General features: G+C 64.0%; 63 protein-coding genes and 1 pseudogene (2 of these 64 running past the window's edge). 31 read left to right on the top strand and 33 right to left on the bottom strand.

The window, feature by feature from the left end; genetic code table 11:
* The 3 genes from QEP15_RS16040 to QEP15_RS16030 all read left to right on the top strand — a co-directional run.
* A protein-coding gene (locus QEP15_RS16040; protein ID WP_280147713.1) for a hemagglutinin repeat-containing protein crosses the window boundary here: on the top strand, positions 1-175 show its end. The gene continues 272 nt to the left of window position 1, outside the view; only the last 175 of its 447 coding nucleotides appear in the window; its start codon lies off the left edge, out of view; its stop codon occupies positions 173-175.
* 27 nt (positions 176-202) lie between these two features.
* Positions 203-577 (top strand): hypothetical protein, encoded by a 375-nt coding sequence (locus tag QEP15_RS16035; protein ID WP_280147712.1) that lies wholly within the window; start codon positions 203-205, stop codon positions 575-577.
* A gap of 817 nt (positions 578-1,394) precedes the next feature.
* A complete protein-coding gene (locus tag QEP15_RS16030) occupies positions 1,395-1,670 on the top strand; it encodes a hypothetical protein (protein WP_253856649.1) in 276 nt (91 codons plus the stop codon).
* Positions 1,671-2,020: 350 nt separating this feature from the next.
* Here the strand turns inward: QEP15_RS16030 and QEP15_RS16025 are convergent, their stop codons facing one another.
* Positions 2,021-2,173, bottom strand: coding sequence for a hypothetical protein (locus QEP15_RS16025; protein ID WP_280147711.1), 153 nt, complete (start codon positions 2,171-2,173; stop codon positions 2,021-2,023).
* A gap of 351 nt (positions 2,174-2,524) precedes the next feature.
* Between QEP15_RS16025 and QEP15_RS16020 the strand changes: the two genes are divergently transcribed.
* The gene (locus tag QEP15_RS16020) at positions 2,525-3,004 is read left to right on the top strand and encodes a pentapeptide repeat-containing protein (protein WP_280147710.1); all 480 of its coding nucleotides are present in this window, start codon (positions 2,525-2,527) and stop codon (positions 3,002-3,004) included.
* A 115-nt stretch (positions 3,005-3,119) separates the two neighbouring features.
* On the opposite strand, the gene QEP15_RS16015 is transcribed toward QEP15_RS16020, so the two are convergent.
* Positions 3,120-4,778, bottom strand: a complete 1,659-nt coding sequence (locus QEP15_RS16015) for an ABC-F family ATP-binding cassette domain-containing protein (RefSeq protein WP_280147709.1) — start codon at positions 4,776-4,778, stop codon at positions 3,120-3,122.
* Positions 4,779-5,147: 369 nt separating this feature from the next.
* Positions 5,148-5,633: an Lrp/AsnC family transcriptional regulator gene (locus tag QEP15_RS16010; RefSeq protein ID WP_280147708.1), complete on the bottom strand. Its 486-nt coding sequence runs from the start codon at positions 5,631-5,633 to the stop codon at positions 5,148-5,150.
* A gap of 96 nt (positions 5,634-5,729) precedes the next feature.
* Between QEP15_RS16010 and QEP15_RS16005 the strand changes: the two genes are divergently transcribed.
* The gene (locus tag QEP15_RS16005; RefSeq protein ID WP_280147707.1) at positions 5,730-7,220 is read left to right on the top strand and encodes an aminotransferase class V-fold PLP-dependent enzyme; all 1,491 of its coding nucleotides are present in this window, start codon (positions 5,730-5,732) and stop codon (positions 7,218-7,220) included.
* A 60-nt stretch (positions 7,221-7,280) separates the two neighbouring features.
* Here the strand turns inward: QEP15_RS16005 and QEP15_RS16000 are convergent, their stop codons facing one another.
* Complete coding sequence (locus tag QEP15_RS16000) at positions 7,281-7,649, bottom strand: hypothetical protein (protein ID WP_280147706.1); 369 nt, start codon at positions 7,647-7,649, stop codon at positions 7,281-7,283.
* A 135-nt stretch (positions 7,650-7,784) separates the two neighbouring features.
* On the opposite strand from QEP15_RS16000, the gene QEP15_RS15995 reads away from it, so the two are divergent.
* Entirely contained in the window at positions 7,785-8,234 is a 450-nt protein-coding gene (locus QEP15_RS15995; protein WP_280147705.1) for a hypothetical protein, read from the top strand.
* Between the two features lie 681 nt (positions 8,235-8,915).
* Here the strand turns inward: QEP15_RS15995 and QEP15_RS25995 are convergent.
* The gene (locus QEP15_RS25995; RefSeq protein ID WP_425285957.1) at positions 8,916-9,230 is read right to left on the bottom strand and encodes a DUF4224 domain-containing protein; all 315 of its coding nucleotides are present in this window, start codon (positions 9,228-9,230) and stop codon (positions 8,916-8,918) included.
* A 192-nt stretch (positions 9,231-9,422) separates the two neighbouring features.
* Positions 9,423-10,103, bottom strand: a complete 681-nt coding sequence (locus QEP15_RS15990; RefSeq protein WP_280147704.1) for a hypothetical protein — start codon at positions 10,101-10,103, stop codon at positions 9,423-9,425.
* Positions 10,104-10,304: 201 nt separating this feature from the next.
* Between QEP15_RS15990 and QEP15_RS15985 the strand changes: the two genes are divergently transcribed.
* Entirely contained in the window at positions 10,305-10,880 is a 576-nt protein-coding gene (locus tag QEP15_RS15985; RefSeq protein WP_280147703.1) for a hypothetical protein, read from the top strand.
* A gap of 115 nt (positions 10,881-10,995) precedes the next feature.
* Entirely contained in the window at positions 10,996-11,226 is a 231-nt protein-coding gene (locus QEP15_RS15980; protein WP_280147702.1) for a hypothetical protein, read from the top strand.
* A 26-nt stretch (positions 11,227-11,252) separates the two neighbouring features.
* On the opposite strand, the gene QEP15_RS15975 is transcribed toward QEP15_RS15980, so the two are convergent.
* Positions 11,253-11,813, bottom strand: a complete 561-nt coding sequence (locus tag QEP15_RS15975; protein ID WP_280147701.1) for a DNA cytosine methyltransferase — start codon at positions 11,811-11,813, stop codon at positions 11,253-11,255.
* Between the two features lie 364 nt (positions 11,814-12,177).
* On the opposite strand from QEP15_RS15975, the gene QEP15_RS15970 reads away from it, so the two are divergent.
* A complete protein-coding gene (locus QEP15_RS15970; protein ID WP_280147700.1) occupies positions 12,178-12,681 on the top strand; it encodes a hypothetical protein in 504 nt (167 codons plus the stop codon).
* A 239-nt stretch (positions 12,682-12,920) separates the two neighbouring features.
* Here the strand turns inward: QEP15_RS15970 and QEP15_RS15965 are convergent, their stop codons facing one another.
* Positions 12,921-13,865, bottom strand: a complete 945-nt coding sequence (locus QEP15_RS15965) for a putative phage abortive infection protein (protein ID WP_280147699.1) — start codon at positions 13,863-13,865, stop codon at positions 12,921-12,923.
* Positions 13,866-14,061: 196 nt separating this feature from the next.
* Between QEP15_RS15965 and QEP15_RS15960 the strand changes: the two genes are divergently transcribed.
* Positions 14,062-14,574 carry a hypothetical protein gene (locus QEP15_RS15960; RefSeq protein ID WP_280148918.1) on the top strand — a complete coding sequence of 171 codons (513 nt, stop codon included), beginning with the start codon at positions 14,062-14,064 and terminating at the stop codon, positions 14,572-14,574.
* A 53-nt stretch (positions 14,575-14,627) separates the two neighbouring features.
* On the opposite strand, the gene QEP15_RS15955 is transcribed toward QEP15_RS15960, so the two are convergent.
* The 5 genes and pseudogenes from QEP15_RS15955 to QEP15_RS15935 form a co-directional block, all read right to left on the bottom strand.
* Positions 14,628-15,569 carry a hypothetical protein gene (locus tag QEP15_RS15955; protein ID WP_280147698.1) on the bottom strand — a complete coding sequence of 314 codons (942 nt, stop codon included), beginning with the start codon at positions 15,567-15,569 and terminating at the stop codon, positions 14,628-14,630.
* Positions 15,570-15,699: 130 nt separating this feature from the next.
* Positions 15,700-15,921: a hypothetical protein gene (locus QEP15_RS15950; protein ID WP_280147697.1), complete on the bottom strand. Its 222-nt coding sequence runs from the start codon at positions 15,919-15,921 to the stop codon at positions 15,700-15,702.
* Between the two features lie 71 nt (positions 15,922-15,992).
* Positions 15,993-16,623: pseudogene (locus tag QEP15_RS15945) on the bottom strand (SOS response-associated peptidase).
* Positions 16,624-16,710: 87 nt separating this feature from the next.
* A complete protein-coding gene (locus tag QEP15_RS15940) occupies positions 16,711-17,049 on the bottom strand; it encodes a hypothetical protein (RefSeq protein WP_280147696.1) in 339 nt (112 codons plus the stop codon).
* The gene (locus QEP15_RS15935; RefSeq protein ID WP_280147695.1) at positions 17,042-17,386 is read right to left on the bottom strand and encodes a DUF6864 domain-containing function; all 345 of its coding nucleotides are present in this window, start codon (positions 17,384-17,386) and stop codon (positions 17,042-17,044) included. The genes QEP15_RS15940 and QEP15_RS15935 overlap by 8 nt, the downstream gene beginning before the upstream one ends.
* Positions 17,387-18,437: 1,051 nt before the next feature.
* Between QEP15_RS15935 and fmdA the strand changes: the two genes are divergently transcribed.
* Complete coding sequence (fmdA, locus tag QEP15_RS15930; RefSeq protein WP_280147694.1) at positions 18,438-19,667, top strand: formamidase; 1,230 nt, start codon at positions 18,438-18,440, stop codon at positions 19,665-19,667.
* Positions 19,668-19,676: 9 nt separating this feature from the next.
* Positions 19,677-20,009 (top strand): FmdB family zinc ribbon protein, encoded by a 333-nt coding sequence (locus QEP15_RS15925; protein ID WP_280147693.1) that lies wholly within the window; start codon positions 19,677-19,679, stop codon positions 20,007-20,009.
* A gap of 77 nt (positions 20,010-20,086) precedes the next feature.
* On the opposite strand, the gene QEP15_RS15920 is transcribed toward QEP15_RS15925, so the two are convergent.
* Both QEP15_RS15920 and QEP15_RS15915 read right to left on the bottom strand, forming a co-directional pair.
* Positions 20,087-20,830, bottom strand: coding sequence for an ABC transporter substrate-binding protein (locus QEP15_RS15920; RefSeq protein ID WP_280147692.1), 744 nt, complete (start codon positions 20,828-20,830; stop codon positions 20,087-20,089).
* An 81-nt stretch (positions 20,831-20,911) separates the two neighbouring features.
* A complete protein-coding gene (locus tag QEP15_RS15915; protein ID WP_056324109.1) occupies positions 20,912-21,337 on the bottom strand; it encodes a copper resistance protein NlpE in 426 nt (141 codons plus the stop codon).
* 200 nt (positions 21,338-21,537) lie between these two features.
* Between QEP15_RS15915 and QEP15_RS15910 the strand changes: the two genes are divergently transcribed.
* The 7 genes from QEP15_RS15910 to QEP15_RS15880 all read left to right on the top strand — a co-directional run bounded on the left by QEP15_RS15910 (position 21,538) and on the right by QEP15_RS15880 (position 25,639).
* Positions 21,538-22,017 (top strand): OsmC family protein, encoded by a 480-nt coding sequence (locus tag QEP15_RS15910; protein WP_063953791.1) that lies wholly within the window; start codon positions 21,538-21,540, stop codon positions 22,015-22,017.
* 9 nt (positions 22,018-22,026) lie between these two features.
* Positions 22,027-22,575 carry a cysteine hydrolase family protein gene (locus QEP15_RS15905; RefSeq protein WP_280147691.1) on the top strand — a complete coding sequence of 183 codons (549 nt, stop codon included), beginning with the start codon at positions 22,027-22,029 and terminating at the stop codon, positions 22,573-22,575.
* 5 nt (positions 22,576-22,580) lie between these two features.
* On the top strand, positions 22,581-22,805 hold the full coding sequence (locus QEP15_RS15900) for a DUF3820 family protein (protein WP_056324642.1): 225 nt from the start codon (positions 22,581-22,583) through the stop codon (positions 22,803-22,805).
* A gap of 153 nt (positions 22,806-22,958) precedes the next feature.
* Positions 22,959-23,279: a hypothetical protein gene (locus QEP15_RS15895; protein ID WP_056324115.1), complete on the top strand. Its 321-nt coding sequence runs from the start codon at positions 22,959-22,961 to the stop codon at positions 23,277-23,279.
* A gap of 76 nt (positions 23,280-23,355) precedes the next feature.
* On the top strand, positions 23,356-24,609 hold the full coding sequence (locus tag QEP15_RS15890) for an Hsp70 family protein (RefSeq protein WP_180098398.1): 1,254 nt from the start codon (positions 23,356-23,358) through the stop codon (positions 24,607-24,609).
* A gap of 85 nt (positions 24,610-24,694) precedes the next feature.
* A complete protein-coding gene (locus tag QEP15_RS15885; protein ID WP_062840630.1) occupies positions 24,695-25,282 on the top strand; it encodes an NUDIX domain-containing protein in 588 nt (195 codons plus the stop codon).
* Between the two features lie 24 nt (positions 25,283-25,306).
* Positions 25,307-25,639, top strand: a complete 333-nt coding sequence (locus QEP15_RS15880) for a 2Fe-2S iron-sulfur cluster-binding protein (protein ID WP_253856494.1) — start codon at positions 25,307-25,309, stop codon at positions 25,637-25,639.
* Here the strand turns inward: QEP15_RS15880 and QEP15_RS15875 are convergent.
* From QEP15_RS15875 to QEP15_RS15845, 7 genes are all read right to left on the bottom strand, one after another.
* Entirely contained in the window at positions 25,620-26,105 is a 486-nt protein-coding gene (locus QEP15_RS15875) for a hypothetical protein (protein ID WP_280147690.1), read from the bottom strand. The two genes, QEP15_RS15880 and QEP15_RS15875, sit on opposite strands and share 20 nt — an antisense overlap.
* Positions 26,056-26,757, bottom strand: coding sequence for a DUF899 domain-containing protein (locus QEP15_RS15870; protein ID WP_280147689.1), 702 nt, complete (start codon positions 26,755-26,757; stop codon positions 26,056-26,058). The genes QEP15_RS15875 and QEP15_RS15870 overlap by 50 nt, the downstream gene beginning before the upstream one ends.
* 51 nt (positions 26,758-26,808) lie before the next feature.
* Positions 26,809-27,258 (bottom strand): SRPBCC family protein, encoded by a 450-nt coding sequence (locus QEP15_RS15865; protein WP_280147688.1) that lies wholly within the window; start codon positions 27,256-27,258, stop codon positions 26,809-26,811.
* Positions 27,159-27,596, bottom strand: coding sequence for an ArsR/SmtB family transcription factor (locus tag QEP15_RS15860; RefSeq protein WP_280147687.1), 438 nt, complete (start codon positions 27,594-27,596; stop codon positions 27,159-27,161). Before QEP15_RS15860 ends, QEP15_RS15865 begins: the two co-directional genes overlap by 100 nt.
* 72 nt (positions 27,597-27,668) lie before the next feature.
* Complete coding sequence (locus QEP15_RS15855; RefSeq protein ID WP_056324136.1) at positions 27,669-28,820, bottom strand: hypothetical protein; 1,152 nt, start codon at positions 28,818-28,820, stop codon at positions 27,669-27,671.
* Positions 28,821-28,834: 14 nt separating this feature from the next.
* Entirely contained in the window at positions 28,835-29,563 is a 729-nt protein-coding gene (gene fnr / locus QEP15_RS15850) for a fumarate/nitrate reduction transcriptional regulator Fnr (protein WP_056324138.1), read from the bottom strand.
* Positions 29,564-29,660: 97 nt separating this feature from the next.
* Positions 29,661-30,107: a gamma-glutamylcyclotransferase family protein gene (locus QEP15_RS15845; RefSeq protein ID WP_152384840.1), complete on the bottom strand. Its 447-nt coding sequence runs from the start codon at positions 30,105-30,107 to the stop codon at positions 29,661-29,663.
* A gap of 138 nt (positions 30,108-30,245) precedes the next feature.
* Between QEP15_RS15845 and clpB the strand changes: the two genes are divergently transcribed.
* On the top strand, positions 30,246-32,852 hold the full coding sequence (clpB, locus tag QEP15_RS15840) for an ATP-dependent chaperone ClpB (protein ID WP_226846246.1): 2,607 nt from the start codon (positions 30,246-30,248) through the stop codon (positions 32,850-32,852).
* A gap of 94 nt (positions 32,853-32,946) precedes the next feature.
* Here the strand turns inward: clpB and QEP15_RS15835 are convergent, their stop codons facing one another.
* Entirely contained in the window at positions 32,947-34,608 is a 1,662-nt protein-coding gene (locus QEP15_RS15835) for a CehA/McbA family metallohydrolase domain-containing protein (protein WP_280147686.1), read from the bottom strand.
* Between the two features lie 131 nt (positions 34,609-34,739).
* Positions 34,740-35,387 (bottom strand): TetR/AcrR family transcriptional regulator, encoded by a 648-nt coding sequence (locus QEP15_RS15830; protein WP_062840786.1) that lies wholly within the window; start codon positions 35,385-35,387, stop codon positions 34,740-34,742.
* Positions 35,388-35,548: 161 nt separating this feature from the next.
* Here QEP15_RS15830 and QEP15_RS15825 point away from each other — a divergent pair, with 161 nt between their 5' ends.
* From QEP15_RS15825 to QEP15_RS15815, 3 genes are read left to right on the top strand one after another with little or no spacing between them, the layout of a single operon-like run.
* The gene (locus QEP15_RS15825) at positions 35,549-36,760 is read left to right on the top strand and encodes a Tm-1-like ATP-binding domain-containing protein (RefSeq protein WP_280147685.1); all 1,212 of its coding nucleotides are present in this window, start codon (positions 35,549-35,551) and stop codon (positions 36,758-36,760) included.
* An 11-nt stretch (positions 36,761-36,771) separates the two neighbouring features.
* Entirely contained in the window at positions 36,772-37,602 is an 831-nt protein-coding gene (locus tag QEP15_RS15820) for a phosphoenolpyruvate hydrolase family protein (protein ID WP_056324151.1), read from the top strand.
* 57 nt (positions 37,603-37,659) lie between these two features.
* Positions 37,660-38,103, top strand: a complete 444-nt coding sequence (locus QEP15_RS15815; protein ID WP_152384835.1) for an SRPBCC family protein — start codon at positions 37,660-37,662, stop codon at positions 38,101-38,103.
* A gap of 25 nt (positions 38,104-38,128) precedes the next feature.
* Here QEP15_RS15815 and QEP15_RS15810 read toward each other — a convergent pair whose 3' ends face one another.
* Entirely contained in the window at positions 38,129-39,094 is a 966-nt protein-coding gene (locus QEP15_RS15810) for a LysR family transcriptional regulator (protein WP_280147684.1), read from the bottom strand.
* An 89-nt stretch (positions 39,095-39,183) separates the two neighbouring features.
* Here QEP15_RS15810 and QEP15_RS15805 point away from each other — a divergent pair, with 89 nt between their 5' ends.
* Both QEP15_RS15805 and QEP15_RS15800 read left to right on the top strand, forming a co-directional pair.
* Positions 39,184-40,641, top strand: a complete 1,458-nt coding sequence (locus QEP15_RS15805) for an N-acyl-D-amino-acid deacylase family protein (protein ID WP_280147683.1) — start codon at positions 39,184-39,186, stop codon at positions 40,639-40,641.
* A 28-nt stretch (positions 40,642-40,669) separates the two neighbouring features.
* Positions 40,670-41,629 (top strand): tripartite tricarboxylate transporter substrate binding protein BugE, encoded by a 960-nt coding sequence (locus QEP15_RS15800; RefSeq protein ID WP_056324159.1) that lies wholly within the window; start codon positions 40,670-40,672, stop codon positions 41,627-41,629.
* 25 nt (positions 41,630-41,654) lie between these two features.
* Here QEP15_RS15800 and QEP15_RS15795 read toward each other — a convergent pair whose 3' ends face one another.
* The 5 genes from QEP15_RS15795 to QEP15_RS15775 are packed head-to-tail and all read right to left on the bottom strand — an operon-like array spanning position 41,655 to position 46,061.
* Positions 41,655-43,031: a sulfite reductase subunit alpha gene (locus QEP15_RS15795; protein WP_280147682.1), complete on the bottom strand. Its 1,377-nt coding sequence runs from the start codon at positions 43,029-43,031 to the stop codon at positions 41,655-41,657.
* 6 nt (positions 43,032-43,037) lie between these two features.
* Positions 43,038-44,054, bottom strand: coding sequence for an FAD:protein FMN transferase (locus QEP15_RS15790; RefSeq protein ID WP_152384831.1), 1,017 nt, complete (start codon positions 44,052-44,054; stop codon positions 43,038-43,040).
* A gap of 13 nt (positions 44,055-44,067) precedes the next feature.
* Entirely contained in the window at positions 44,068-44,868 is an 801-nt protein-coding gene (locus QEP15_RS15785; protein ID WP_142054614.1) for a DUF4198 domain-containing protein, read from the bottom strand.
* A 23-nt stretch (positions 44,869-44,891) separates the two neighbouring features.
* A complete protein-coding gene (locus tag QEP15_RS15780; RefSeq protein ID WP_056324163.1) occupies positions 44,892-45,407 on the bottom strand; it encodes a DUF2271 domain-containing protein in 516 nt (171 codons plus the stop codon).
* Positions 45,408-45,434: 27 nt separating this feature from the next.
* Positions 45,435-46,061: a PepSY-associated TM helix domain-containing protein gene (locus QEP15_RS15775; RefSeq protein WP_280147681.1), complete on the bottom strand. Its 627-nt coding sequence runs from the start codon at positions 46,059-46,061 to the stop codon at positions 45,435-45,437.
* A 224-nt stretch (positions 46,062-46,285) separates the two neighbouring features.
* Here QEP15_RS15775 and QEP15_RS15770 point away from each other — a divergent pair, with 224 nt between their 5' ends.
* Together QEP15_RS15770 and crcB are read left to right on the top strand one after the other, a co-directional pair.
* A complete protein-coding gene (locus QEP15_RS15770; protein ID WP_142054618.1) occupies positions 46,286-46,840 on the top strand; it encodes an HdeD family acid-resistance protein in 555 nt (184 codons plus the stop codon).
* A 5-nt stretch (positions 46,841-46,845) separates the two neighbouring features.
* Positions 46,846-47,238 (top strand): fluoride efflux transporter CrcB, encoded by a 393-nt coding sequence (gene crcB / locus QEP15_RS15765; RefSeq protein WP_056324169.1) that lies wholly within the window; start codon positions 46,846-46,848, stop codon positions 47,236-47,238.
* Positions 47,239-47,257: 19 nt separating this feature from the next.
* Here crcB and QEP15_RS15760 read toward each other — a convergent pair whose 3' ends face one another.
* The 3 genes from QEP15_RS15760 to QEP15_RS15750 form a co-directional block, all read right to left on the bottom strand.
* Complete coding sequence (locus tag QEP15_RS15760) at positions 47,258-48,046, bottom strand: GntR family transcriptional regulator (RefSeq protein ID WP_280147680.1); 789 nt, start codon at positions 48,044-48,046, stop codon at positions 47,258-47,260.
* A gap of 22 nt (positions 48,047-48,068) precedes the next feature.
* Positions 48,069-49,034, bottom strand: a complete 966-nt coding sequence (locus QEP15_RS15755) for a tripartite tricarboxylate transporter substrate binding protein (protein ID WP_152384827.1) — start codon at positions 49,032-49,034, stop codon at positions 48,069-48,071.
* 87 nt (positions 49,035-49,121) lie between these two features.
* The gene (locus tag QEP15_RS15750; RefSeq protein WP_062840649.1) at positions 49,122-50,024 is read right to left on the bottom strand and encodes a LysR family transcriptional regulator; all 903 of its coding nucleotides are present in this window, start codon (positions 50,022-50,024) and stop codon (positions 49,122-49,124) included.
* Between the two features lie 85 nt (positions 50,025-50,109).
* Here QEP15_RS15750 and QEP15_RS15745 point away from each other — a divergent pair, with 85 nt between their 5' ends.
* The 4 genes from QEP15_RS15745 to QEP15_RS15730 form a co-directional block, all read left to right on the top strand.
* Entirely contained in the window at positions 50,110-50,955 is an 846-nt protein-coding gene (locus tag QEP15_RS15745) for an HpcH/HpaI aldolase/citrate lyase family protein (protein ID WP_217617502.1), read from the top strand.
* 49 nt (positions 50,956-51,004) lie between these two features.
* A complete protein-coding gene (locus QEP15_RS15740; RefSeq protein ID WP_280148917.1) occupies positions 51,005-52,234 on the top strand; it encodes a CaiB/BaiF CoA transferase family protein in 1,230 nt (409 codons plus the stop codon).
* Positions 52,235-52,289: 55 nt separating this feature from the next.
* Positions 52,290-53,294 (top strand): cyclase family protein, encoded by a 1,005-nt coding sequence (locus QEP15_RS15735; protein WP_217617503.1) that lies wholly within the window; start codon positions 52,290-52,292, stop codon positions 53,292-53,294.
* Between the two features lie 65 nt (positions 53,295-53,359).
* Positions 53,360-53,581 carry the 5' end (the start) of a Bug family tripartite tricarboxylate transporter substrate binding protein gene (locus QEP15_RS15730; protein WP_280147679.1) on the top strand. Its footprint extends 777 nt past the window's final position, so only the first 222 of its 999 coding nucleotides appear in the window; it begins with the start codon at positions 53,360-53,362; its stop codon lies off the right edge, out of view.

The following is a 53,581-nucleotide window of genomic DNA, read 5'->3' as shown; positions in this document are numbered from 1 at the left end:
CAACGTTTCGATCATTGCGTTGGGCGAGAAGGGTGTCGCCGGCTCTGGCAATCTGTCGATCATTGGAAGCGATGTCACCGGCAATGTTCCGTTGGTTGGAGTAGATAAAACTACGCAGACCGGTATTTCATCAGGTGTGAGGAATGGTTTGACTCATTTTAAAAATTCTGATTAAGTGAAATAGGTGGCGACGCACATGAGGATGCAACGATCGTTCTTCTGGGTGGAAGGTTGTGACGCGAAATTGACGCTCTCCGGATTGGTTTCCGAATGGCTGTTCTCGTCAGGATTCTGGAAAAATATTAATGCCATCCACGGCACTATTTTTGATCAGTATGAAGAAGACGAAGTTGATGTTTCTACACTGGAGGTGGTGATCCGTGCTCTCGAAAAGCATATCTCAGGCCTTCGTGCTCTCCCTGCAAAGAATGTGGAATTTGTGAGTGGCTGGACAGAGGGCCGCGTAGCTATACAGTCTTGTGTGTCTAAAGACGTTGCATTGTCAGAGTTGAACGATCTTCGAGCTTTTTTGATTAAGGCTGTCGCCAATAAATCAAAGATGATTTTCTCGCTTTAAGGCAGAGGGATGCGGCGAGCGGCGACGGGTGAGCAGCGTCCGCATTGTAGGCGGTTGAAATGAATAGTTTGTTGACAACGGCGGAAGCCTTTCGCGCAATGCTGATATTCGTGGATCGCTACTACGAGAGGGGGTCGCCAAAGCGAAGATATCGCCACTCTTTTGAACGGTATCTCGACCACTATATGGGCCGACGGAAACACTAATGATCCAGCTCAGTGGGGCGATTGGTTAGCCGCTGTTGAGGCTTCAAAAAATCACCATTCAGGCTAGGTCGTCTTGCCACGGGACGAAGTCGCTGCACGGGCGGTAGTCAGGTGCTGACGAGAAAACAAGGTGTCAGACACCGAGGTTCGGCCGGGCTTTCGTACGCCCTGACGCCGAAACGCGTCGATCCAATGGATCGCTTTGGGCTTCCGTTTTTGCAGCACTCCCCGATGGCTCGATATTGCGTAACAGGTGATTGTGCCGCCGGGCTTCAAAGAAACATGACGGCAGCCGACTTTCTCGATAAGCGGAACGAGAATGCGGACGTCCTGGCGTATCTGGCGAGCGGAATGGGACGAATAGGCGCCGGCATAGAGTCTGCAAGCTGTTATTCTGGGACCGCGTCCCCCGCTGTCCGCCTAGTGGGCAGCGGGACAGTCGTTGCGGGCTGGGCGTTTGGAGGACTAGAGCAAATTATGAGGCCTAATTCGCATGCCTACGGAATTTCGGGGTTAATAGATATTGGTGTTCAAACGGCGGGAAAAGCCGCGCCAGGCGGAACCTTTCTGCTCAACGAACTCGGAGAATACCTAAAATCAAGGTACGCGAAATGAGGCATGAACTTCAGAAATTGTTTAAACGGCATGCCGTCCGCGATGGACATATGCGTTATGGATATATTGTTTTTTTTGTTGTTTTGGGGGGGGCGCTGGTTTTGGCTGATCTGTATCGATGGCATACGGAGTGGTTATATATCGTCGGGCTGGGAATTGCGGCTTTTGGTGGTTATTCCGCGCAGGCTTATCTTCTTAAGATTCGTCCCTTTGAGGATCCACCGTATCCTCCGAAATGGTTGGATAAACGAAAAGATGAGGGAGAAAAATAAAATTCATCTTTTTTTTGGCTTGAATATCGGGCCTACGCCGACCTAACTTACCCGATATCGCTGCATTTATTTTCCGACCGGGTGCCGTCCAAGGCGCAGATCATTGTAGTAAATATTGCGAACAAGTTGGCGCGAACCATGCTAAAGGTGTTGACGGAAGAGTATCCAAACCAGTGCGAAAATTTTTGGGAAGATGCGCTGGCTGACCCCGGGGATGCGTACGGTAAGTAATGCGACATCCTAGTGCCGTTTGGCCGCCAAGAATGCCTAGGACGCAGTGGCAAAAGACCCATCCATAGTCGGCGGCGTCAATAACGACGTCGACGTTGCCCTCAGCAGCGCCAGCCAGATCAGCAGCGGGCATATAGCAGCACCGCAAGCGGCGCGGCCATTTCCGCTGGCCGCGATATGACGATCATCTTCTCGGGCAAGGCCATCAATCCGGCATCATCGTTTCCAGATCTGACCTTGCCGCGAACCACGACATGGCGCTGGATGTGCAAGGCGAAATTTTCCGCCAGTCGGGGTTCCGCCAAGTGACGGTGTCGGAAATATTCAGGTTACACAGTTGCCAAGTCAAGCTGGGCAACTATCCAACGTTAGCGGGATGCCTGGGTAAGATAATTATGGGCCTTCGGTTGGGATAATGATGTCACCGCCGCTGCCGGAACAGCAGGACTTGAAAATCATCCTCAGTGAAATCGAGAATGATGCGTGGGGATTTGTAATAAATATATCGCGTCCCGTCTGGTAGGGGGAATCGATGTGACCCCAGGCGTTCTGCCGAGCTCGATGAAGGGGAATGTGAAGTCGGTTTCTGGGATAAAGGTTGATTATACGGATTGGGGAAATGAATGATTGTTCTTATTTATCAGACTGGTGAAACGTTGAAGTTGGATCTAGATACCATGGTAGGCGCAAATTTTGAAGGAGAGAATCTGCACCGAATAATTTTCGATGGCAAGGTACTTCACGACTGTAATTTTTCCAATTCATTATTAAGAAATGCTGCATTTATAGGTGCCGACCTTTCTCGTGCAAAATTTCGATTCGCTAAGTTAATTAATGCGTACTTTAGGTGCGCCACATTAAAAGACTGCGATCTACAAGGCGCTGTGCTTGTGGGGGCCGATTTGACATCCGCTGATTTGACACGAGCAAATCTTTCAAACGTCGATGTTCGATTCTGCAGTTTTAAAGGGGCTATCATAAAGCGCGCCAATATGGACGTCGTTAATGCGAAAAGTGCTGATTGGGATGGCGCGATTTATGATGCGGGAACGATATGGCCAATTTATTTCGACCCTGGAGCGTTCGGGCTTGTGAGTGAGTAACTTGAAGTTTAAGAGAGGACGAATGTTATTGATTTTATGATTTGTCAGGTAAGGTTTTCCTTCATTGTGGCCTTCAGTGCCGTCGGCTCTAATGGATCCGTCATCGGCCAATGCGTCATTCCGCAGTGATCCGCCAGCCTTGAAGCTCCCAAACCATTTCATGCGTAGGCGCAATCCCCTCCAAAAACGCCTCATCATGCGACACCACGACCATCGCCCCGGGATACCCTCGCAGCGCCTTCTCCATCGCCTCCGCCGACTCAATATCCACATGATTCGTCGGCTCATCCAGCAATAGCAACTGCGCAGGCGCTTTTCGCCACAATGCGCATGCCAGGCCAGCCTTGAGGCGTTCCCCGCCGCTCAAGGTCCCCGCGGGCGCATTGACCTGCTCAGATCCCAGGCCCAGCAACGCCAACCGACTGCGAAGTTCACCTTCCGATAACGGGGCGCCCAGCGCATGCAGCGTCTCCAGCAGGGACTTATCTTCCGGAATGACAGACGCCCGCTGGTCCAGCATGGCGGTCGGGACCCGTACGTCGCAGATGCCTCCGTGCGGAATCAACTCCCCCGCCAACATCGATAGCAACGCGCTCTTGCCGCAGCCGTTCGGCCCGCGAATTGCCAAGCGGAAAGGGCCCGACAGTGTCATCGTCAGCGCGCAAGCGTCCGCTGGATACGGCGGTCTCGCATGCTCCAGATGCAGAACGCGGCGCCCCTGCGGCACCGCGGTTTCGGGCAAAGCCAGTGCAACGTGGGCCGATTGATCAATCTGTGCGGCTGCCTGCCTTACCGCGTCATCCAGCGCGGCAACCGCATCCTGCCGCCGCACGTTCTCTCTGCCCGCATGAGCTTGGGCATTCGCCTTCTTCATCCCCAGCAGGATCGGCGCCTGGTTCGCATCCCGGGCCTTGCGGGTGTCGCGGGCGGTGCGTTGTTGTTGGGCGTCGTGTTGCTGGCGCAGCGCGCGCAGGGTGGCGGCCCGTTCGTTGCGGGCGTGTGCGAGGGACGCTTCATTCGCGGCGGTCAAGCGGTCGCGGTGGTCGCGGTATGCGGAGTAGTGGCCGGAATGGGCGTTGAGGTTGCCGCGATCCAATTCGATGATGGAGGACATGGCATCGAGCAGCGTCCTGTCATGGCTGACGACAATCAAGCCGCCGCGCCAGGTGGTGATCTGATCCATGAGCCAGCGGCGGGCGCCTGCGTCCAGGTGGTTGCTGGGTTCGTCCAGCAGCAAGGCGTCGGGGGTTTGCATCAGGGCGCCGGCGAGCGCGACGCGGGTCAGTTCGCCTCCACTGGCGGCCGATGCGGGACGTTCGGGCTGCCACGAAGGCAAGCCCGCGTCGGCAAGCATGCGGGTCCATTCATCCCGAATGCGCCAATGGCCTTCGGCAAGGTCGTAATCCGCTTGGCGGGTGCTGCCGGATTCGATGCTGGACAGGGCGTCAAGAATCGGCGCGATGCCGGCGACTTGGGCCAAGGTGGTGCGGACGGATCGTGGTTGTTCCTGCGGGACATAGGCGATACGGCCGCGACGCACGATGCGGCCGCTTTGTGTGGCGATAACGCCTTGCGCCAATTGCAGCAGCACGGACTTGCCCGCGCCGTTGCGGCCGATGAGGCCGTGGCGGATGGGGGCAAAGTCGTGGCTGACGTCGCGAAGCAGGACGCGGCCGTCTGGCAGCGCGTGGCTAACGTGACGCAGGCTGAGGAAAGGCGCCGACGCGGGCGGCTGAGGATGCGCCGGTGCGGGCGCGTGAGAAGACTGGGCCATGGAAAGCTCTCCGGAATCGACAAGGCGCGTTGCGCGTAGCGCAAGCGGTGATCTAGGGGAGGGCTTAGAGGGTCATGGCCGGACGAGTCTCCGCGATGAGGGAATAAGCGAGGTTCGAGTAGGGTGCCGCGGGAAAGTTCCGGGCTGCACGCTGCGAAGCATTTTAACGGGCAGGCGGCACCGTAGACGCAGTGCCGGTTTTACACCGGCAGCTGGCAAGCGAAGCGCTGGGCCGTTTTGAAAGGGCGGCTGGCATTCAAACCTGTGGACGGTTGAGCCTACGCAGCCGGTATTGAAACACATGACCGTTAAGGCTCAAGCAGCCAGTTGAAGAACCTTGCGGCCCTCAGCCACGCCGCCCGATCCTTCTCAATCCTCCAGCAGCCGCAAATCCGGCGGCCGGTTTTCGATAATGGCTTCCATGCTGAAAAATCCTGTCACCGTGGACAGCTCAAAATCCGTGATCAGCTTTTGGTAGAACCGGTCGTATCCTGCCATGCCGCGGCAGACGACTTTGATCAGGTAGTCCCAATCGCCGCCGATGCGATAGAACTCGGTGACTTCGGGCAGCCGTTCGACGTGGTGGCGGAATCCGTCGGCCCAGGCCTTGGCATGGTGGCTGGTGCGGATCATGACGAAGACCGTGAGATCCAGGCCCAGGGCGACCAAGCTGACCTCTGCGCGCGTGCCGCGGATGATGCCGCAGGCGTTCAAGCGTTGAAGCCTGCGCCAGCACGCGTTCTGGGAGAGGCCGACCCGATCGGCTAGCTCGCGCTGCGACAAGGAACCGTCTTTTTGCAGGCAGTTGATGATGCTTAGATCAAGCTTGTCTATTTTTTCCATGGATTCGATCATATGACCCGTTTGTGCGAAAAAACAGCAAAAAAACGGTGATGTTTCATCTGGGCATCCATCGTATGATATTTCCGAACTTTTCGGATCTATTGCCTCATGAACACGACCCTCGCCGGTGCGCCCGCAGGCGCCCCGGCTTCGCCTTTGCAGCAGTTCCAAGACAGCTTGAAGACTTCCGATATTGCGGCCGCGCTTGCCGACGGGCTTATCGGAAAGGACGCCTGCATTGACGGACCGTTTGGCTCCAAGCCGCTTGTCTATGCAGATTACGTGGCGTCGGGCCGGGCGCTGATGCAGGTCGAGCGCTTTGTGCTGGAACAGGTGCTTCCGTATTACGCCAATTCGCACACAGAAGCCTCGTTCTGCGGCGGCTTCATTACCCGTCTGCGGCGCGAGGCGCGTGCGGCGATTGGCCGCGGTTGCGGGGCGGGCGATGAACACGCGGTGATTTTCTCGGGTTCGGGCGCAACGGCGGGCATCAACCGGCTGGTGAATCTGTTTGGTGTGAAGGCGGCGGTGGCGGCTGGCCGGAAGGTCCGGGTCATTATCGGACCCTACGAGCATCATTCGAACATCCTGCCATGGCGCGAATGCGGCGCTGACATCGTCGAACTGGAAGAAAGCCCCGAAGGCGGGCCGGATCTGGCGCAACTGGCTCAAGCGCTGGACGCGCCGGCGGGCTCGCTGGTCGTGTGCGCGCTGTCGGCGGCGTCGAATGTGACGGGTATCGTCGCGGACGTCGAAGGCATCACGCGGCGGGTGAAGGCAGCCGGCGCGAAAATGCTGTGGGACTATGCAGGCGGCGCGCCGTACCTGCCGATTCGGATGTCGCCGGCGCCTGATGCGCAGATCGACGCCATCGTGTTTTCGCCGCACAAGTTCATTGGTGGTCCGGGTGCCTCGGGCGTCCTGATCGTGCGCCGCGATGCGGTGCTGGATACGACGCCGACGTGGCCGGGTGGCGGCACGGTGAAGTTCGTGTCGCCCGTGGGCCATGACTACAGCGGCAGCCTGGAGTCGCGTGAGGAAGCAGGTACGCCGAACGTGGTGGGGGACATCCGCGCCGCGTTGGTGGTGCTGGTCAAGGAAGCATTGGGCGCGGATTTCATGCAGCAGCGCCATGCGCATTTCGTGCAGCGGGCACTGGCGGCGTGGAAGGGCGCCGAGCGCCTGGAACTGTTGGGGTCGCTGACCGCAAAGCGCCTGCCGATCTATTCTTTCCGGGTGCGCGACGGCAAGGGCGGGTTCGTGCATCAGCAGTTGGTGACGCGGATGCTGAGCGACCGTTTTGGCATTCAGGCTCGTGGCGGATGTGCATGCGCGGGTCCGTACGTGCATCGTCTGCTGGAAATCGACGATGCGCAGTCTTTGCAGATGCGGCAGGCCATTCTGGATGGCCGAGAAATCGAAAAGCCCGGCTTTGTGCGCTTGAACTTCAGTGCGTTGCTGTCGGACGCGAAGGCGGATTTCATTCTGGAATCGGTGTTGGCGCTGGCGGCCGACGCCACGGAATACGCGCACCTTTATGGCTTTGATCCCAGCCGCGCCATTTTCTTTCCGCACGACGCGCAAAAGAAGGCGGCTTGACGTGCGCTAGCGGATGACTGCGGTTGCGGCGCTTGAACGGCCGCAATCGCAGGCCCGCGTTCAATTCTTCATGTGCAGGCCGCAGGTCCGGATCCACGACGCCTTCATGTCCGTGAGATCGTCGGACGCGCCCGTCAGCGTGCGCGTGACCTGATCCGAAAACTGCACGCCGTCGCGGCGGCATGCTTCAAAGTCGTCGCTGAGCGCAAAGCGCGCGTCCAGCAGGTCCAGCCGGCCCTGGCAAAGCTCCCGATTCAATTCCAGATTATTGGCGGCCTCGCGCGTGCGTTGGACGTCTTGCGCCTGTTTGATGCGGGCCAGCTCCGCATCGACGCGCGCGATGCAGCCGTCGTCGGCCAAGGCGGGCGCGCTGGCGCACGCGGTGATGAGTAGAACGGTGGCGAGGAATGGGCGATGCGGTACGGCCATGCTGGAAAACCTTGATGTAGCGCGATGATTGGCTTGCATCATAACTGCAGCCCGCACCCCGGGGACGCTTAAGTTTCAGGCCCTTTAACCGTTAAGGTCGATACAGCGCCCACCGGCCGTCAGGAATTCTTCTCCATGTTCAATATCATTTCGCTCGTCGTCACCATCATCGCGCTGATCGCCTGGGCCGTGCATCGCCAGCAGCAGCGGCACAAGGCGTTGTTGGCGAAATTTCGCGAACACAATCAACGGTTGGGCACGGCGTTTCCGGAAGACAGTGTCGACAGCGAGTTGATTCTGAGCGACAAGGGCAAGAAGGTCGTCATCGCATTCGACCCGCAAAGCCAGAAGCTGTGCATGGTCGATGGAGCAAAGGATCCGGGCGAAGTCCTGGACTTTTCTTACATCCGCAAGTGGCAGCTCAAATGGACCGAGAAGTCCGGCAGCGGAAATCTGTCGTTCCTGAACGTTCACTTCGACTTTTCCACTAACGATCTGAAGCGGCCATTGATCCGTATCCCGGTCGCTGGCAAGGGCTATGGCGACATGTGGAATAGCCGGTTGGGAATTCTTCTGCAGGGCTGAAACGCCATTGCGTTAACGCGGCAATGCCGCGGGCCGAAAATTGGCGGCCCGCTGCGCGGCATGTGCCGGTCCGCAGGCGCCGTTTTCGGTGCACCCTCGTCCGGGCGTCCCCAGCAGGGGACCCTGCCTATGGCGTAATTCTCGGCGCGCTGCGCAATGCAGCTGCGGCACAGGGTCGGTCACTGTGCAAAAAGCCAGTTTACCGCTCTCGTAATCTGTCCTACCGTCGTTAACAGATCAATGGCTTGCGAAGCCTGAGTTGCGGCTTCTTTTCAGACAGCCGGCGGTCAACCTTTCTGTTTTATCAACGCTTTACGACGGAGATGAAAGAGAATGACGCTGACGCATGGGTTCGACTCTACCCTGCCGCAGTCGAGCGCCCATTGGAACGTCAAATTCAGGACGGTGAGAAGCCGGTTGGCACGCCCGTAGGCGTGGGCGAACGCATCCATCGTCTGAACGACGTGTCCGTGCTTGATCTAGTCGAGTAGGAAGTTGGCAAAGACCTCCTTGAGGGTCTCCGCCGCAGGCCTATAGAGACGTTGTGTGGCGGGGGAAATATCCTTGAGAAGGGGGGTTAGCGCCGCATCTATCAGTGTCGTCATGCCTTCTTGGGGGACTAAGATGATCCGTGCGTATTCAACCAGTGCACTATGCAGGTCCGTCCCAATCTTGCGCCATTTACCGCCCTTGACGTACCAGAACGCCCCGTGCTTCCGGTAAACGCGGGCTGAGAGATGACGGTCTTTGGTTCTTGGTCGCATGGCCTAATGCTGCCTGCATAGAGGCCCGGAGAACCACGGTGGGTCCATCAGGGTGGATTTTGAACGGGATGCCAAGGAATTTCAGGGAGTCAACCTGCCCGTTCTTCCTGGCCTTCCCGGTAAGTTCGATCAGCTCCTGTTGGGAGAGCGTGAGCACATCGCCTCCAAAACAAAGCCTGCACGGAGCGGGCTGAATCAATAATGAATCGATGACGCGTATTTTCTGCGTCATAAACGTGGCAATTCGTCCAGCAGTGACACCGTGTCCGCATAGGCCCGCATGGCGCGCTGCGCGTCGATCTGCTCGGCCCCGAGGGTTTCGGCGCACTCGCGGACCTGGGCGGCGCTCGACGGGGGGCGGCGAGCTGCCCCACGACCAAGGGGCTAGCGGCTTCGATGAACTCGCGGACGCCAGGTGCCATGTTCACGTCGGATGCCCAATGGATCGCAGATCGGTGCCATGCAAAGCGCTGCCATCGCGCCGCTGTGGCCCGTCTTCAAACGTCAGACGCCGGAACGAGCAGGAATCCCACCATTTCCAGTCGCAGTTGCCGAGCGCCGCGGCGAGCTGCTTGAGGCGGCCGACTTCCGGTCGGGCGGCGTGCGCAGCGCACGGCCACCGTAGGGATCCGTCGCCGCTGGGGCAGGAGTATTGCGCCTCGCTGGCCTGGGGCGCGGCATCATTCGCCCGGCCCATCTGTTCGCCAATCGCAGAGAGATTGACGTCCGGCTCCCCGTCGTTGGGGTCCAGGCCCAGCCTTTCGCTGATGGCGGCGAGCGCTTCGCGGGCAGCCGCCACGAACAACTGCTGGTACTTGGTCTCCCATTGCGCCTCCTCGGCTATAGGGGAACTTGCCAGCCGGACCGCCTCGCGCCGCAAGATGGTCGCAGCAAGCGCGGCGTTCTCGTTGCCCTTGATATCCTCGAGGCCATCGGCCAGAGCCACCAGGGCGTTTGGGTCGGCAATCAGGTCGTTTAGTTCGTCGGCGGACAACTGGGCCGCGTCCGAGGGTTCATCTGCTCCAGGAGCGGGTAGCTTGGAAAGCAAAGCGGATTTGATCAGACCGGATATGATCGCGCCGACGGTCTGCGCCTGGTTCTGCACTCGCTGCTTGAGCGAAGCCGAGGTCAGTCAAGATCTTGGACGCCAAATCGGCGGCTGTGGGGCAAGGAGTTATATATTCAACGTCCAAAATTGTGTTAGTCGCGCCTCAATGCTTTCTGATTGGCATGTGACCTCGCGACACTGAAATGAGACGATCAGTCGAGTAGCATCTGAGGCTGCCCAGAATGGGAGAATCGAGACGTGAAGCCGAGTCAAGTCGCCGTAGTGGAAATGCCTTCAACGGGAACTTTGGAGTTGATTCTTCAGTGGGGAGGGATCGTAGCGAGTTTGATCGCTGCGGTTGGAACGGTCGCTGCAGTCTTCGCTGCAATTTCTGTCGCCACGCGGCAGAGACGTGATCGTGATGAGGAAATTCGCCGGGCCGCGGAAGTGGCGTATTGGATAATCCTCCCGGAAGTTGTCCAGCTTCGAGAAGTTCACTTTCCCGTCGCTGAAAGTGTTCTCCAGGATGTCTTGATGTTGTCGGATGGACAGGTCCTTTCTCGTGAACGAGCTGGGGATCTGAAGGCTGTAGTGGGACGGATGTCTATGAACGGTACGAGGCAAGTGTTGGATAAATTGCCACTACTCCACAATGGGATCGGGGTTTTAATTGCGGAGGTCTACGGACGCTTTGACCGTCTAAAGGTGAACTTAGATAGCATCGCAGATAAGGAGGAAGGTATGGATTTGCTCTTTCGAGAGCACGTCCGACAAATTCTTCAACGCGTGGAGAGACTGTCGGCCGTCCTGGATCAAACGAATATACGATCCTGAACGTTTGCATCGCGTTTTCCAACCGCGCCGGTTGCGACGCCCAGCCGCATCGACCTGCAAGCCGTACCGCATCGCATCGTTTTGCGAGTTGGGAGCGGGGGGGAGGCATGTGTTCATGCTGCATCTCCTTGTCGAGTGGCGGTGCGGCATCGACAGCCACGGGGTCGAACAGTTTGTGAGCGGCGTCAAAATCAATCCAACTGCCCGCACGATCTTCGAACCGCTTTACTCCAACGTGCAGGCCGATCCACTGGTAGAGCCGCGCGATGACGGTTTCCGGGTTTTGGTAGCCGTGCTGCGGGAACACGGCATTGACGTATTCATAGCTCAACTGGTTAGTGCTTAGCGCCTGGGAGGCGGGGGTGTGGTCGTTCATGCGGCTCTCCTGATTGCGTCGATGGCATATGCAGCCAGCGGCGGCCGGCTGGCGTTGCCCAGCATGTGCAGCCCCAGGGCGTGGTTGTTTGGGCGGTGGTAGTCGTCTGTGAAGCCCATGCCGGCGCGATTCTCAGCGGTCGGGAGCATTCGCATGCGGTCACCGTCCACGAGCGCCCAGCGCGCGCGGGTCGTGATGGTGCCGAGCGGGCGTTCCAGCGAGCGGTCGGTAATGCCCGAGCCGGATCCGTAGTACGGCATGACGAAGCGGTCGCCGTACTGGCTACGGCCTGCCCGGACGCGCGCCAGGGTCTTGGGCGCCCGGCCGGGGCGTTCGATATCGGACCAACTGGCCGCGCCGAAGTCGATCACCTCCCGGATGGGGCGGTGAGGCAGGGTGGGCGCCGAAAGCTGGATAGGGTGTTCGCTGCGCGTGGCCGCGATCAGAATGCGGTGGCGATGTTGCGGCACACCGCAATCTGCCGCGTCCCAGATGACGGGCGACAGGCGTAGCGCAGGGCGCTCATCGCCGCGCACCATGCCGGGTAAAGCTGCCACTGCGCGAACGCCGGCACGTTCTCTTCGAGCACGAACGGCGGCCGGTGGCATTCAGTGGCGGAGACCACCGCCCAGGCCGCGGCGCGGGCGGCGTCGTGATGTGGTTGATCCTTTCCTCTGGCTGGGGGGGCCGTGCAAGCCGGCGACGCAATCAACAGGTCATGCGCCGGCAGAGGGCAGAGGCTCCTTTGCCGAATACTCCGTGTCCCACAAGTGGGACATGAACCCGCCAAAAGTGGGACGGGAAGTGGGACAATTTTCCCGGGCTGTTGCGCCCTGAAGAAGCATTCTGCGAACAATCAGCTTTGCGTTTTGTGACCTCAGGTTGCAAACTATGGTCTCCCCGGTTTTTGTAGAAGAGACTATGGAAAATTTACCCGGCGGCCCTTTTGGCGAACTAAAGTGGGGCGGTCTTCGCCTCGCAACCCTCGCGGTCAACCGAATTGAAAGCCGCGTGTCGGACATCTTGAGCTCTTTCGAGATGGTCTTTAAGGAAAACAAGAATTCCGGGCTGGAGTTCATCGTGACGAATGATCCGGTAAGGCCTGCAATCGTAAAGTCGCGAATTGGCACTGCAGAACTCCGAGTGACTTGGGCATTCGACAGGCCCGCGACCGCAAGACATCCTCATGAAGAATTGGTAGCTCGAGTTCGCCCGGCGCTACTGGATCCTCTCGATCTTAGTGCCGCGCCAAGAACGCTTACGCCGGACTGGGAGCTCAAAGTCCGTGGTCACGGAGACGCATCGGTTTTTGTCGGGGAACATGAGTTAGTTCTTTATGCGAACGATATCAATTACGACTACGGCAGCCTAGTTTATGTAGGCGGCTTGACCTTGTTCAGAGCAATCGCTGAAGTGCGACCCTGATTGTTAAGGTCTGGAATTCGGGCCGCCTTCGGGCGGCTTTTTTGTTTCCAGAGAGCAGGGGCCAGAGAGAACTGTCCCCGGGCCGCATGGGCACCGGTTCGCTGACATCGGCTACGCCTGCGCTCGGGGGGATCGCTGAGCGCGATGACCTCCGCTTCAGAATTAGGCCGATACAGAAGGTCTGTTGCTCGCGGAATGCTCTGTGGCTACTCGGAAACACTCAGTGTCCCTATGAGCCGTTACAGGGTTGTCAAATCACGCTGGCTCGAAATGCTTTTTGGTTTGACACTTCCGGACAATAGGGACTTTTTAGCTATGTCGGAAGAGAAGCTTGATTCCGAAAATCCGTGGGATTTGAGATCCCGCGACACCTCCACGTAGCCGTGGCAGTCATCCGGCAAGTTGTCCAGCAATGCGTACCGGTTGACATACGCAGTAAACCTCTTCCCGCGAGGTGTCGTCTCATTAAAAAAGAGCATGATGAGTTCTGGGGTCGATAGCCGAGCGCGAATTATCGAAACGTACTCCCATTTTTGCCGCCAACTGATGGCCTCATGATCGTCCACCCACCTGATGAGCGTGTAGAGGGTCCGAAGAAGCGTTGCCAGATGAGGCTCGTTGTCTTCGTAGACTTTTGCCCACCAAGAGATGGGATCAGGTGCGAACATGGCTTCACGGACCATCTCTTGTATCGGGGAATCGAGCGAATGAGCTGGAGGGGACAGTGCTCGGATGATTTCGGCCTTGGTTTTGGCGTTGTTTGACCACACCATTGCCTCCAGGGCTCTTAACCCTCTCAATCGTGCGTGGCCGGGGTCGTCTCCATTCAAATAATCGGTTTGATAGACGGCCTCGCGATAATGGCTCATCCAGCTGTTCAACGTTTGCTCAAACCCTTGTACTGCAGCCTGCTCGCGCTGCTCTTGCAACTCTTTTCTTTGCGAGTGCAGCGTGAGAATGAGTAAGACAATAGTCACCAACCCAACAACCGGGTTAACAATTCCTCCAATGAAGTCGCCAAATTGTCCCCAAATGGCCTGGTCGTTGGATAGGTCCGATCCGAAATTGATCACGTAGTGAATCATCGAATAGGCCGCAATTCCCGCAGGCACCGCGAAGGCCCACCAGATGTTTTTGTTGGAATCGTCCTCAGTCGTTTTTCGGGATTCAAAGTCTTTTTTCATATCTGCGTGGCCAATATTTTTGGTGACTATATCATTTTGAAACAAAACGGCACTGACAGACAAACAGCGCCGCTTCGTGGATGAGGACCTCGCTGACCTCAACGCCACGCAAGCGGCGATAAGGGCGGGGTGGCGATTGGAAGAAGTTCAAGGACGGGCCGCATTTCCAGATCCCGCGCAATTGGAAGGGCCGTGCATGCACCCGCTCCTGCGCACTGCGTTGCCCTACCTCCTCATTGGTGCCGCCCTGCTGGCCGCGGCCATCCTGGGTGTGCGCTGGTACGGTGCCAGCCAGTACGAGGCCGGCGAAAATGCCAAGCAGGAGGAAATCGAGAAACGTCAGGCGGTCATTGAGCGCGCCTGGCAGGAGGAAAGAGATCATGCAGATGCCGAACATCGCGGCGCCGTCCTGGCGCGACAACAGATCGAATCGAAGCTGGCTAAAGCTGAACGCGATCGGGATGCCGCTTTTGTTCGTGTTGACGGGTTGCGCAGGCAGCTTGCCGACAGGCGCGCCGAGGCTCCCTACGCTGGCGGCGGACCTGATGATGCCGGACCCGACTGGATCGGCCTATTTGGAGAGTGTCTCGGCCGAGCTCAAAGCCTTGGACGACGACTTGGCGAGGTGGGAAAGGATGCTGCAGCACGGGCTTACCAAGTGAACGGATTACAAGGCTACATCCGAGGCCTGCGTTTGAGCAGCCACTAGTCAAGTCAGGTATCCGGTGGAGTAGTGGATTCATCCGTGCAATGCTGAAGTGGCTAGGGACGCGAAGCTGTTGGATCCGTCAACAGCCCTTCTGAATTGATTGATACTCCGGCCACATTGTCTGCAAATCGGTAGGCCACGTTGAACTCGCTTGCCTCGTTCGCTTCAGTGCGAACGAATAAGGTGGCATCGCACCACTTCTGCGCTTTCAATTTTGTACAAATTAAAGAAAACAACATCGACAACGAATTTCCATTGGGATGAGTGACAGGAAGACTTGCTTGTATGCACAATTCGTCCCCCTCAACGTTTAAACCTGCGCTGGCCTTCGCCCCGTTTTCTAATTCGAAGACAGTCCCAGCGATGAGGCACAGGACACCCGCAGTCAATTGATCCTTATTTCGTAAATACTCCTTGCGCGAGAAGCCGCAATTGATCCCACCTAGGCATGAAATTAATTGCGTATGAAAAGTCTCAATGTCATACGCAGGACCTACCACTAGTACTTGCATCGCACGTTGCAAGGCATGCTTTGCATTTGGGGACAAGCGCCAGGGGTGTAGTACGAATGTGTTACTCCCTTGAACAAATTCAAATGCCGCTTTGACCTCGGTTTGCAAGTTGGCGCGAGTCAGGGCGAATAGCCTTCTGAGTTCTTTAGCGTTCACTTGGAGGCAGCTGTCGAGGATTGCTCGATAGGCGAATGGGGGGAGTGGATCTCGTATGTTGAATGCCGGGCCCAAAAAGCCCTGCTGTATGACCAACAGACGAAACCGATCATACATAGTGTTCAGATGCTTCGACGATGCTCCTGAATCCCGCCCTTCAGGGTGGGTGGCAAAATTGCAGATGTCCTGCAATACGCTGCCGCGGTGAGCTAGTTGCCGAATCTTGACAAGAAGTGCTTCGACATCGCTTCTAGATCCGCGTCCGGATTGGACGGTGGGAATGAGTTCTCTCAGGCGAACTTCGTCTTTTACGGAAATAGTGGGCATGGCTACCTCTGATGAGGCTGTCATCGTATCCCATTGGATACTATTGACGCGGACCTCAGCGAACATAGATTTAGCAATGTTTGCATTAGGACGACCTGCGGCGGCGCCATCCTCTTTCGCACTTCGCTAGTCAATGCGCAATCCACTGCATCCACCATCCCTGGTAGTAGCGCCGCCCCTCGATCTCTTCGAAGCCGCAGACCATCAGGCCCCGGTCAGAACAGAAGGTGAGCAGTTCCGGTTCGAGCAGATCGGGTATCGGCCCCTTCGCGGTCGCACCGAACTTGGCCAGGCCGTCCATCGTCATGACGCGCACCTGACGGCGCATGTCCTGGCGCGTGATGGAGTACATCCGAACGGTGCCTATCACCGCTGGGGCAGGGGCGTTGTCCCGGCGCTTCTGGCCGAGGTAATGGGTGCTGACTATAGAGCAAAGCACGATCCGCTGCTTTGGTCGGAGCTGGCAGTCAGCGAGTCTCCATACGCACCCTCGGGAAGGACCACCACCATGCGTTTTTCTTTGTTGGGCTGGTGGTAGTCGCGGAACAGGGGATCGTTGTCCGCATTGATGGTCAGCATCGTGTAGCTCTCGTGCCACTGACCGGCGCCGCCCCGGTAGCGATCCCACAGCCCGGCTATCCCTAGCGGCGCTCCGTCCGCCCGGGTGAACCGGGTGGCAACCGCTTTTCCGGATCGCCCAGTCCGGTTCGAAGATCGCGTCGGCGGGGATGATGCAGTGCTGCACCCGGCGCCAGGCGATTCGGAAGGTAAAGGCGTTGGCGACGCGGTCATCACGGGCGTTGAAGGTCGACAGCTTCTCCGCGCCGGCCACCGCGTCCGGCCGGGTGGATCCTGAGATCAGGCCCCAGCGGTCCGTCACGGCTTCGATGCCGGGCACCGCCTCATCCCCGGGGTCACGCTCCGGGGGGCGGCGGACGAAGATGCCCTGGTAGCGCGGCCACATGTCGTACTTGCCGAGCATTCCCGGCCGGGTCACGCCGAACTTCTTGAGCAGCAGCTCGGCGTCTTTCAACGTCTGATAGTGGCTGCACATTGTCCCTCCGAACGGGACGGCCAGTATAGGGGATCTTCTCCTCCTGCGTACAGGTATCATGGGGCAATCGCTGACTTCGCGACCTTGCTACTCGTCTTGCTTGTCGCTGGAAACCTCTCGTCCGATTGCGTAGCCGACGTATGTGCCGATCAGTGGAAACGCGTACTTCCAATACTCCATAGCGTCGGACACTGATTTTGACAAAAATAAATGAACTACTCCAGCAACTACTACAACGAACGATAGGATAAACGCACAAAACTGGCCGGAAAAAAGATTGCGAACGATAAGCTGTCGGGTTGCTGTCGACAACTCTGCGGATTTCGTTTGATGATCTAATTGGAGCTTCAAGATGCCCCGGTCGGAGCCTGCAATCTCGACTTTGCCCGATGACGCTACTTCGAGTTCAACTTTCGCGTTAGCCATTGGACGCATCCAAAAAGAAGGTGTAGTCGAGTGCGAATGATGCGTGGTCTCCATCACCGTGCAGGCTCACCCTTATTCCCGCATAGATGTCCTTCCCTTGAAATTGACCAAACTTGACGGGCTTGGCGTATCCGACACCAAGGCCATCAGGATTCTGAAACTTAAAGACTGCCGTCTGCCCCTCTCCGACCACGCTAACATTTTGCTTGCCACCATCTGTCGTCACTTCCACTCGGACATTTAGAGAGTCGGCGAACTGAAAAGTAATGGGTGTCATGCCGAAAGACATGACGGACCCTGCCTCGAGAACGGTGTAGGAGCCGGCTTTAATGTTCATTGTTTTCTGTGTCACCTAAGTGGCGTTATTAGATACGCGCGAACGAAAAATCTCCGCGCGATGTTACAACAAGGAGCGGGAGCGGTATATCCGCGAGGATCAGGACGATATGCGCTTGGCTCGGGCGCTCGCTTGCGGCCTGAAGGCGAGCGGTGGTGGGCTCTCCCCATCGCACGTCGACAACCCACAAGGCGTCGACTCGAGGGAAGCGTATGAGTGGCGAGAGACTGATGCCCAAAGTAAGCAATGTCGGACTAAGTAACCTTCGATTGCGCGCTTAGAGTGTGCAGTCGTTGCGACTCAGGCCGAGGGAAGCATACTAAACAACTTGTATAGACAGTACCCCGCCCACAAGCAGCAGATGGCGGAACCATATGCGCAAATTATCTGCGCGAACTCCCAAGATCCCACTTCCCGCGGGTTCTTCAATTCGGTGTCTTTATCGCTAAAAGACTTCGCATAGCAGTCCGCGCTTGCCTTCCAGCCGCGGGCTCCTGCTGAGTGCATGTATCGGCCGAAGGTTAGACTGGCGACGGCCAGAGCAATTCCCAGCGCAAACGGCACAAACGGCAGGGAAGCTCGTGGTGTGACGGTCTGCGCTAGTGTGAATACCCCCGCCAATCCAGCGGCGTTCAACAGAAACAAAGTCTTTAGGACCTCGATTCCCCAAGTATCGGTCGCGCGAAGTTGGTACTCGTGCGCAGCGACAAGTTGCCGGTGTATCAGCACTCTTCGGTCTTCGATGGGAGGGATCATGTGCTGCCAATCTTCCTTGTCGCTTCGCCCAATGGTCATTATACGAGCGAGAGGGCCGAGATTTAGATGAAATCAGACACGGGGCGGCGGCGACAGGTCGAGCAGCCACCAGTGCGCTCGGATAGGGGGGTGAAGTAGGGCACACTGAGCAAAAAGCCAGTTTACCGTCGTCTAAAACTGTCCTACCGTCCTTTACAGATCAATGGCTTACGAAGCCTTAATTGCGGCTTCTTTTTAGACAGCCAACGGTCAACCCTTCTGTTTTATCAACGCTTTACGACGGAGATGAAAGAGAATGACCAACACGCTTATCAGTGTCGATCTGGAACAATCCCCCTACGACAACAAGCAGATCCATAACCGCTGGCATCCGGATATTCCGATGGCGGTGTGGGTAAAGCCTGGGGACGATTTCATTCTGGAAACCTATGACTGGACGGGCGGCGCGATCAAGAACGACGACAGCGCCGACGATGTGCGGGATGTGGATCTGTCCACCGTGCACTTTCTGTCCGGGCCCGTGGGCGTGGAGGGCGCGGAGGCGGGGGACCTGCTGGTGGTCGACCTGCTGGATATTGGCGCCAAGCCCGACAGCCTGTGGGGGTTCAATGGGTTTTTCAGCCGCAACAATGGCGGCGGGTTTCTGACGGATCATTTTCCGCATGCGCAGAAATCCATTTGGGATTTTCACGGCATGTTCACGTCGTCGCGGCATATTCCGGGCGTGAGCTTCGCGGGTCTGATTCATCCGGGACTGATCGGGTGCCTGCCGGACCGCAAACTGCTGGACGAATGGAACCGGCGTGAGCAGGCGCTGATCGATACCAATCCGAATCGCGTGCCGCCATTGGCCAACCCGCCCGCGCCCAAGACGGCGCATATGGGCGCGTTGCAGGGCCCGGACCGCGATCGGGCGGCGGGCGAGGGCGCGCGCACGGTTCCGCCGCGCGAGCATGGCGGCAATTGCGACATCAAGGACCTGTCGCGCGGGGCGCGGGTGTTTTTCCCGGTGTATGTGAAGGGCGGCGGGTTGTCGGTGGGCGATCTGCATTTTTCGCAGGGCGACGGCGAGATCACGTTCTGCGGCGCGATCGAAATGGCCGGCTTGGTGCACATGCGCGTGTCGCTGATCAAGGGCGGCATGGACAAATATGCGATCCGCAATCCGATCTTCAAGCCCAGTCCGATCACGCCGGCCTACAAGGACTTCCTGATTTTTGAAGGCATTTCGGTCGATGAGGCCGGCAAGCAGCATTACCTGGACGTGAACGTGGCCTACCGGCAGGCGTGCCTGAACGCCATCGAATACCTGAAGAAGTTCGGCTATTCGGGGGCGCAGGCCTATTCGCTGCTGGGTTGCGCGCCGGTGCAGGGGCATATCAGCGGCGTGGTCGACATTCCCAATTCGTGCGCGACGCTCTGGTTGCCGACGGAGATTTTCGATTTCGACATCCAGCCGTCGGCCAGCGGACCGGTCAAGCACATCAAGGGCGACGTCGACATGCCGCTGTCGCGCGATCTGTAGGAGACGACGATGCCGATGTATGACTATGCCTGCGCGGAATGCGGCGAATTTGCCCTGTTGCGGCCCTTGGCGCAGTGGCGGGATCCGGCCGCATGCCCGCAGTGCGGGGTGCTGTCGGGCCGCATCGTGGCGGGTGCACCGGCGGTGTCTGCGCTGTCCTCGGCGATGAACCGGGCGCACGCGGCCAATGAACGCAGCGCCAATGAGCCGCGCAGCACGCGGGCGGGGCACGGCATGAACTGCGGGTGCTGCAGCGGCGGGCGCTCGCGGGGCCGGACGCGCACGTCGGGCGATGGCGCCAAGTCATTCGCGGGCGCGAGGCCCTGGATGATCAGCCATTAGTCCATCGCTGCCGGCCGGGAAGCTGTTTGAAGACGCCCGGCCGTGCGGCGTTCCCGCGCCTACGACTACGTCCAGGACTACGCGGCCGTTTCCAGCGGCGCCACGGCGGCGCCCTGGATCTTGTGGCGCGCCAGCGCCTCGGCGACGAAGCCGGATTTCTTCATGGCTTCGACGAAGGCCGACAGGTAGGCGCTGGCCTTGTCGCCGCGGCGCTTGGGCACGCCCATCGCCTGGCGGATCAGCATGAAATGGCCGTCCAGAAGGCGCAAGCCGCCCAGGCGTTGCGCGTCGGCTTCGAGCTGCTGCTTCACGCCTGCGGCAACTTCCATGTTTTCCTTGAGGAAGGTGTCGACGACGGCGGGCGAGGTGGGGGCGCGAAAGATCTCGGCCTGCTTCAGTTCACGCGTCAGGTACAGGTCATAGGCGCTGCCTTTGCCGACGACGACACGCTGGCCGGGACGGTCAACGTCGTCCATGCCGGCAATCGGCGAGTCCTGGCGGACGAGGTACGCGCCTTCGATGACGACATACGGCGCCGTGAAGGCGATCTGCTCGCCGCGCAGCGGGTCGATCGCGAAAAAGCCAACGTCGGCTTGTTCGGCGGCCACCGCACTGACGGATTCGCCCGCGGATTTGAAGACGACGAGTTCCAGTGTCACGCCCAGCCGGCGCGCAAGTTCGGCAGCCAGATCCACCGACACGCCGCCGGGTTGGCCAGTGGCGGGGTCGGCATTGGCGAGAATGGGATTACCCAGGTTGATGGACGCGCGCAGCACGCCCGTGGGGGCGAAGGCAGACAGCAGTTCGTGATCGGTCTTCATGGCTTCCTTGCGGGAGGGGGCGCGCCGCCGGGCGCGGTCGATGCCAGAGGATAGCCCCAAAGCCCGCAGCGGCGCGATGCCTTATTGCGCGCGGCGCAGCACGTAATGACCCGCGAGCGGGCCGGTGGGCCGCGTGCCGTCGCGGTATAGCATCGTTACCTGGTTCTCGCCGACGAAGTAACGTTGGCTGTCGCCCGCGGCATCCAGACGGATCGTGCTGCCGTCGGACTCCCAGCTGAAGGTGCCCGACACGACTTCGGGTTGGGGCTGACGGTCCAGATACTGCGTCAGCTTCTCGTAGCGGCCGTCCTTCATCAGCGTCAGGCGCGTGCGGATGCCGGGGCAATCGGCGCAGGGCAGGACGCCCTCATAGCTGCCCGGCCAATCCAGGGAATTGCGGGCGGTGTGGTTGTCCACCGGCACGGAGCGGGCGGTGATCGGCTTGGACGGGGCGCAGCCCGCAAGCAGCGCAAGACTCAGGGTGCAGGTCAGGGTGGTTTTCATCATGGCGAGCTCCTGTGTGACGGCCTGACGGACGGCCAGACGCGTTTTCACGATACGGACAGTAACTGTCCGATGCTGAAACGGGATGTAAGACCGCAACGCCGCAAATTTGGCCAACTGGGACAAGCAGGCGTGCGCTAAGCTCGGCGTTCCTTGCGCGGGAGGCGGCATCGGGCTGCCGGCGCAGCGATAGGGCGACAGGCATGAAAGGCGAACACCATTACAAAGTTTCTGTCGAATGGACCGGCAACACCGGCGCCGGCACGGCCGGCTACGCAGCTTATTCGCGTGACCACCTGATCCAGGCCGAGGGCAAGCCCGACGTGCCAGGATCGTCGGACCCGGCCTTTCGCGGCGACCCCGCGCGCTGGAATCCCGAGGACATGCTGGTGGCCTCGTTGTCGGCCTGCCACAAGCTCTGGTATCTGCATTTTTGCGCGGTCGAAGGCGTGACCGTGCAGGCCTATCGGGACGAGGCCGAAGGCGTCATGGTGGAAGACCCGAAGCGCGGCGGCGCGTTTGCCTCGGTCACGCTCAAACCCCAGGTCACGATCGCGGCGGGCGGTGACGCCGCGTTGGCGCAAGCGCTGCACGAGCGCGCGCACCATTTCTGCTTCATTGCCAATTCCGTGAATTTTCCGGTACGGTGCGAGCCACGCATCGTGATCCAGTCTGCCTCCTGACGACATTCCATGAATACCGCCCTTATCGTGATCGACGTGCAGCGCGCGTTGTTCGAAACCTCGCCGCCGCCTTTCGAGGCCGCGCAGGTGCTGTCGCGCATCAACGCGCTGGCCGAACGCGCCCGCTCGGCCGGCGTGCCGGTCATCTATGTTCAGCATGAAAGCCCCGGCTCGGACCTTGCGCATGGCGCGCCGGGATGGGATCTGGACACGCGCCTGGCGACTTCCGCGCAAGACATCCGCATCCGCAAGACGACGCCGGATTCGTTTCTGCGCACGGATCTGGCGCAGGTGCTGGCGGACCGGGGCGTGACGCAACTGGTCGTGTGCGGCTACGCCACGGAGTTCTGCGTGGACACCACCGTGCGGCGCGCGGCGGGGCTGGGCTTGCCCGTGACGCTGGCGGCCGATGCGCACACCACGCACGACAAGCCGCACGCGGATGGCGCGCAGATCCGGGCGCACCACAACGCGACGCTGCCGGACATTTCGAGCTTTGGCGTGAAGATCGCCGCGGTGCCGTCCGCCGAACTCTTTGCCGGCGGCGGGCCGCGATGAACGTGATGGATCCGGCACTGCTGTCGCTGCTGGTCACGCGCGACATGCCCTTCGGCAAATACAAGGGGCGGCTGATTGCCGATCTGCCGGGGCCTTATCTGGCGTGGTTCGCGCGCAAGGGTTTTCCGCCTGGAGAGCTGGGGCGCCTGTTGGCGCTGATGCACGAACTGGACCATAACGGGCTGTCGTCGCTGCTGGACCCGTTGCGCCAATCGCGGCGCCCATCTTGAGGGCAATCCGGCAAGCGGGGCTGCCCGGAAATGCGAGGAAACAACTGGCGGCTTCCGTGTAGCGTCTTGGCACGACGCGGGCGCCACGCCGCGTAATACGATAGGGTCGCAGCCGGCCATCGGACCGGGCGCTGACTTATCGAAGAGGTTTCCATGAACAAACACCACGTCTCTGCCTTCCTGCTTGCTGCCCTGTGCGCGGCGGGCGCCGCCCAAGCCCAGAACGCCGTGCCCGGCACGACGCAGGAAATGCAGTTTCCGTCCAGCCAGGGCAGCCTGTCGCCGCCGTCGACGCTGCGCATGACGGTCACGCCCGAGACGCCGCCGGTGGTGATCCGCGATACGCCGCAAAGCCAGGCCGAATTCCAACGCTGCCGCACGGTGTCTGACCGTGCCGCCACGTCGCGCACGCAGATGCAGGCCGGCCTGGAGCAGTGCCTGCGCGAACTGGAGCAGCGCCGCCAGCAGCAATAGAAGCGGGTGGGAATCCAGGGCCGGAGCCAGAGCGGGTACACTTGTGCGCCGTTTTGCTCTAAGCGCCTGAATTCCCATGATTTCCACCGCCTGCGGCGTCGACTTCGGCACCTCCAATTCCACCGTCGGCTGGAGCCGTCCCGACCAACATGCGCTCCTGACGCTGGAAGACGGCAAGACCACCCTGCCGTCGGCCATCTTCTTTCATGACGAGGACGCCGAGGTCAGCTATGGCCGGGCGGCCATCTCCGACTACCTGGCCGGCTATGACGGGCGTCTGATGCGCTCGATGAAGAGCCTGCTGGGCAGCTCGCTCATCGATGGCTCGACGGAAGTGCAGGGCCGCTCCATCCCGTTCCGCGTGCTGTTGACGCGTTTTATCGCCGAATTGAAGGCGCGCGCCGAGGCGGCTGCCGGGCGCGGCTTTACCCGCGCCGTGCTGGGCCGTCCCGTGTTCTTCGTGGACGACCATCCCGCCGCCGACCAGACGGCGCAGGACACGCTGGAAGAGATCGCGCGCAGCGTGGGCTTTACCGACATCGAATTTCAGTTCGAGCCGCTGGCGGCCGCGTTTGACTACGAGTCGCAGATCAGCCGTGAAGAGCTGGTGCTGGTGATCGACATTGGCGGCGGTACGTCGGACTTTTCGCTGATCCGGCTGGGACCGGACCGCGCAGCCAAGCCCGACCGCCGCGACGATATCCTGGCCTATGGCGGTGTGCATATCGGCGGGGTCGATTTCGACAAGCAATTGAGCCTGGCGCATGTGATGCCGCTGCTGGGTCTGGGCAGCCAGCTGCGCAGCGGCAAGGACGTGCCGTCGACGCAGTACGGCAATCTGGCCTGCTGGCACACCATCAACCAGGCCTACACGCGCAAGGCAGCCGAGCACTTTGCCTACATCCGCGCCGAGGCCGGCGACCGCCAGAAGATCGACCTGCTGCTGAACCTGGTCAAGGAGCGTGCGGGCCACTGGGTGGCGGTGCAGGTCGAGGAAGCCAAGATCGCGCTGTCGGACGCGCCCGCCACGCGTATCGACCTGTCGCGCGTCGCGCCGGAGCTGGGCGTCGAGGTGACGCGCCCGTCGTTCGACGCGTGCGTGGGGCGATTGATCGACAAGGTCGAGACCACCGTGGGCCAGCTGCTGCGCGATGCAGGCGTGTCCACGGCGGACGTGGACACCGTGTTCTTCACCGGGGGCTCCAGCCGCGTGCCGCGCCTGCGCGAAAGCGTGTCCCGGCTGGTGCCCGAGGCGCGCAGCGTGGAAGGCGATTTGTTTGGCAGCATCGGGGCGGGCCTCGCGCTGGACGCGGCGCGCAAGTTCGGCTGACCGGTGGCCGGCGGGGCGATGGTAAGCTGCCAGGCGTGCTTCGCACGGCCATTCGCCCCTTCCTGTCCATGATCCAGACGTCCTCATGACCCGACCCGCCGATACCCATCTCGTCGAAACGCTACTCGCGAGCGAGGCGCCATACGACGGCAGCTTCCTGAAGATCCGCCGCGACACCGTCAGCCTGCCCAACGGCCACACCGGCATCCGCGAATACGTGGTGCACCCGGGCGCGGTGGTGGTGATTCCGCTGCTGGACGACGGCCGGGTGCTGCTGGAGCGCCAGTTCCGTTATCCCATCGGGCGCGTGATGACGGAGTTTCCGGCGGGCAAGCTGGATCCGGGCGAGGATCCGCTGGTGTGCGCCAAGCGCGAACTGCTCGAGGAAACGGGTTATACGGCCGCCCAATGGGCCCATGCGGGCGCCTTGCATCTGGCGATCGCCTATTCCACCGAGATCATTCACATCTTCTTTGCGCGCGGCCTGCAGGCGGGGGAACGCCAGCTCGACCAGGATGAATTCCTGGACGTGATCAGCACGCGCCCCGAAGACCTGATCGCCGCCTGCAGCCAGGGCGAGGTCACCGACGCCAAGACCCTGACCTGCGTGCTGTGGATGCAGAACGTGCTGTCCGGCGCCTGGAAGCTGGACTGGCAGGACAACGCCGCCTGAACGGCGGCCGCCGTCTCAACGCCCATGTCCTCGTACCCCGTTCTTGTCCAGCCGGCAGGCCTGCGTTTTGAGGCGCCCGCCGGCACGTCCGTGTTGCTTGCGGCGCAGGCGGCGGGCATCAAGCTGCCCAGTTCGTGCCGCAATGGCACGTGCCGTGCCTGCATATGCCTGCTGGTCGAGGGAACCGTCGTGTATGGCATCGAATGGCCCGGCCTGTCGCGGGACGAAAAGGAAGAGGGCTGGATCCTGCCGTGCGTGGCGCAGGCGACGTCCGCGCTGGAGATCCAGGCGCCCGGCGCGGCGCCAATCGAGGCACAGCCGCCCGCCGTCCGACCGCTTACCGGCGCCAGGCGCTGAGCGCGGCCACCGGCAACAGCGCGGCGGCCATGCCGGCGGTCATGCCCAACACCATTCCCCAAAAAGGTGCGGTACCTAGCGCCTGCGCCGTTTGAACGCCCAGGCGCGCGCCCAGCACCATTCCGATCGCCATCAGGATCAGGCATAGCAGGCGGCTTGCCAGCGGCGTTTTTGCCCCCGGACGCCGGGACCAGGGAAGCCGGGACCAAGGCAGCAGCGCTGCCAGCGCCATCGCGGCGGAACTGGCGGGCATCAGCGCCGCGTGCCGCCAGGCCAGTTGCACCAGGGTGCCCGGCGCACCGCATTCGCTGGCCAGCAGCGCGGCGGGCGTGCGCCATGTGTCCACGACCAGTCCGGCGCCCATGGCCGCCAGGCAGGCCAGCCAGAGACCCGCCATGCCGGCCGTGGCCGGCGGCTTAGCGCTGGCCGTGGCAGGTGTGGCGGGGGGCGTCGCCGTATTGGTCATGGTGGCGCACCCAGTCGCGTACGTCGAAATATGGGCCGTTTTCGTTGCGGCCCAGCGGCGCGATGTCCAGATAGTTGTACGCGCCCGCCAGCCGCTCCACGCCGCGTTCGAAGGCCGAGTAGGTGTGGAAGATCTCGCCGTCGGGATCACGAAAAAAGGCGCTGGCTCCAGGACGTTCCTCGACCGCGCCATCCGCCTGCGGCACGGACGCGCCGAAATCGAAGTTGAAGTCGCCGTCCGCCGAGGAATACCAGTCAAATGCCCAGCCCATGCGGACCTTGAACGCGGCCAGCCGGGCGTACGGCGCGCGCGAGACGGCCACCACCGACACGTCATGGTGCCGCAGATGCATGAGCGCGCTGTCCAGGTGGTCGGCCAGCAGCGAGCAACCCACGCAGCCTTCCTCCCAGTCCGGACCAAACATGAAGTGATAGACGATGAGCTGGCGCTTGCCGTGAAAGAGGGTCTGCAGGCGCTGCGGCCCCTGCGCGCCTTCAAATGTGTAGGACTTGTCCACCTGCACCCACGGCAAGGCCATGCGGTCGCGGGTCACGGCGTCGGTGGCGCGGGTCAGTTCCTTTTCGCGCCGCAAGAGCGCCTCGCGCGCAATGTGCCATTGTTGGCGGGATACGACGGGATGATCGGTTTGCATCGTACGTCTCCTCTTCGTGCCGGGCGCGTTGGCCCGGGCTCGGGTTCAGCGTCAGGCCGCGCCGGCCAGGTGATGGGCCAGCCGCTCCAGGGCGCCCGACCAGCCGTCTTCGTGGCCGTCGCGCGTGGCTTCGTCGACGAAGGGCGTCTGCAGGAAGGCAAGGTCGGTGCCGGCGCCCGCCGCCGTGAATTCCAGCGTGATCAACGAGACTTCCTGCGGGGTGTCGCGCCACGCCCAGGTGAACACCAGGCGGCGATGCGGCGCGACCTCCTGATAGCGGCCGCTGGCGTGGTGCTCCGCGCCGTCGGCGGTGACGAAGCCCACTTGATAGGCGCCACCCGCCCGCACGTCGGTTTCGGCCAGCAGCACGCGCTGCGTGCCTGCCGGGCCAAACCAGCGCATCAGCGCTTGCGGGTCCGTCCAGGCGCGCCAGACACGTTCGACGGGGGCGTCAAAGCGTCGCTGGAGCCGCAACTCGATGGGGGAGAGTCGGTTTTCCATGGATGGATTTCCTCTTCGTGATACAGGTATCGCGCCAGCGAATCCAGTTGGCCCGTCCAGAACTTCTCGTAGCGCGCCAGCCAGCCGGCGGCGGCGCCCAGGGGGGCGGGAGACAGCGTGCAGCTCACGACCCGGCCATCCTTGGCGCGCGCGATGAGTCCGGCGTCTTCCAGCACCCGCAGGTGTTTCATGAAAGCGGGCAGGGACATGGCATGCGGCTGGGCCAGCGTGCTGACCGAGGCCGTGCCGTTTTCCAGGTCGGCCAGCACCCGGCGCCGCGTGCCATCGGCCAGCGCGGAAAAGATGGCATCGAGGGCGTCATCATTTAACTTAACCATAAGGTTAAGTTTTAGGCCTGCCACGAACGCCTGTCAAGGCGGGAGGCTGCGGAATTTCCCTAGGGGGAGCGCTTATTTCGCGCGAGGCTTGATGATGTCGCAGGCCGCGGCGGTGCGGCTAGCCTGGGCGTCGCCGCCCAGCAGCGCCCGAACGCCACAGATCGACCCGAACATGCGCTTGCCGTCGTGGCCGACGCCGCCGACTTCGAAGGCGGTGTGGCGCAGGGTGACGGGCTTGCCGCCGCGCGCGGCCAGTACGTGTTCGTACTGGACGTAGCCCGTGCCGCGCGCCAGCCGGGTGGCACCCTGGGCTTCGGCGCCGCAGGCCTTGTCCAGCAGGCGGTGTTCGGGGTTGTTGTCGGCGCCGCCCAGCAGGTAGACCACATCGCGCGCGGCGTAGCGCACGAAGAGCGTGGCGTCGTCGGTTTCGCGGGCGTAGGCGGGCAGCTTGTCGGTGCCGTACTTGTACTGGTTGTAGGTCGGGCAGATGCCGCGCTCGTACGGCGCATAGCCTTTGCCGTCGGCGCGGGGCCGTTCGTTGGTCAGGTACAGGTAGGACGACGGATTGGCAATCACGTAGCGCAGCGTGAGGCCGTCGCGGCGCAGTGCGCCATCCAGATTGTTCAGCACCGCGTACCGGTGCACCAGTTGCGCGCCGGCGGAATGGCCGGCCAGCACCAGCCCGGTCAGCGACGGCAGCCGTTTGCGGTCGTTCAGGCTGCGCAGCAAATCATCCAGGACCTGGAACGAGGCGACGGGGGCTGGGCGGCCTGCGGCCTGAATACTTTCCTGGCCGTCTTCCCAGCTGGCCTTGCGCCAGGCGGCCATGCCGGCAAACCCGGAGTCGATGGAGCCGGAAAACCGGGGAGCGAGCACCAGCGTGTCGCCGGCGCGCGCCGGGTCGGCGGCGACCAGCGCCGCGGCGGTTTCGAAGTATTGGTCGGCGTCGCGCTTGACGCCGTGGATGACGATGAGCACCTGCTTGATGCCGCGCAGATCGTCCTTGGTCAAGTCGCGGTTGGCGTAGACCGGCATCTTGTACCGGTGACCGGGCCGACCCAGTTCAACGGTCTGCCAGCGCAGCGGCGCCGCGCGCTTGGGCGCGGGCGTGGCTTCGTCGTAGTCGTAAGGGTCCGGCAGCGGCGTCTGGGCGTGCGCGCTGGCAAATGCCAGCACGGCGGCCACCGCCAGCGCGGCAGGCAGGAGGGCAGGCGCCCGACGCATGGCGCGGCGACTGCTCAGCAGCTCTCGTGTCCCAGCAGTTGCTTGAGCGCCGGCAGGTCCAGGATGCGGACTTCGCGCTGGTTGATCTTGATGAGACCGTCGCGCGCAAAACGCGAGAACAGCCGGCTCACCGTTTCCAGCGTCAGGCCCAGGTAGTTGCCGATTTCTTCGCGGCTCATGCGCAGCACGAACTCGGTCGAGGAATAGCCCAGCGAGGCATAACGCTGCGACAGGTTCAGGAGGAAAGCGGCCAGGCGCTGTTCCGAACGCATGGAGCCCAGCGACGCGAGCATCTGGTGCGAACGCGTGATTTCGCGGCTCATGAGGCGGCGGAACTGCTGCTGCAGCGAGGGCAGGTGCGAGGCCACGCGATCGACTTCGTTCAGGCGGATGACGCAGACCTCGGAGTCTTCGAGCGCCACGGCGGCCGACACGTGCTTGCCGTCCAGCATGCCGTCCATGCCGACGATCTCGCCGGGCAGGTGAAAGCCGGTGATCTGGATCTGGCCGGTGGCGTCTTCAAGTTGCGTCTTGAGGCTGCCGAAGCGCACGCCGTACACGGCGTCCAGCGGATGATCCAGCGAGTAGAGCGTCTTGCCTTTTTCGACGCGGACGCGTTCTTTCACCAGCTCGTCCAGCTTTTCGACTTCAGCGGCTGCCATGCCCACGGGGACGCAGACATGGCCCAGCATGCACGTGGAACAGTGGGCGGCATCAGGGGCAATGGGGACCCGTTTTTGCATACGATGACCTTTAGAGTGCCCATTGCGCGGCGGGCGCCGGAACGGGTGTGAAGCACGAGACAGGCGTCTATTGTAGTCCGTTGTTACTACGGACGTCTTACGAGGGGCCCTTCCGGTCGTCCGGCGTTGTCCGGGAAACACGGTGGACGATCCAGTCGTCCCCGGCGATATCGATCGCCGTGGCCCGCCACGCGGGATCGATCGGGTAGTACTCGCAGTGCAGCAATAGGGGTTCGCCGGGGCCTTCAAGGCGGGCGCAGACCGTCCTGCGCACGAAGCAGCAAGGCTTGCCGGGCTCGTATTCCTCGATCTCGTCCATCAGGGCGAGCAGCGCCGTGCCGACGCGGAAGACGTCGCCGCGGACCCGCCTGCCGTCGTCCACGGGGATGAGTCCGGGCCAGTCGCCAAAATCGACCAGCATGCCGGGCACGCTGGCGGCGCCGACATGGCTGGCCGGGGGCAGGCCGCGCCGTGCGGCGGCCCGGGCGAGGTCGTTGATTTCGCCTGCCCGTAGGGTTCCGTACACAAAAACGTATATGCTCATCGATAAGTTTGCTGCTGCACGTCGAAAACGACCATGAGGGGCGCCGGGTGTTGAAATTGTCTCATCCGGCCACATATTCAGGTTATCGAGCCAGCCGGCACGTATCGGTCAGGCTCCCCACAAGCCAATACGACCATTATGCGATTCGACAAACTTACGACCAAGTTCCAACAAGCGCTGGCCGACGCGCAAAGTCTGGCCTCCCGCAACGATCACCCCTATATCGAACCCGTCCACGTGCTGTCCGCCCTGTTGTCGGATTCCGACAGCGGCGCCGGCAGCCTGCTGGCGCGGGCGGGCGTTGCGGTAAACCGTCTGGGCCCCGCCCTGGAGACGGCGCTCAAGTCCCTGCCGCAAGTGCAGGGCGATGACAACGTCCAGGTGGGCCGCGACCTGCAAGGCGTGCTGACGCGCACCGACAAGGAAGCCGCCCGCCGCGGCGACACCTACATCGCCAGCGAACTGTTCCTGCTTGCGCTGGCCGACGACAAGGGTGAGGCCGGCCGCATCCTGCGCGAGGCGGGCCTGCAGAAAAAGGCCCTGGAAGCCGCGATCGACGCCGTGCGCGGCGGCGAAAACGTCTCCGGCGCGGAAGGCGAGGCCAACCGCGAAGCCCTGTCCAAATACACGCTTGATCTGACCGAGCGCGCCCGCCAGGGCAAGCTCGACCCGGTCATCGGCCGCGACGACGAAATCCGCCGCACCATCCAGATCCTGCAGCGCCGCACCAAGAACAACCCCGTGCTGATCGGCGAACCCGGCGTCGGCAAGACCGCCATCGTCGAAGGCCTGGCGCAGCGCATCGTCAACGACGAGGTGCCCGAGACCCTGCGCGGCAAGCGCGTGTTGTCGCTGGACCTGGCTGCGCTGCTGGCGGGCGCCAAGTTCCGCGGCGAGTTCGAAGAACGCCTGAAGGCCGTGCTGAAAGAGCTGGGCCAGGACGACGGCCGCAACATCGTCTTCATCGACGAACTGCACACCATGGTGGGCGCGGGCAAGGCCGAAGGCGCGATGGACGCGGGCAACATGCTCAAGCCGGCGCTGGCGCGGGGCGAACTGCACTGCATTGGCGCGACCACGCTCGACGAATACCGCAAGTACATCGAAAAGGATGCGGCGCTGGAGCGGCGCTTCCAGAAGGTGCTGGTCGACGAGCCCGACGTGGAGTCCACCATCGCCATCCTGCGCGGTCTGCAGGAACGCTATGAAATCCACCACGGCGTCGAGATCACCGACCCCGCGATCGTGGCGGCCGCCGAGCTGTCGCATCGCTACATCACCGACCGCTTCCTGCCCGACAAGGCCATCGACCTCATCGACGAGGCCGGCGCGCGCATCCGCATGGAGATCGACTCCAAGCCGGAAGTGATGGACAAGCTGGACCGCCGCATCATCCAGCTCAAGATCGAGCGCGAGGCCGTCAAGAAGGAAACGGACGACGCGTCCAAGCGCCGCCTGGGCGTCATCGAGGACGAGCTGCAAAAGCTGCAGCGCGAATACAACGACTTCGAGGAAATCTGGAAGGCCGAGAAGGCCGCCGTGCAGGGCACGCAGGCCATCAAGGAAGAGATCGACAACGTTCGCGCCGAGATGGCGGAATTGCAGCGCAAGGGCCAGTTCGACAAGCTGGCCGAGCTGCAGTATGGCAAGCTGCCGGACCTTGAGGCGCGCCTGAAGGCCGCCGAGGTAGGCGCCGCCGAGGCCGCTGAAAACGCGGAAGGCGACGAAACCCGTCCGCGCCTCTTGCGCACCCGCGTCGGCGCCGAGGAAATCGCCGAAGTCGTCTCGCGCGCCACCGGCATTCCGGTGTCCAAGATGATGCAGGGCGAACGCGAAAAGCTGCTGCACATGGAAGAATTCCTGCACAAGCGCGTGGTGGGCCAGGACGAGGCCGTGCGGCTGGTGTCCGATGCCATCCGCCGCTCCCGTGCCGGGCTGGCCGATCCGGCGCGTCCGTATGGGTCGTTCCTCTTCCTGGGGCCGACCGGCGTCGGCAAGACCGAACTGACCCGTGCGCTGGCCGAGTTCCTGTTCGACTCCGAAGAGCACATGATCCGCATCGACATGAGCGAGTTCATGGAGAAGCATTCGGTGGCGCGGCTGATCGGCGCGCCGCCGGGATACGTGGGTTACGAAGAGGGCGGCTACCTGACCGAGGCCGTGCGGCGCAAGCCCTATAGCGTGGTGCTGCTGGACGAAGTCGAAAAGGCGCATCCGGATGTGTTCAACGTGCTGCTGCAAGTGCTGGACGACGGCCGCCTGACCGACGGGCAGGGTCGCACCGTGGACTTCCGCAACACCGTCATCGTGATGACGTCCAACCTGGGTTCGCAGCATATCCAGACGCTGGCCGGCCAGCCGTACGACGTGGTCAAGGAAGTGGTGTGGGACGAGCTGAAGCAGACGCTGCGGCCGGAATTCCTGAACCGCATCGACGAAGTGGTGGTGTTCCATGGCCTGGAAGCGCAGCACATCGAGTCCATTGCCCGCATCCAGCTTCGCCGCCTTGGCGAACGCCTGGAAAAGCAGGAAATGCGGCTGGAAGTGACCGAACCGGCGCTGGCGGAACTGGCCCGCTCCGGCTTCGATCCGGTGTTTGGCGCGCGCCCCTTGAAGCGCGCGATCCAGCAGCAGATCGAGAACCCGGTGGCGCGCCTGATCCTGGAAGGCAGGTTCGGCCCGCGCGACGTGGTGCCGGTCGACTGGCAGGACGGCAAGTTCGTCTTCACCCGCACCTTGCAGTAAGCCTGCTGCATCAAACAGAATGCCCGGCGCGAGCCGGGCATTTTTTTGCCTGCGCCGCGCCGCCGAATAGGGTGGCGTAGGCGAGTCGATCAGATCAGTTTTCGACGGTCACGAACACCGGGTTCGAATAGAACCACAGGTCGTTGTAGTTGCGCGCGTTGATCGCGTTAAAGCGCGCCGCGTTGTCGGCCAGGTCGATCTTGGCGTCCGGCAGCGGTTCGCCTGCTGCGGTTTCGCCGGCCACGTCCACGCCAAGGTTGGTGCCGCGCAGGCGCAGGTACTGGCTCTTGTCGGCGGTGATCGTGGTGCTGATGACGTTGTAGCCTTCGTCGTCCTCCTTCCAGTCCGCCTTGGTGAAGCGGGCCAGCACGCGCGTCGTGGGATTGGTGTCGGCATCGTATTCCGGCGTGCCTGCCTGGGCGCGTTCGGTCACGTCGCCCACGATGAGGTCCACGTGATGCACGGTGGGCTTCACGTAGGTCGGATTGCCGCTTTCGATCGGGTACTCGTAGTTGTTGCTGTCGGGGCTGCGAAAGCGGATGGTGACTTCCACTTTTTCACCCTTGGCCACCTTCAGCTCGCCGCCCATGTGCGCGGCGCCAGCCAAGCCCTTGGCCTGGAACTCCAGCGCGTCGATCAGATCGCCAAAGACGCCGAACATGCGGCCGCTCTTCAGGCCGGCCACCACCGCCGCCATGTCGTCACCGTCTTTCCAGACGTGCGTCTTGCTGTATTCGCCGGGCGCGTAGCCGCTGCTGTACAGGCCCGAGGCCGTGCGGAAGTGATAGTCCGAATCCGCCACGTTCCAGATGCGCCGGCCTTCGCCCAGCAGCGCGTCCCACGTGCCGCCCAGGTGCGCGACCAGGTAGTCCGTGCCGCCATAAGTGCGGTTGGGCAGGAAGGCCGTGGTGTACGCGGTGGCGTAACCGCCGCGGTCCGGTTCCATCTGGTTGCCGACCATGCCTTCGATGGCGAAGAAGACGGTGGGCGCCAGGTCGTTCATCTCGCGCAGTTGGGCGATGGTGTACTTGCCCGCGTAACGCGAGGGATGGTTCAGCAGCATGTAGCTGTCGGGGTGCTTGTCGCGCAACCACTTCAGCGCGGCCAGCGCGTCGGCGTGCGTGGTGTAGGCGCGCACCTGGCCGGACAGGCGCGAGACCAGCAGCGGGTCGAACTTGTTCGGATCGCGGTTGGTGAACAGGTATTCGAACTCGGCAACCGCCTCCAGCGACTTGGCGGACTGCGGATCGTTGTAGCCGATGCCGATGTTGACGTGGTCGTGCGTGGGCATGTCCCATTCGAACGACGAGAAGATGATCTTGCCGGCGTAGCGGCCCGCGGCCTGCGCCTGCTTGATGAAGGGCACCTCGTATTGCGCCATGCCTTGCGAAAACGGGATCGAGCCGCCCGCCAGGTTCACGCCCGTATGGTCGCGCGCGGACAGGCGCAGGTGATTCGAGATCGCGGCCCAATCCAGCTTGTAGCGGTCGAACGCCTGGTCCAGCGCGCTTTCCAGGCTGACCTGGGCGTCGTCCGACTGGAACGTATGCACGTGCAGGTCGCCCGTGGACCACGCGCCCGTCTCGACCGGCTTGGGCTGCTCGGCGGGCGGCGTGGGATCGGTCACGACGGGAGGCGCCGGTTCGGGGGCGACTTCGTCATCGTCATCGCTGCCGCCGCAAGCGCTCAACAGGGTCACGCAAGCCAGCGACAAAGGCATGAGGGCTCGCCGCAGGCGGGATACTTCGAACTGCATCTACAACACTCCAACGTCATGGCGGCGTGCAACACGCACTGCCGCGAAGCGCGCCACTATGCGGGCGGGGAATGACGTGGGAATGACAGCGGCGGGCGCGGACGCGGATCTGGTGCGCTGTCCGGGCCGGCCTATTTTTTGCCGGCTTTGGCTTCGGCCAAGGCTTGGGTGATGATGGCGTTGGCGGTCCAGCGCACGACGTCGGTGACGCCGGGCAGGTCCAGTTTCCAGATGTCCTTGAGCACCAGGAACACCTCGGTGCCGTATACCAGCGACAGCGCCTGCGCGACGCGCTCCTGTTGTGCCGGCGTCAGGTCGGCGGCAAGCGGGGCGATGGCGCGTTTCAGGATGTCGACCCGATGGCCGCGCACCAGCCGGGGCTCGGCGTCGGCCTTGCCGGCGCTGGCTTGCGCGTGCTGTTGCAGCGACACCAGGATGGCGGCGCGCAAGGGTGCTTCGTGGGCCTCCAGCCGCGGATAGGCGAATCGCAGCAGCTCGTCGACACGGGCCGCGGCGTCGGGCGCATCGGAATTCCAGGCGAGGATGGGACCCAGGCTTTCGTCCACCACGGCCGCGATCAGCGCGCTCTGGCTGGGGAAATAGCGGTAGGCGGTGGCGCGCGAGACGCGGGCGTGCTCGGCCAGTTCGGCGACGGACGGCGTGACGCCTTGCGCCATCAACTGCTGGGCGGCCTCGAGCAGCGTCTTGCGCATCCGGGCGCGCGGCCCGTGGGGCGGTTCGCCACTGGCGGCCGCCTGCGGGCTGGCCGGGGCGATCAGCTTGGCGCCGCCTGCGGTCGCGTGCCCCTTGCGGGCAGGGGAGTCGGATTGACGTGAGACAGGTGTCTCAGTATGATTCTTTCGTCTCATTTCTGGATTCTACAGGCCTTTGGCCTCACATATCGAGGCGCGCACGGAGTGTAGCCGCCCGCGGAGGAGTCATGACGCATACCAAGCAGCGGGTGTTTGTGGCCGCGACCTACGACACCAAGGGCCACGAGGCCGAATACGTGGTGGATGTGCTCCGGCGCGAAGGCCTGGACGTGGTGTCGGTGGACGTCTCGACCTCGGGCGCGCCCAGCGCCGCCAACGTCTCGGCGCAGGAGATTGCGCGCAGCCATCCGGAGGGCGCCGGCGCGGTCTTCACCGGCGACCGGGGCTCGGCCATCGCGGCCATGGCGTTGGCGTTCGAGCGTTATGCCGCCGGCAACGCCGAGATCGGCGCGCTGCTGGGCCTTGGCGGATCGGGCGGCACCGCGCTCATCACGCCCGCGATGCGCGCGCTGCCCATCGGCACGCCCAAAGTGATGGTGTCCACGATGGCCTCGGGCAATGTCGCGCCCTATGTGGGACCGTCCGACATCGCGATGATGTATTCCGTGACCGATGTGGCGGGCCTGAACCGAATCTCGCGCCGCGTGCTGGCCAATGCGGCCGGGGCGATCGGCGGCGCGTTCCGCCAGGCGGCGAATGCGGCCGCCGACGACGGCCGGCCCGCCGTGGGCATCACCATGTTCGGCGTCACCACCGCCTGCGTGCAACAGGTCACGCCGCTGCTGGAATCGCAGTTCGACTGCCTGGTGTTTCATGCCACGGGCACGGGCGGCCAGTCGATGGAAAAGCTGCTGGACAGCCGCCTGCTGGCGGGCGTGCTGGACCTGACCACCACCGAGGTCTGCGATCTGCTGTTCGGCGGCGTGCTGGCGTGCACTGAAGACCGCTTCGGCGCGGTGGCGCGCACGGGCGCGCCGTATGTTGGCTCGTGCGGTGCGCTGGACATGGTCAATTTCGGCGCGATGGACACGGTGCCCGAGCGCTACCGCAGCCGGCTGTTCTACCCGCACAACCCGCAGGTCACGCTGATGCGCACGACCGCCGAGGAAAACGCTCGGCAGGGCGAATGGATTGCCGACCGGCTGAACCGCTGCGACGGGCCGGTGCGTTTCCTGATCCCCGAGGGCGGCGTGTCCGCGCTGGACGCGCCGGGCCAGGCGTTCTGGGACCCCGAAGCTGATGCCGCGCTGTTTGCCGCGCTTGAAGCCAATCTGCGGCAGACGGCAGACCGCCGGCTGATCCGCGTGCCTTGCCACATCAACGATCCGCTGTTCGCGAAAACGGCGGTCGACCACTTTCTTGAAATTGCCGCACATTAAGGATTGCCGCCATGCCGCGTTTTGACCGTCACGAACTGCTGGACAAGTTTCGCGCCATGGTGCGCGCCCGCACGCCCATCGTGGGCGGGGGCGCGGGCACCGGGCTGTCGGCCAAATGCGAGGAAGCGGGCGGCATCGACCTTATCGTGATCTACAACTCGGGCCGCTACCGCATGGCCGGCCGCGGCTCGCTCGCGGGCCTCCTGGCCTACGGCAACGCCAACGAGATCGTCGTGGACATGGGCCGCGAAGTGCTGCCGGTGGTCAAGAAGACGCCGGTGCTGGCCGGCGTGAACGGCACAGACCCCTTCTGCGATTTCGATGTCTTCCTGGACGATCTGAAGCGCCAGGGCTTCGCCGGCGTGCAGAACTTTCCCACCGTCGGCCTCATCGACGGCAACTTCCGCGCCAATCTTGAAGAGACGGGCATGGGGTACGCGCTGGAAGTGGACATGATCCGCCTGGCGCACCAAAAGGGAATGCTGACGACGCCGTATGTCTTTAACGAGGACGACGCTGTGGCCATGGCCCGCGCGGGCGCGGACATCATCGTGGCGCACATGGGCTTGACCACCGGCGGGTCCATCGGCGCCGAAACTGCCCTGACCCTGGACGATTGCGTGGGCGCCATCGACCGTATCGCCGAGGCCGCGTTGGCCGTGCGCCCGGATATCATCGTGCTTTGCCATGGCGGTCCGATTGCAATGCCCGAGGATGCGGCGTACGTGCTGCGCGCCTGCAAGCATTGCCACGGCTTCTACGGCGCCAGCTCGATGGAGCGCCTGCCGACCGAACAGGCCCTGACGGCCGCCACGCGTGAATTCAAGAACCTGACCTTCTGATCCGCATTGCCGCAGTTTCCCCCTGATTCGACGCGCATCGCGTCCGCCGGAGCCCGTATGCCGCACACCGTACACATCACCGCCATCGTCAACGCGCCGCTGGACAAGGTCTGGCCGTTGTTCCGCGACTTCAATGGTCTTGGGGGCTGGCATCCCGGCGTGGCGCAAAGCCGCCTGGAAGAGGGCGGCCGCCACGACGCCGTGGGCTCGGTGCGGCACCTGACGCTCAAGCCGTCCGGCTTCGTGCGTGAGCAGCTGCTGATGCTGGACGATCCCAACACCGCACTGCGGTACTCGATCATCGAAACCGACCTGCCCATGCGCGACTACGTCGCGGGCGTATCGCTGCACCCCATCACCGAGGGCGGCGGCACGCTGGTGCAGTGGTGGGCCGACTTCCGCGTGGAAGGCGCGCGGCTCAGCGATGTGGCCGAGGCCGTGGGACAGAACGTGTTCGCGGCGGGATTGGCTGCGCTGGAGGAAAAGCTGCGCGCGAAGTGAGGGTGTCAGACACCCATTGGCTCGATTAGTGCTTCTGCCGCCCCGCAGATAGTCGGCGGCAGCCCGGGGGTAGCTGAGCCGTTCGCAGGTAGCCGTGGATGGCCGCGATCAATGCCTGTGCCGCCGGGCTCAGCGGGTATTCCTTGTTGCGGATGATGCACAGCGTGCGCACCACGGTTGGCCGCGCCAGCAGTGCGTAGGCCAGGCCCGGTTCCATGACGCGCTGCGCAGCCAATGCCGGCAGCAGCGCCACGCCCATGCCCGCCTTGACCAGCGCCGCCTGCGACGTGGTGCTGGACGCTTCATAGAACGGCGCCGCGGCCTCGATCGGCAGGTCCGCGCGGGCGCGCAGCAGCGCCATGATCCCTGTTTCATCCACCACGCCCACCAGCTTGCGGCCGGCCAGATCGGACCAGCGCATCGCGCCGTCGCGGCCCGGGCGCAGGCTGGCGTCGTCCTGCCGGTATAGCACGCCAAAGCGGTCCTCCAGCAAGGCGTCGAACTGCAGTCCGGGCGCGTCGGCCCAGCGGCTGGTCAGGCCAAAATCGACCTCGCGCGCGGCCACCTTGCGCTGGATGCGGCCGGAGTTGTCGTCGCTGAGATACACGCGCACCGCAGGATACTGCGCCGCGAACACGGCGGCCGCTGGCGCGATGAGCTGCGTGATGGCGGACGGCGCGGCGGCCACGCCCACCCGCCCGCGTTCCAGCGCGCCAAAACGCACCACGTCCTCGATCACGCCGTCAAAATCGGCCAGCAGCCGCATGACGCGCGGCAGGAATTCCTCACCAGCCGGGGTCAGCAGCACGCGCCGGCTGGTGCGCGCGAAGAGCTGCGTGCCGAGCGCGTCTTCAAGCTGGCGCACCAGGCTGGTAACCGACGACTGCGTCTGGAACAGACGCTTGGCGGCGTGCGTGAAACTGGATTCCTGCGCCACCGCGACGAACGCGGTCAGGTGCTTCAACGTGACGTGCTTGGGTAGACGATGCATTTCAAAACGCGATAGATGGATCAATAAAAACAATTTTTCCAGATTGATCGCGCCGACGATACTAGGGCCTTCATCAAGGCAGGAACACCATGCAGGGCACTCTGGATCTGATCATCGAAGGCGGCTGGCTCATCGACGGGCTGGGCGGTCCGCGCCAGCGCGCCGACGTGGGCGTGGCGGGTGAACGCATCGTGGCTATCGGCGACCTGTCGGCAGTCAAGGCCGCCCGGCGCGTGGACGCTGCCGGCAAGATCGTGGCGCCCGGCTTCATCGACGTGCATGGCCATGACGATCTGATGTTCGTGGAAAAGCCGGACCTTGCCTGGAAAACCAGCCAGGGCGTCACGTCGGTGGTGGTGGGCAACTGTGGGGTAAGCGGCGCGCCCGCACCGCTGCCCGGCAATACCGCGGCCGCGCTGGCGCTGCTGGGCGAGACGCCGTTATTCGCCAGCATGCAGGCCTACTTCGACGAATTGCGCGAGCGCCAGCCGGTGATCAATGTGGCCGCGCTGGTGGGGCACGCGAATCTGCGCCTTGCCGCGATGCGCGACCCGGCGGCGCAACCGACCCCTGCCGAACAGGAATCCATGCAGCGCATGCTGGCCGACGCGCTGGACGTCGGCGCGGTGGGCTTTAGCACCGGCCTGGCCTATCAGCCAGGGGGCGTGGCGCAACCGCCCGAACTGGAAGGTCTGGCGCGCGTAGCGGCGGCACGGGGCGCGATGCACACCAGCCATATCCGCAACGAAGGCGACGCGCTCGAGGCCGCCGTGGACGAGGTGCTGAGCATCGGCCGCAACACCGGCTGCGCCACCGTGCTGTCGCATCACAAATGCATGATGCCGCGCAATTGGGGCAAAAGCGCCGCCACGCTTGCCAACATCGACCGCGCCCGCGCCGAGGGCGTGGACGTGGCGCTGGACATCTACCCGTATCCCGGCAGCTCGACCATCCTGATCCCCGAGCGCGCCGACACCATCGACGACATCCGCATCACGTGGTCGACCCCCCACCCCGAGTGCAACGGCGAATATCTGAGCGATATCGCGGCGCGCTGGGGGTGCGACAAAACGACGGCGGCCGAACGCTTGTGCCCGGCGGGCGCGATCTATTTCGCAATGGACGAGAACGAAGTGCGCCGCATCTTCCAGCATGAGTGCTGCATGGTGGGCTCCGACGGCCTGCCGAACGACGCGCATCCGCATCCCCGGCTGTGGGGCAGCTTCACGCGGGTCTTGGGCAGATATGTGCGCGAGGCCCGGCTGGTGACGCTGGAGGCGGCCGTGGCCAAGATGACCGCGTTGCCCGCACGCGTTTTCGGCCTGACGGACCGTGGCCGAATCGCCGTGGGCGCATGGGCCGACATCGTGGTGTTCGATGCCGAGACGGTGATCGACCGCGCCACGTGGGAGGCGCCGACGCTGGCATCCGATGGCGTGGCGCACGTGCTGGTCAATGGCACACCCGTGTTTCCGGCCGCGGCAAACATGCCGCGGCCTGGCCGCATCCTTCGCCGCGATCCGGCCGCGGCGCAACCCCTTTCATAACAACAGCCGTTCCAGGAGACCCACCATCATGTTCCGCAAGACTTGCGCCGCCCTGGCGCTGGCCGCCGCGCTGCCGGCCGCCCACGCTGCCTTTCCCGACCGCCCCATCACGCTGATCGTGCCGTTCCCGGCGGGCGGCCCCACGGATATCGTCGGCCGCGTGGCCGCCGCCAAGGCGGGCGAGATCCTGGGCCAGCAGATCGTGGTCGAAAACCGCACCGGCGCGTCGGGCACCATCGGCATGACCGCCACGGCGCGCGCCAAGCCGGACGGCTACACCGTGGGGCTGGCCACCGTCAGCACGCACGGCACGGCGCCGCACCTGTTTCCCAACCTGGCTTATGACCCGGTCAAGGACTTCACGCCCATCAGCAACCTGGTGACCAGCCCCAACATCCTCAGCGTGAATCCGAATTTTCCGGCCAAGACGCTGGCCGAATTCGTGACTCACGTGCGCGCCAATCCCGGCAAGGACGGCTACGCCAATGCGGGGGCGGGCGGCGTGAACGACCTGGGCATGATCTGGTTCCTGCAGATCATCGGCGGCAAGATGAACAGCATTTCGTACCGCGGTTCGGCGCCTGCGCTGACCGACACGGTGGGCGGCGTGGTGCCGGTGATCTTCGACAATTTCCCGTCGTCGCTGCCCTACGTCAAGAGCAATCATCTAAAGGCGCTGGCGATCACCGGCACGGCGCGCAACCCGCGCCTGCCGGACGTGCCGACCTTTGCCGAGCAAGGCTACAAGGATTACGACGTGACGGCCTGGTACGGCGTGGTGGGTCCGGCCAACATGCCGGCCGACGTGCGCGACAAGCTGGCCGATGCCTTTGCCCGCGCGGTGCGCGACCCGGCGACCGCCGCAAAGATGGAAGAGACGGGCGCGTTTCCGCTGGGCAACACGCCGGCGCAGTTTGGCGAGCAGATCAGCACCGAACGCGATCGCTGGAAGACGGTGATCGACCGCGCGCAGATCAAGCTGCAGTAACCGGTCCGGGCAATTCGGCGCGCGTTCAGTACACGTCGCGCCGGTAGCCCCCGGCATGCTGCAGCGCCTGCAGGCGGTCCTCGCCCAGTATCTCGCGCAGCGCGGCATCCACGCCGCCCGCCATGCCTTGCAGGCTGCCGCAGACATACACGGCGGCCCCTGCGTCCACCCAGTCGCGCAGGGCGCCGGCCTGTTCGCGCAGGCAATGCTGCACGTAGCGGCGTTCGGCCTGGTCGCGCGAAAACACCCAATCCACGCGCGCCAACGTGCCGTCTTGCAACCACGCGTCGCTCTCGTCGCCGCAGAACCGGTCGTGAGCACCATTGCGCTCGCCAAAAACCAGCCAATTGCGAAGGTGGCCGGCCGCGCGGCGCGCCTTGATGAGCGCGCGCAGGCCGGCCAAGCCCGTGCCATTGCCGATCAGGATCAGCGGGCGGCCGTCCTCGGGCGGATGGAAATTGCGGTTGGCGCGCACGCGCAGCGCGATGTCGTCGCCGGGCTGCGCAATGTGCGTGAGCCAGCCGCTGCCCAGCCCCAGCGCGCCGTCCGCGCCGCGCATCTGGCGCACCAGCAGTTCGATGGCGCCGTCAGCGGGCAATGAAGCGATGGAGTATTCGCGATGCGCCTGCAGTTCGCCGCCGCGTTCGCGCCGGGGGCCGATCTCGGCGATGTCCCCCGCCTGCCATGCCGCGGGGCTGCCGGCAGGCGGCGTCAGCGTCAGCAGGTAGCAGGGGCCGCCCTGGCTATCGGGATTGAGCAACGTCCGGCCGGCCAGGCGCCAGGTGTCGTATGCCGGCGCTTCCCAGTCGGGCAGGTCGCTGCGGCCCGCCAGCAATCCCAGGTGATGCTGCCAATGACGCAGCGCGGCCGCGTCGTCGTTGTCCACCTCGACCAGGTCGAAGAGCGGCGCCGCGCCGTGCGCGTGCAGCCAGTCGTCCAGCCGGTGGCCGAAGCCGCAGAACTGCGCGTATTCACTATCGCCCAGCGCCAGCACTGCGTAACGCGCGCCCGCCAGCGCGGCGCCGTGCGGCGTGGCTTGCATCATGCCGGCAAAGGCGGCCGCCGCGTCAGGCGGATCGCCTTCGCCGTAGGTGCTGACGACGAACAGCATGCGCCGGTACGCCGCCAGCCGTGCAATATCCAATTGGTCCAGCGAGGCGACGCGCACGGTCAGGCCGCCGGCGCGCAGCGATTCCGCGGTCTGCGTGGCCAGGAACTCGGCATAGCCGGTCTGGCTGGCATAGGCGACCAGCAGGGCGTCTTCGGGCGCGGGGGCGCCAAGGGCCTGCAGCGCCATTGCATGTTGCGCGTCTTGGCGACGGGCGCGCCGCCAGGCCCACAGGCACAGCAGCAGCCAGGCCAGCACCACGCACGCCGCTGCAATCAACCGGGTATGAGGCATCAGCATTCAGGGCGCAAGGGCCAGCGCCTCGAACTGCGGCGTGGCCACGACGCGCCAGGCGTCTTCCCCGCGCAGAATGAAAAGCGCCGCGAGGCCATGGCGGCGCGCGTAGGCCAGTCCATCGGTGTCGCCCAGCACCGTCAGCACGGTGGCCAGCGCGTCGGCCTGCATGCAGACAGGATGCAGCACCGTCACGGACGCCACCGCATGGCGCACCGGCCGGCCGGTGCGCGGGTCGATGGTATGGGCATAGCGCGCATCGCCGTCGCCCGCGTGGCGCCGGTAGTCGCCGGACGTGGCGATGCTGCAGTTCTCCAGCGGCAAGGCCAGCGCATGGTCGTCGCTGGCGTCCGGCACCTCGATGGCCACGCGCCACGGCTGTCCGTCGGGGCGTTTGCCTCGCGCGCGCAATTCGCCGCCGACTTCGACCAGGTAATCGGTGATGCCCAGGGCATCGAGCGCCATCGCCGCGCGGTCCACGCCGAAGCCCTTGGCGATGGACGACAGGTCCAGATACACGCCGCCGGGCTGCCACGCCGCGCCGCGGTCTTCGTCCAGCGGCACACGTTGCCAGCCGCAGCGCTCGCGCGCCGCCTGGATGGCGGCGGGCGAGGGCGGTTCGAAGGCGCGCTGGTGCGGACCGAAGCCCCACGCATTGACCAGCGGTCCCACGGTGGGGTCGTAGGCGCCGCCGCTGTCTTGGGCCAGCATCAGCGCATGGCGCAGCACATGGAAGAATTCGGCCGGCAGCGTCTGCCAGCCAGGCGCGGCGCGGTTGTAGCGGCTGATGTCGGCGTCCGCCTCCCATGTGCTCATCTGCGCGACCACTTCGTCCAGCGCGGCCTGGATGGCTTGCCGCGCCGCCGCGTCGGCCACGCCTGCGGGCAACGCCATGCGCGCGGACCACGTGGTGCCCATGGTGGCGCCGGCCAATGCGGCCGGGTGCGCGGGCATCGCGCCATAGGCGATGCGAACGGCGGGCGCCGCCGCGCCGCGCGGCGCATAGGAAGGGGCATTGGCCACGCGCGCCGCTGCCTTACGGTTGCAGGACTTCGACGGTGCCCGCGTACGACAGGCGGCGCTTCTTGGCCTGCGGCACGGTGACCTTGGCGTCTTCCATGCCGGCTTCGATCCAGTACAGGCCGGGCTGCGGCCACTTGACCGAGAACTTGCCGTCCTTGCCGGTCTTGACCGCGATCTCGCCGACCTTGTCGCGATAGCGGCTGCCGCCGGGCACGACGGTCACGTCCAGGTCCGCGGCGGGCTGGCCGTCGAGCAGCATCTGGAACGTGGCGGCTTCGTCCGTGAAGAGGTCGTTCGGGTGCGTCACCGGCGCCAGCTCCAGGCCGCGGCCCACGGGCTTGACTGCCGACGGCTTGCCCGCGGTCACGAAGGTTTCGACGCGGCCCAGGCTTTGCGACACTTCAAGCTCATCGGCCTTGGCCGGGACGGCCTGCGCCAGTCCGTCGGCCTTGCCGAAATAGCGCTTGTTCTTGCCGTCTTCCTTCCAGCGTGCGAACACGCCGTCGTTGACCACGGCCACGCGGTAGGTGCCGGCCTGCTTGAGCTGCAGATCGAAGGTGCTGCGCAGCTTGCCTCGATTGATGTTCTCGGCTTCGGCGGCATTGCCGTCCGGCGCGGTCACGGTCAGGCCGTCCAGGCGCAGCGGCGCGTGATTGAAGTAGAACTTGTCGTTGCCGACGGCGGCGTCCACGGTGATCCAGCTATCGGTGCCCGACAGCACGGTGGAGGACGGCACGATCCAGACGTCATGCGCGTGGGCGGCAAAGGGCAGGCACAGCGCCAGCGCGGCGGCCAGTTTGGCGGCGGTTTTCATCGTTGCGTTCCTTTAGGACAGGGTCAGGGTTTGAGGTCGAGCGCGATGGCGCCCAGTTCGTGTTCGCCGCGCGCGGCCAGTTGCTCGGCCTTTTGCGGCGGCCACTGGAAGGGGATGCGCACCAGTTCGCGGCCGCCCACTTCGCGCGCGGCTTCGACCACCACGGCGTACTGCCCGGGCTTTAGCTGCGCCAGGGGCTTGCTGGCCGCGTCAAAGGACAGCGCGTGCTTGCCCACGGGCTTGGTCGCGCCGCTGACCCCGTCCACCGGGAACTGCTGGTTGCGGCCGCTGCGGCGCCACCACTGGCGCATGTCCTTGAGCCATTCGGTGCCTTCGTTGTTTTTCTTGGCCACGTCGTACCAGACCGCCAGGTCGGCCGCCACGCTCTGGTCGGGGTTCTCGATCCAGATCGCCACGTAAGGGCGGTGGTATTCGGCCACGTCCAGACGCGGCACCTCGATGGACAGGCCGATGTCTGCCGCGTGGGCGGTTCGGGCGATCAGGCCGGCGAGCAGCGCCGGCAACAGCAACTTGCGCATGGAAATCTCCAGGGCGTATCGATGGAATCAATGGATGAAAAGCAGCGCCAGCACCAGCGGAATCACGAGACCCAGGCCCACCATCGGCCAGGTCGCGCTGCGGTTGCCGGCGTGCATCTTGAGCAGCACCAGGCCAGTGAGCGAAAACACCAGACAGGCGACGGCAAAGATGTCCAGGAACCAGCTCCAGGCAAGGCCCGTGTTGCGGCCCTTGTGCAGGTCGTTCAGGTACGAGATCCAGCCGCGGTCGGTGCGCTCGTATTCCACGTCGCCGCTGGCGCGGTCGATGGAAAGCCAGGCATCGCCGCCCGCGCGGGGCAGCGACAGATAGATTTCGCCGTCCGACCATTCGGCGGGCCTGCCGGCCGTCGAGGCGTCCAGCGCGTCGTCCAGCCAGGCGGCGACGGCGGGGGGCAGGGGCGCCTTTTTCTGCGTGGGCGTGGCGGCAAGCTGCTGGAGCGCGGTGTCGGGCAGGCGGACCTCGCGGCTGGTCACCACGGCCTTCGATTCGATGTGCGACGCGTTGTTCAGGGTCAGCCCCGTCACGGCGAAGAGCAGCATCGCCACCATGCAGAGCGCAGCGCTGATCCAGTGCCACTGATGCAGGGTCTTGAGCCAGTAGGCGCGGCGTCGGGGAGCGGGTTGGGTGTCCATGGAATATCAGGCGGGAAGCGGGGCGGATTCTAACATTTAATGAGAATTACTCTTAAAAAAGCCCGGCCTTTGCGCACGCGAAAATTTCAATCGATTTCGGGCCGAAATGCCTGCTGCGCGGAGTCTGAACAAAAGCTGAACAACAGCTGAACGCGTGCCGCCCGGTGCGCCCGCCGCCCGGCGGGGCTAAGATAGGCCACCCTTTGCAATCACCGGAGGTCGTCATGCTGCAACAGCAAGTCGTGGATCAAATCGGTCGTCATTGGGGGTGGGTGGCGCTTCGCGGCGTCGTCGCCATCCTGTTCGGGTTCATGGCCATGTTCATGCCGGCCATTACCTTGTCGGCGCTGGTGCTGGTGTGGGGCGCCTTTGCGCTGGTGGACGGCGTGCTGGCGCTGATCGCCGGGTTCCGCATCCGGGACAACGGCAAGCCGTTGTGGGCGCTGATCGTCGTGGGCCTGCTGGGCGTGGCGGCCGGCATCGTCACCTTTCTGTGGCCGGGCCTTACCGCGCTGATCCTGCTCTACATCATCGCCATCTGGGCGATCGTGGCGGGCGTGTTCCAGATCATCGCGGCCGTGCGCTTTCGCAAGGCCATCCGCAACGAATGGCTGCTGGGCCTGTCCGGGCTGGTTTCGGTGATCTTCGGCGCCATGCTGATCATGCAGCCGGGCGCCGGCGCGCTGGCGCTGGTGTGGGTCATCGGCATCTACGCCGTGTTTTTCGGCATACTGCTGCTGGTCTTTTCCCTGCGCCTCAAACAACACGGCAACGCCTGAGCTCCATGTCCGCTTATCAAACGCTGGTTCCCCTGAATTTCCTGGCCGTGGGCCTGGGCGCCATGTTGGGCGCCTGGGCCCGCTGGCTGATGGGCCTTTGGCTCAATGCCGGCTCCTGGCCGTGGGGCACGATGGCGGTGAATCTTGCGGGCGGCTACCTGGTGGGCGTGGCGCTGGCGCTGGTGGCCGGGCACCCGGAATGGCCGGCCTGGGTGCGGCTGGGGGCCATCACGGGTTTCATGGGCGGACTGACCACGTTCTCGACCTTTTCGGCGGAAACCGTGGCGATGCTGGAACGCGGGGCGTACGTCAGCGCGCTGAGCTACGCCGGATTCAGCCTGGCTGGGTCGCTGGCGCTGACGGCGGCGGGTCTGGCCACGGTCAGCCTGCTGCGCTAGCCGGCACCACCTGCGGCGCTCAGGCGCCGTCCGAGGGCGTGGCGGCGGGCGCGGGCAGCCACGTGGGCTGGCCGGGCATGTCGTGCGCCTGCATGTCCATGCGGTATTCGTAGCGGTCCGGCCGATAGCGCGCATGCAGCCATTCCACCGGCCGGCCGGAAGCATCGCGCACCACGCGATGCAGGCTGAGCAGGGCCGACCCCACCGGCACGTCCAGAAGCTCGGCGATGCCGGGTTCGGCCAGCACGGCCGAAATCGATTGCTCGGCCCGCGCCACGTGCACGCCCAGATCGCGGAAGATGGCGAGCAGGGGTTTGGCGCCCAGGTCCTTGCGGCGGATGCGCCGGCCGATGTCGTCCGGCACGAACGTGGTCAGGTACGAGAACGGCTGTCCTTCGTGGCTGCGCACGCGCACGGCGCGCTGCACAAGCGCGCCCGGCGGCAGTTCCAGGCGCGCGGCCACCAGCGGCGTGGCCGGCGCGGTGTCCAGTTCCAAAAGGCGCACCTGGGTGTGCATGCCCATGCGGGCCAGGTGTGCCATCAGCGCGTCGATGCCCGCGCCGTGCTGCGGCGCCCCGAACGTGGCGGGCGCGAGGGCAAAGGTGCCGCGCCCCTGACGCCGCTCGATGAGGCCATCGGACGCCAGCGCGTCGAGCGAGCGCCGGATCGTCAGGCGCGACACCCCGTATTCGGCGGCCAGCGCGTTTTCGCCCGGCATGGCGCTGTCCGTGGCGAATCCGCCCGCTTCCAGCCGTTGCTTCAGCAGCAGATAGACCTTGTGATAAAGCGGCAGCGGGCTGGCGGGCACGATGGGAGCTCCTGGTTGGGGTTCAGTCGACGGTCGCGCCGGTGAACTTGACGATCTCGGCGTAGCGCGCGATGTCCTGGCGCACGAACTCGTCCAGTTCCTGCGGGCTGCTGCTCACGGCGGTGGCGGCCTCGCCCTCAAGCAGTTTGCGGAACGACGGCGTATCGACGGCCTTGCGCGCGGCCGCGTTCAGCGCCGCCAGCTTGTCGGCCGGGAGCTTCGCGGGACCGAAGAGCGCGAACCACGCGTTCGATTCGAAACCCGTGATGGTATCGCCGATGGGCGGCACGCCGGGAAACTGCGGCAGCGGCTTCGGACTGGACACCCCCAGCGCGCGCAATGCGCCGCTCTTGATGTGCGGCAGCGCATTGAGCGAACTGGCGAACATCATGTCCACCTGGCCGCCCAAGAGGTCGGTGATGGCGGGCGCCGTGCCCTTGTACGGCACGTTCAGGATGTCCAGGCCCGCCATCATCTTCATGCGCTCGCCGGCCATGTGCAGAGAGGATCCGATCGCCCCCAGCGCCATCGTGTACTTGCCGGGGCTGCCCTTCACCAGCGTGACGAACTCTGGCATGGTGCGCGCCGGGAAATCCTTGCGCACGACCAGCACGCTGGGCACGTTGGCCAGCATGCTGATGGGCGTGAAATCGGCCACGGGGTCGAAGGGCAGGTTCCGGTAGAGCGTCGCGTTGATGGAGAAGCTGGTGAACGTGACCAGCAAGGTGTTCCCGTCGGGATTGCTCTTGGCCACGTAGTCCGCGGCAATGTTGCCGCCCGCGCCCGGTTTGTTTTCGACCACCACGGGGCGTTTCAGGTCCAGCGCCATGTGCTGCGCGATGCTGCGCGCCACGGTGTCGGTCGTGCCGCCCGGCGGCGCGCCCACCACCAGCCTGATGGCGTCGTTCTGGGCAAGGGCGGGGGCCAGCGGCATGGCGCATGCGGCCAATAGCGCGCAGCCCGCGGCGATTCGATGCAGTCCCGGCATGAGTTGTCTCCTGATATGTTGTATTGAGGACAATACAAGTATAGGAAGACTGCACGGGGCGCGCCAGCGCGTTTGCCCTACCTGCGGTCACTGCGGCGGCGCGTTGCCCGTTCCTGGCGCCTTGGCGTACTCCATGATGGCAATGTCCCGGAAAGCCTGGATCAGCGCCAGGCGCGGCGACACGCGCGACCAGATCAGCCCGAAGCGGCGCGGCTCGCAGTGCTCGGGCAGCGGCAGGGCCAACAGGCCCAGCCGTTCGATCGTGCCGTTGGTGGACTGGGGCAGGATCGCCACGCCAAGGTCCCGGCTCACCATGACCGCGATCGATTCGATCGCGTTCAATTCGAACCGGTCGCGCGGCGTGATGCCGACGCGGCGCAGGTAGTCGTCGACATGGCGTCCGCTCCAGTCGCTGCGCTGATAGCGGATGAACGGCTCCGCGGTCAGCAGGCTATGCGGGTGCCGGCCCGCATGGCGCGGGGCGGCCGCCAGCACATAGGGTTCTTCGCGCAGCAACTGCCAGCCCAGGCTCTTGGACAGGGGGTAGGGCGCCTCCAGCGCGATGGCGGCGTCCAGCTCGCCGCTTTCGATGGCCGGATAGAAGCGGGCGGAATGCCCGGGCTGGATCTCCACGCTGATGAGCGGATGGCGTCCGACCAGGTGTTCCAGAATGGCCGGCACCATCGAGTTCAGCGCCGTGTTGCCGGCGCCCAGCCGAAGCTCGCCCATCATCTCGCCGGACCGCGCCAGGTACCGGATCTTTTCGATCCGCTCCAGGACCTCGCGCATCGGTCCGATCAGCTCGATCGCCTTGGCCGTCAGGTGCACGGTGCGCCCGGCGCGCGCGACCAGCGGCACCCCCAGTTCCTGTTCCAGTTTGCGCACCTGCTGCGCCACGGCGCCGTGCGTCAAGCCAAGGCGGCGCGCGGCCTCGGCCATGGAGCCGTGCTGGGCGACGGCGGATAGCGTGTGCAGGAAGTCGGTATTCATGATGATAGGAATTCTATCTTTTTATCGTATGCCCGCTTTCCCCTGGCAAGCGCCCGCGCGATCACAATGCGCCCAGGAGACCACAATGAGAAGCAAGCTTTTTGTGCCGGCGTCGCGCCCGGAACTATTCGACAAAGCCCTGGCCAGCGAAGCAGATGCGCTGTCTTTCGATCTGGAAGACGCCGTCGCGCCCGCGCGCAAGCCAGCGGCGCGCCAAGCGCTGGCCGACTGGCTGGCCTCGCCGGCTTTCCGGGCGGCGCAATCGGAACATCCCAAGAAAATTATCGTCCGCGTCAATGCGGCGGACACGTCGTATTTCCCCGAAGACGTGGATGCGCTGGGCGGCTTGCCGATCGACATGGTGAATCTGCCCAAGGTCGAGTCCGCCGATGCGCTCCGCGAGGCCGCGGCGCGCGCCGCGCAGGCCGGCTTCGAGGGCGAACTGCTGGTCACCGTGGAAACGCCGCAGGCGCTGGCGCGCGCGGCCGAGCTGGCGGCGGCGCATCCGCGCGTTGCCGGCCTGCAACTGGGTCTGGCCGACTTGTTTGAACCGCTGGGCATCGACCGCTACCAGCCCGAAACGCTGCGCGCGGTGATGCTGGCGTTGCGCCTTGGCGCCGGCTGCGCGGGCAAGTACGCCATGGACGCCGCCTATGCCCGGGTGCGCGACGGCGAAGGCTTTCGCGCTGAAGCGCAGCTGGCGCGATCCCTCGGTTTCCTGGGCAAATCCTGCGTGCATCCCAGCCAGGTCGCCATCGCCAACGAGGTGTTCGGGTTCAGCGCCGAAGAGATCGGCGCGGCCGAACGGATCGTTGCGGCGAGCGAGGCCCAGGCGGGCGTGGGCGCCTTTTTGCTTGACGGCAAGATGATCGATGCGCCTTTCGTGCGCCGCGCCCGCGACGTATTGCTGGCGGCCGGGCGGGCCGCCTGAACCGGTCTGCGCGACGCGCGGCCGAGCCATTTATCGGATGAATTGCATGATGGAATTTGAAACCCCGGGTCAACTGCCGCTGGCCGGCGTCAAGGTCCTGGATCTGAGCGCCTACATCGCGGGCCCCTACGGTTGCGCGCTGCTGGGCGACATGGGCGCGGACGTCATCAAGGTCGAACCACCCGAAGGCGACAACCTGCGCAAGTACCCGTCGACGCTGCCGGCCGAGAGCCGCGCGTTTCTGGGCATCAATCGCAACAAACGCGGCCTGTGCCTGAACCTGAAGGACCCGGCAGGCTACGAGGTGCTGGTCCGGCTGGTGCGCGAGGCCGACGTGCTGGTCCACAACTTCCGGCCGGGCGTTCCGGAACGTCTGCGCATCGACTTCGCGACGCTGGCCGCCATCAACCCGCGCCTGATCTATTGCGCGATGACGGGCTATGGCGCGGCCGGTCCGATGGCGCGCCACGCCGGCTACGACCAGGTGCTGCAGTCCATGACGGGGATGTGCGCGGCGCAAGCCAAGCCCGATGGCCCGCCGGAAGTGCTGTACGGATCGGTGGTCGACTACTACGGCGCCGCGCTGATCTCCAATAGTGTGTCCGCCGCGCTCTATCAGCGCGAGAAAACCGGGCGGGGGCAGGCCATCGAAGTCTCGCTGCTGGGCAGCGCGCTGGCGATGCAGTCGGCCCGTCTGGTGTGGGCCGAGGGCGAACCGCGCCGCATCGAACGCGACATGCGCTCGGGCGGGATCACGGGCATCCATCCCACGCGCGAAGGCCATCTCTACATCTCGGCCAATACGCCGCATTTCTGGCGCGCGCTGTGCGGCCATCTGGACCTGCCCGATCTGGCCGATCATCCCGATTACGACACGGTGAAAAAGCGCGCCGCGCAGGCGGCAGTGCTGGTGCCGCTGGTACGCCAGGCCTTGGCGCGGGCGTCGGCACGCGAATGGGCTGAGCGCTTCGGCCAGAGCGTGCCGTGCGCGGAGGTCCGGCCTGTTGAAGACATGTTCGACCACCCGCAGGTGGAGGCGATGGGATTCATGCGCCCCTATCGCAGCGAGCAGGCGGGTAACTATCTCGGGCTGGCGCAATGGGCGCACTTCGGCGGCGCCGTGCAGGATGGCGCGCAAGCAGCCGCCCATGAAGCCGGACAAGATGCCGCCGGACGCGCCGCGCCGGGATTGGGCGAACACAGCCGCACAATTCTGTCCGCCCTGGGATACACCGCGGACGAAATCGACCACTTGCTGCACGCCTCCGTGGTGCAATAAGCCGTAACAAACATCAAAAGCATCGTCCGGCAAAAAGGGCGAGGAGACACAAATCATGAATGCAGCGCAACGGTATCTGCGCCGTCCGGATGGATCGAACTGGGGCGATTTCGGCCCGGAAGACCAGCTGGGCACGCTGAACCATCTGGACAGCCAGGCGCGCCTGGCCGCCGTCGCCGAGATCCGCACGGGGATGTCGTTCTCGCTGAGCCTGCCGCTGACCGTGCCGCGCGCGCCAGTGCTCAATCCGCGCCGCAAGGGGCCGGTGATCCAGCCGGCCGAAAAGAACGGCGTGCCGGTCTACCGCTATCCGCTGGACCGCGACGTGCCGGGCGCCACCGACGTCATCAGCGATGACCGCGTCACGCTGTCGCCGCAATATTCCACGCAATGGGACGCGCTGGGCCACGTGGGTTCCATGTATGACGCGCACGGCACGGGCCAGCCGCAGCCCACCGGCTACAACGGCTTCACGGTCAGCGAGCCCGCAGCCGAAGGCTTTACCGGCACGCGCGACCTGTCGATTGCGCCGATGGCGCGCCACGGCATCCAGGGACGCGGCGTCATGGTGGACCTGCGCGCGCATTTTGGCGATGCGCAGCGCAAGGTATCCCACCGCGATCTGATGGACGTGATGCGGGCCGATGGCGTCGAGGTCCGGCCCGGCGATGTGCTGTGCCTGCATACCGGCCTGGCCGACCTGGCGTTGACGCTGGGCGATGACGCGCAGGAGCGGCTGAAGACCAGCTGCTGCGTGCTGGACGGCGCGGATGCGGACCTGCTGGCGTGGATCAAGGACAGCCGCATCGCGGCCATTGCCGCCGACAACCATGCGGTCGAGCTGCGCAACCATCACCTGGACGCGGGCAAGGGCGCGCTGCTGCCCTTGCACGAGCAATGTCTTTTCAAGCTGGGCCTGCCCTTGGGCGAGCTCTGGCACCTGACCCCGCTGGCGCAATGGTTGCGCCAGCACGGCCGGCATGCCTTCTTCCTGACCGCGGCGCCCATGTACGTGCCCGGTCTGGTGGGCGCGCCGGTCAACCCCATCGCGACCGTCTGACGACGGATCGCGCCACGACCCTTGAACGATTGAACATCCCCGCAGGGGAGATCCGAGGAGCACACATGAAGAAAACCCGTCGCACGGCCCTGGCCGCCATTCGCCCGCTGGCAGCCGCCATCGGCCTGGCCACCGCATTTGGCGCCACGTTTGGCACCGCGAACGCCGCCGGTTATCCGGAGCAGCCCATCACCGTGGTGGTGCCGTATTCCGCCGGTGGCGGCGCGGACAACGCCGCGCGCATCATCGCGCAAGGCATGGGCGAGGTCGCCGGCCAGAGCGTGGTG

It is taken from the genome of Achromobacter mucicolens, assembly GCF_029866465.1.
Classification (GTDB): Bacteria; Pseudomonadota; Gammaproteobacteria; order Burkholderiales; family Burkholderiaceae_B; genus Achromobacter; species Achromobacter mucicolens.
Note: the sequence above shows the minus strand (reverse complement) of the source record. Positions and strands in the feature narration are given on the sequence as shown.

Coding starts and splice junctions, on each gene's coding strand:
- QEP15_RS15780 (WP_056324163.1), bottom strand. CDS start 45,407: ATGCGCAAGTTGCTGTTGCCGGCGCTGCTCGCCGGCCTGATCGCCCGA.
- QEP15_RS15905 (WP_280147691.1), top strand. CDS start 22,027: ATGAATACCGCCCTTATCGTGATCGACGTGCAGCGCGCGTTGTTCGAA.
- QEP15_RS15895 (WP_056324115.1), top strand. CDS start 22,959: ATGAACAAACACCACGTCTCTGCCTTCCTGCTTGCTGCCCTGTGCGCG.
- QEP15_RS15845 (WP_152384840.1), bottom strand. CDS start 30,107: ATGAGCATATACGTTTTTGTGTACGGAACCCTACGGGCAGGCGAAATC.
- QEP15_RS15750 (WP_062840649.1), bottom strand. CDS start 50,024: ATGAATACCGACTTCCTGCACACGCTATCCGCCGTCGCCCAGCACGGC.
- fnr (WP_056324138.1), bottom strand. CDS start 29,563: ATGCAAAAACGGGTCCCCATTGCCCCTGATGCCGCCCACTGTTCCACG.
- QEP15_RS15970 (WP_280147700.1), top strand. CDS start 12,178: ATGGAAAATTTACCCGGCGGCCCTTTTGGCGAACTAAAGTGGGGCGGT.
- clpB (WP_226846246.1), top strand. CDS start 30,246: ATGCGATTCGACAAACTTACGACCAAGTTCCAACAAGCGCTGGCCGAC.
- QEP15_RS15860 (WP_280147687.1), bottom strand. CDS start 27,596: ATGGTTAAGTTAAATGATGACGCCCTCGATGCCATCTTTTCCGCGCTG.
- QEP15_RS16035 (WP_280147712.1), top strand. CDS start 203: ATGCAACGATCGTTCTTCTGGGTGGAAGGTTGTGACGCGAAATTGACG.
- QEP15_RS16030 (WP_253856649.1), top strand. CDS start 1,395: ATGAGGCATGAACTTCAGAAATTGTTTAAACGGCATGCCGTCCGCGAT.
- QEP15_RS15775 (WP_280147681.1), bottom strand. CDS start 46,061: ATGGACACCCAACCCGCTCCCCGACGCCGCGCCTACTGGCTCAAGACC.
- QEP15_RS15885 (WP_062840630.1), top strand. CDS start 24,695: ATGACCCGACCCGCCGATACCCATCTCGTCGAAACGCTACTCGCGAGC.
- QEP15_RS15755 (WP_152384827.1), bottom strand. CDS start 49,034: ATGCCGGGACTGCATCGAATCGCCGCGGGCTGCGCGCTATTGGCCGCA.
- QEP15_RS15795 (WP_280147682.1), bottom strand. CDS start 43,031: ATGCCTCATACCCGGTTGATTGCAGCGGCGTGCGTGGTGCTGGCCTGG.
- QEP15_RS15875 (WP_280147690.1), bottom strand. CDS start 26,105: ATGACCAATACGGCGACGCCCCCCGCCACACCTGCCACGGCCAGCGCT.
- fmdA (WP_280147694.1), top strand. CDS start 18,438: ATGACCAACACGCTTATCAGTGTCGATCTGGAACAATCCCCCTACGAC.
- QEP15_RS15825 (WP_280147685.1), top strand. CDS start 35,549: ATGACGCATACCAAGCAGCGGGTGTTTGTGGCCGCGACCTACGACACC.
- QEP15_RS15915 (WP_056324109.1), bottom strand. CDS start 21,337: ATGATGAAAACCACCCTGACCTGCACCCTGAGTCTTGCGCTGCTTGCG.
- QEP15_RS15740 (WP_280148917.1), top strand. CDS start 51,005: ATGGAATTTGAAACCCCGGGTCAACTGCCGCTGGCCGGCGTCAAGGTC.
- QEP15_RS15890 (WP_180098398.1), top strand. CDS start 23,356: ATGATTTCCACCGCCTGCGGCGTCGACTTCGGCACCTCCAATTCCACC.
- QEP15_RS16015 (WP_280147709.1), bottom strand. CDS start 4,778: ATGGCCCAGTCTTCTCACGCGCCCGCACCGGCGCATCCTCAGCCGCCC.
- QEP15_RS15980 (WP_280147702.1), top strand. CDS start 10,996: ATGCTGCATCTCCTTGTCGAGTGGCGGTGCGGCATCGACAGCCACGGG.
- QEP15_RS15820 (WP_056324151.1), top strand. CDS start 36,772: ATGCCGCGTTTTGACCGTCACGAACTGCTGGACAAGTTTCGCGCCATG.
- QEP15_RS16000 (WP_280147706.1), bottom strand. CDS start 7,649: ATGGCCGTACCGCATCGCCCATTCCTCGCCACCGTTCTACTCATCACC.
- QEP15_RS15870 (WP_280147689.1), bottom strand. CDS start 26,757: ATGCAAACCGATCATCCCGTCGTATCCCGCCAACAATGGCACATTGCG.
- QEP15_RS15785 (WP_142054614.1), bottom strand. CDS start 44,868: ATGAAAACCGCCGCCAAACTGGCCGCCGCGCTGGCGCTGTGCCTGCCC.
- QEP15_RS15910 (WP_063953791.1), top strand. CDS start 21,538: ATGAAAGGCGAACACCATTACAAAGTTTCTGTCGAATGGACCGGCAAC.
- QEP15_RS15855 (WP_056324136.1), bottom strand. CDS start 28,820: ATGCGTCGGGCGCCTGCCCTCCTGCCTGCCGCGCTGGCGGTGGCCGCC.
- QEP15_RS15940 (WP_280147696.1), bottom strand. CDS start 17,049: ATGGCTAACGCGAAAGTTGAACTCGAAGTAGCGTCATCGGGCAAAGTC.
- QEP15_RS15735 (WP_217617503.1), top strand. CDS start 52,290: ATGAATGCAGCGCAACGGTATCTGCGCCGTCCGGATGGATCGAACTGG.
- QEP15_RS15745 (WP_217617502.1), top strand. CDS start 50,110: ATGAGAAGCAAGCTTTTTGTGCCGGCGTCGCGCCCGGAACTATTCGAC.
- QEP15_RS15800 (WP_056324159.1), top strand. CDS start 40,670: ATGTTCCGCAAGACTTGCGCCGCCCTGGCGCTGGCCGCCGCGCTGCCG.
- QEP15_RS15920 (WP_280147692.1), bottom strand. CDS start 20,830: ATGAAGACCGATCACGAACTGCTGTCTGCCTTCGCCCCCACGGGCGTG.
- QEP15_RS16020 (WP_280147710.1), top strand. CDS start 2,525: ATGATTGTTCTTATTTATCAGACTGGTGAAACGTTGAAGTTGGATCTA.
- QEP15_RS15960 (WP_280148918.1), top strand. CDS start 14,062: ATGCACCCGCTCCTGCGCACTGCGTTGCCCTACCTCCTCATTGGTGCC.
- QEP15_RS16010 (WP_280147708.1), bottom strand. CDS start 5,633: ATGATCGAATCCATGGAAAAAATAGACAAGCTTGATCTAAGCATCATC.
- QEP15_RS15950 (WP_280147697.1), bottom strand. CDS start 15,921: ATGTACTCCATCACGCGCCAGGACATGCGCCGTCAGGTGCGCGTCATG.
- crcB (WP_056324169.1), top strand. CDS start 46,846: ATGTCCGCTTATCAAACGCTGGTTCCCCTGAATTTCCTGGCCGTGGGC.
- QEP15_RS15805 (WP_280147683.1), top strand. CDS start 39,184: ATGCAGGGCACTCTGGATCTGATCATCGAAGGCGGCTGGCTCATCGAC.
- QEP15_RS15815 (WP_152384835.1), top strand. CDS start 37,660: ATGCCGCACACCGTACACATCACCGCCATCGTCAACGCGCCGCTGGAC.
- QEP15_RS15865 (WP_280147688.1), bottom strand. CDS start 27,258: ATGGAAAACCGACTCTCCCCCATCGAGTTGCGGCTCCAGCGACGCTTT.
- QEP15_RS15835 (WP_280147686.1), bottom strand. CDS start 34,608: ATGCAGTTCGAAGTATCCCGCCTGCGGCGAGCCCTCATGCCTTTGTCG.
- QEP15_RS15900 (WP_056324642.1), top strand. CDS start 22,581: ATGGATCCGGCACTGCTGTCGCTGCTGGTCACGCGCGACATGCCCTTC.
- QEP15_RS15880 (WP_253856494.1), top strand. CDS start 25,307: ATGTCCTCGTACCCCGTTCTTGTCCAGCCGGCAGGCCTGCGTTTTGAG.
- QEP15_RS15995 (WP_280147705.1), top strand. CDS start 7,785: ATGTTCAATATCATTTCGCTCGTCGTCACCATCATCGCGCTGATCGCC.
- QEP15_RS15955 (WP_280147698.1), bottom strand. CDS start 15,569: ATGCCCACTATTTCCGTAAAAGACGAAGTTCGCCTGAGAGAACTCATT.
- QEP15_RS15965 (WP_280147699.1), bottom strand. CDS start 13,865: ATGAAAAAAGACTTTGAATCCCGAAAAACGACTGAGGACGATTCCAAC.
- QEP15_RS25995 (WP_425285957.1), bottom strand. CDS start 9,230: ATGACGCAGAAAATACGCGTCATCGATTCATTATTGATTCAGCCCGCT.
- QEP15_RS15810 (WP_280147684.1), bottom strand. CDS start 39,094: ATGCATCGTCTACCCAAGCACGTCACGTTGAAGCACCTGACCGCGTTC.
- QEP15_RS15770 (WP_142054618.1), top strand. CDS start 46,286: ATGCTGCAACAGCAAGTCGTGGATCAAATCGGTCGTCATTGGGGGTGG.
- QEP15_RS15925 (WP_280147693.1), top strand. CDS start 19,677: ATGCCGATGTATGACTATGCCTGCGCGGAATGCGGCGAATTTGCCCTG.
- QEP15_RS16005 (WP_280147707.1), top strand. CDS start 5,730: ATGAACACGACCCTCGCCGGTGCGCCCGCAGGCGCCCCGGCTTCGCCT.
- QEP15_RS15935 (WP_280147695.1), bottom strand. CDS start 17,386: ATGAACATTAAAGCCGGCTCCTACACCGTTCTCGAGGCAGGGTCCGTC.